We start from the raw sequence: 57671 nt of genomic DNA on the forward strand, positions 1-57671 counted from the left end.
TGAGTAATTGATATGACACAGCAACAGTATCTCTATAACCTCCCCAATCACCATCCCCACCCAAATGTTTACTTTCATAAATTGTGATATATAGATTTTTGTTCGCAGAAATATATAAGTAGTAGTTCGTGGTCCCCAATCCATCAAGTTTTATTGTGTCCGTTGTAACATTTATGTTGGTTCGTGGGTCAAAGATTTGAAACCAGATCACTGTGTCAAGATATGCCTTTGTAAAATTTACAACAATTTTATTGTCCAATGTTCTTAATACCTGCGGTGTTATAAGATTTAAATAGCTTGTTGGTAATTCTCCGAGAAGCAAGACGCTGTCAATAAGCGTATTGTAGTAAAAAAGTGTTCCCTCTGTGGGACCAGGAGCAAGTTCACCTCTATAAATAACTCCAGCTATATGAATAACACCAGCGGTGTCAACTTCAAAGTCCCACGCCCCCGATTCAGGATATTTTTGATTTGATGTATAAACAACGGGTAATTTAAATAGTGGTTCTGGATTTTTGATCTGACCATTCTGGCTCTTGAATAAATAAAAGATATCGCCGAGACCGATATTAATTGCAATCGGGTTTCCAGATGGATCAAATTTGACTTTGGTATTACCAGAATTTATTAAATCAAAAGTTTTAATTTGCTGGGACAATGCAAAATTGTAAAGAAGAAGGAATGCCAAGAAAATAATATGTTTTTTCATGGTCATTAACCTCTTACTTTTGATTTAACTGTTTTAAACTTAATCAAAATTAACGAAAATTCGTAATATGGAATTTGATTTATATCACATTTTGAGATGCATTTGGCTGAAGTTTTAGGATTTTAGATTTTCATTAAACAAAATTTTAAAGTTACTACCTTTGCAAGACAATCAAATTATTTTTAAATTTTATTCAGTGGATTTTGAAAATTAAAATTTTTCATGATGCCTGAATTTAGACAGAATAGGGCAACGAAAAATTGGGTCATTGTTGCAACAGAAAGGGCAAGAAGACCACACGATTTCATCACAGCGGAAGAAACAAAGCAACTTCCGGAGTTTGATCCGAAATGTCCATTTTGCCCGGGCAATGAACATATGACACCGCCAGAAGTTTTAAAAGTTGATAAAGATGGAAACTGGTTAATAAGGGTCGTTCCGAACAAGTATTCCGCTCTTGTTCCTGATGTTGAGTTGAAAAGAGAGACAAAGTTTCAATTTTTTAGAAAGATCACTGGTTATGGTTTTCATTATGTTATAATTGAATCGCCGAAGCATAACTTGACAATTGCGACGATGCAACCTGAAGAAGTTTGTGAAATTTTTAAGACATATTTAAAACTTTACAAAAGTTTTATGTCCGAGCAAAATCTTAACACTGTGATAATTTTCAGAAACAATGGGAAACGTGCAGGGACATCGCTTGAACATCCACATTCTCAATTGATAGCAAGCCCCATTGTTCCAACTCACATTAGACATTTACTTGAAGAAGCGACAAGATATTACGATGATCACGGCAGTTGTGTTTTCTGCGATATGATAAAAATTGAGTCATATTCAGGTGAGAGAGTTGTTTATGAAGATGAGGATTTCATAGTTATTGAGCCGTTTGCATCTGTTTCACCATTTGAAACATGGGTGATGCCCAAAAAACACGATGCTTGTTTTGGGAACATAACTGAAAGTGAAGCGTGTAAAATTGCAAAAGTTGTTCGCCTTGTTTTGAGTCAGCTTTACGAGAAACTTAACAATCCTGATTATAACTATGTCATTCATTCATCACCTTTTAAAGATGCGGGTGAGGAGTTTTATCATTGGTATATTCAAATTTTGCCACGCCTTACGATTCCAGCAGGATTTGAACTTGGTTCGGGGGTTTATATAACAACCGCTTTACCAGAGGAAACAGCGAAATTTTTAAAAATAAATAAAGGTGAAAATTAAATGCGACTTGAAGCGTGTCCGCATTGCGGTAAATTTGGAACATTGCACAGGTCAAGATCAAGAAATTTTTATGAACGAGTTGTTAAGTTTTTTCTACCGTATAAAATTTACAGATGTAGTGAATGCGGTTGGAGAGGATTTAGATATATTGGATGGACTGAGAAATTATTTGGAAGTGGAACGCCAGCAAGGAGGAAGGTTGCGAAATGGAAAATTTATTCATTTGTTTTTGTTATATTCGTTTTGCTTATCTTGACATTTCTTTATTTTGAAAAAATTGGGACATCGCTTGCACCAATTGTAAAAGAAATTTTGCAGAGAGGTCAATGAGTGAGACATTAAATTTTGTTAAATCAAAAAGAGAACTTGCGATTGAACTTGGCTTAACATCTGAAGAATACGATAGAATAATTCAACTTATCGGGAGAGAGCCGACTTATGAGGAGCTTGGGATGTTTAGCGTTATGTGGAGTGAGCATTGTAGTTATAAAAATTCAATTGCTGTTTTGAAAACTTTGCCAAGAAGTGGTGGAAGATTGCTTGTATCTGCTGGGGAAGAAAACGCGGGGCTTGTTGATATAGGAGATGGGCTTGCGGTTGCATTTAAAATTGAATCACACAATCATCCGTCCGCAATTGAGCCATATCAAGGTGCAGCTACTGGGATTGGCGGAATTTTGCGAGATATATTTACCATGGGAGCAAGACCAATTGCAATTCTTGATTCTTTAAGATTTGGTGATTTATCAAATTCTCGTGTTAAGTATCTTTTCAATGGCGTTGTTCGTGGGATTGCTGATTATGGAAATAGTTTCGGATGTCCGACCGTCGGTGGGGAAATTTATTTTGACAAAAGTTATAACCAGAATCCGCTTGTCAATGCAATGGCTGTTGGAATTGTCAAGCACAGTGAAATAGTTCGCGCAGTTGCAAAAGGATCAGGAAATCCTGTTTTAATCGTTGGCTCAAGCACCGGGAGAGATGGAATTCACGGTGCAACATTTGCTTCGGAGGAAATAAGCGAAACATCTGAATCAAAGAGACCATCTGTTCAAGTTGGTGATCCATTTACCGAAAAATTACTTCTTGAAGCAACGCTTGAAGCCATAAAAACTGGACATGTCGTTGGAATTCAAGACATGGGAGCAGCTGGCATTACCTGTTCAACGAGTGAGATGAGCGCACGCGGTAAAAGCGGAATGGAAATTGATCTTGACCTCGTGCCAGTGCGTGAGAAGGGAATGAGTGCATATGAAATTTTACTTTCGGAATCTCAAGAGCGAATGTTGATGGTTGTTGAAAGGGGCTTTGAAGATGAGATAGTTGAGATTTTCAAAAAGTGGGATTTAAATGCGGTTGTGATAGGTTGTGTCACGGATGATGGAATTTTAAAGATTAAAAAAGATGGGAAAATATGTGTAAATATACCGGCAGATTCGCTTGTCGTTGGTGGGGGTGCACCTGTTTATTACAGGGAAGCAAAAGAGCCAGAGTATTTGAAGGAAGTTAGAAATTTTAATCCATATGATTTACCTGAACCAAAAGATTTGAATGATATTTTTTTGAAGTTAATTTCTTCACCAAACATTGCAAGTAAAGAGTGGGTTTATCAGCAATATGACACGATGGTTGGGACAAATACTGTTGTTTTGCCAGGTGGTGATGCCTCTGTGATAAGGATAAAAGGAACGAATAAAGCTATTTCAGTTAAAACGGATTGCAATGCAAGATATGTTTATCTTAATCCTTATCGTGGAGCTATGATAGCGGTTGCGGAGTCAGCAAGGAATGTTGTTTGCACTGGCGCTGAACCTGTTGCTATCACCAATTGTCTTAATTTTGGAAATCCATATAAGCCCGAGATATTTTGGCAGTTTAAAGAAGCAGTCCGCGGTATGGGAGATGCGTGTAGATTTTTTAACACTCCTGTGACAGGTGGAAATGTAAGTTTTTACAATGAAAGTCCAGACGGTGCGGTATATCCTACGCCTGTTATCGGAATGCTTGGGTTGATTGAAGATTTAAATTATATAACAACTGTGAATTTCAAATCGCCGGATGATTTGATAATTCTTCTTGGGAAAAACACGGATGAAATCGGTGGGAGTGAATATCTTGCGTGGATTTATGGTGAAGTTAAAGGTGATGCACCAGAGATTGACCTTGAACTTGAAAAGGCGGTCCAAAAGACATGTCTTGATGGAATTAAACAAGGTTTAATTAAGTCCGCACATGATGTCTCGGATGGCGGAATTGCTGTTGCGCTTGCTGAATGTTGCATAGCTGATAAGGAAAACATGCTTGGTTGTGAAGTTAAACTTAGAGATGAAATTCGTCCCGATTTTTTGCTCTTTGGCGAAGGTCAATCAAGGATAATTGTCACAGTTGAGAGGGAAAATTTTGATAAGTTTGCAAAAATTTGCGAAAAAAATCAGGTGCCATATTCGGTTATAGGCGTTGTGACAGCGCAGAAAAAATTTAAAATCAATGGATTGATTGAAGTTGATGTTGAAAAAATTGCTGATGTTTATTACAACACGATAAGGAGGATTATGGAAAGGATATAAAAGTTTGTGGGCCCTGGAGGACTCGAACCTCCGACCCGCTGATTATGAGTCAGCTGCTCTGACCAACTGAGCTAAGGGCCCAAATTCACTATAAATTTAAAAAACGAGAACAAAAAAGTCAAGAATAAATGAATCAGCGGTTGCGTTCAATTGAATGGGTGGGGGATAAGGTTAAAATGATTGATCAGACGAAATTACCGCTTAAACTTGAATTTATTGAAACAGATGATTATCTGGTTATTGCTGATGCGATAAAGAAATTGAAAATTCGCGGTGCACCAGCTATCGGGATTGCAGCTGGGTTTGGGATTTATCTTGGTGTTAAAAATTTTCAGGGTGATGATAAAGAAAAGTTTAAAAATCTTTTTGAAAATGTTTGCGAAGTTTTCGCTCAAACCAGACCAACCGCAGTTAATCTTTTCTGGGCAATTGATAGGATGAAAAAAACATTTTACAGCAACATAAAGCTTGGAACAGATGAATTAAAAAAGAAATTACTTGAAGAGGCACTTGCAATTCAAAATGACGACATACAAATGTGTAAAACAATTGGACTTAATGGTTCAAAATTAATTCCGGACGAAGCAAATATCTTAACACATTGCAACACCGGATGGCTTGCCACGGGTGATTATGGGACTGCTCTTGGGATAATTTACACTGCTTTTGAGCAAGGAAAAAAGGTTAGAGTTTATGTTGATGAGACGAGACCTCTTCTTCAAGGTGCTCGTTTGACGACTTGGGAATTGATGCAAAGAGGAATTGAAACAATTTTAATAACCGACAATATGTCCGCTTATCTTATGAAACTTGGAAAAATTGATTGCGTGATTGTCGGTGCTGATAGAATTGCACTTAACGGAGACACTGCAAATAAAATTGGAACTTATAATCTTGCTATAATCTCAAAATTTCATAACATACCGTTTTATGTTGCTGCACCGACATCTTCAATTGATTTTAACATAAAGACAGGGGATGAGATACCGATTGAGGAAAGAGGTTCAGAGGAGATAGTTGAGATAATGGGGAAGAGGATAGCGCCAGAAGGTGTTAAGACATTTTCACCTGCTTTTGATGTAACTCCAAATGAATTGATAACCGCAATTATAACCGAAGTCGGGGTGATTTATCCGCCATTTGAAGAAAATCTTCAAAAAATTAAAGAAAGCATAAAATCAAGAGATTAAATGCTCACCAAAACCGAAGCGGTTGTTTTGAAGGCAATGAAATATAGAGAGACGAGCAAAATCGTTACGCTTTACACCAAAAAATTTGGTAAATTGAATGTCGTTGCAAAAGGTGCAATGCTCACGACAAGCAAATTCGGGGCATCGCTTGAGCCGATGTCATATATAACTGCTGTGCTTTACAAAAAAGAAACAAGGGAACTCCAATTTCTTTCGCAAGCAGACATTGTTAAGCCATTTCTTCAAATTTATTCCGACTATACCAAAATGACAATTGGACTTTCAATTTGTGAGACGCTTTATAAGTTGATAAAGTTTGAAGAGGAAAATCAAAAAATTTTCAATCTTCTTGTCAATGTGCTTGACAAGTTAAACGAGGCGGAGAGAAATGAGATCAATTTGCTGTGGTTCTTTCTCGTGCATTTGCTTGAAGAAATTGGTTTTAAGATAAATTTTGAAAAGTGTGTTTTGTGCGGTGAGAAATTTACAGATAAAAATTTGTCTCAAAAGGTTGCTTTCTTAAATGATAAGGGGGGATTTTTGTGTTCAAAATGTGAAGCGGGGGCGACGAATTTTGAAACTTACTCAATCGCAACTTTTAAAAGTTTATTTTGGATTGAGCGGGCAAAACTTGATAATGTAACAAATTTGAAAATACCTCGTAATGTAAATCTTGAAATTCAGAATCTGTTATTTGGCTATATGAAGACGCACATTGAAGAAGCAGTTGATTTGAAATCGCTTGAAATTTATCATAAATTAAAGTGAAACAAAGTCAAGGCAAAACCTGTTATATTTTAATGAACTGATTGCAAGTAAAAACAAAACTTTTGTGGAGGAAAACTAACCATGACAAAGAAGCAGATAATTGGAGCAATTGCACTTGTGCTTGCAGGAATGCTTTTTGGAATTATTCTTGTATCTGGATTAAATGCTGTAAAACCAACAGGGGCAATTGATGTTCCAGTAATTGGTTCGCAGGACAAACCGACAAACACAAAATTTGACATACTCTCAACACAAAATGCTTTCGTTCAGGTTGCAAAAGAAGTTGTCCCAACCGTCGTATCAATTAAAGTGGTCACAAAGAGCGAAAGTCAAAGTCGTCCTTTTGATTTCTTCCATTTCTTCGGACCTGATTTTGAATTTAAAATTCCCGAGCCAAGTCCTCAGGAGGGGATGGGTTCAGGTGTAATTATAACCAAAGATGGTTACATACTTACGAATAACCATGTCGTTGAGGGTGGAGAGAAGGGAAGCATAACCGTGACGCTCTGGGATGGGAGAGAATTTAAAGCGAAACTTATTGGGAGAGATAAACTTACAGACCTTGCTGTTTTAAAAATTGACGCAAATGACTTGCCTGTTGCAAGATTCGGTAATTCGGACGAGTTGCAGGTTGGACAATGGGTTCTTGCAGTTGGAAATCCACTTGGGTTGAATCTAACGGTGACTGCTGGAATTGTGAGCGCTTTGAGCAGGAACATCGGAATAATTAGGGAATCATATGGCGTTGAAAATTTCATTCAAACAGACGCAGCGATAAATCCAGGTAATAGTGGTGGTCCTCTTGTGAATTTAAATGGTGAAGTTGTTGGTATAAACACGGCGATCGCTTCAAGGACAGGATATTATCAAGGTTATGGTTTTGCAATTCCGATAAATCTTGCAAGAAAAGTTGCTGAAGACATAATCAAGTATGGAAAAGTTCGCAGAGGTGTTCTTGGAGTTCAGATTTCAAAGCTTGACGAGGCAACGGCAAAAGGTCTTGGGCTTGATAAGCCGAAAGGAATCATTGTTCAGGATGTCATCTCTGGGAGTGCAGCTGAGGAAGCAGGGGTAAAAGCAGGAGATGTTATACTTGAATGTGATGGTAAGGAAGTTAACACGCCTGGTGAATTGCAGGAGATAATCGCAAGGAAAAGACCTGGTGATAAAGTGAATTTGAAAATTTACCGTGATGGTAAAACTTTTGAATTGACGGCGACATTAAAGCCGAGAAAAGAAGATGAAGAAGTGGCAAAAGCAGAAGATAACGAACCACCAGCAAAAGAGATTGAGCCCGGCGTTGTAAGTTTTGATAAACTTGGGATTACGGTTGCAAATCTTGATGAAGAAGCAAGAAACAAATACAAAGTCAAAAACGGCGTGATCATCACGAAAGTTGATGCATTTTCCGAGGCATACGATAAAGATATAAGAGAAAACGATATTATCATTGAAGCGGATAGAAAGCCGGTGAGAAATGTTGATGATTTGAAGAAGATTGTCCAAAGCCACAAGTCAGGAGATGTGATTCTGTTAAGAATTAAAGCACGTGATGGAAATAATAGATATGTTGGTTTGAGGATACCGTAAAAGGAAAAGGCGTGGCTTTTAGCCACGCCTTTTTTTATTTTTAACCCTTGATATTTCCAATTGGTCTTAACGCAGCGACTTTTCTTGAAATCCCAGCTCTATCAACTGCCTCAACTACATCGGATATGTTTTTATAGGCGACGCCAGCTTCTTCAACGAGTCCGGACTTTGAAGCAGCTCTTACATAAATCCCACGTTCTTCCATTTGCTTAACGAGTTGATTGTAATTTATCTCTTTTTTCGCTTTGTGTCTGCTCATTGTTCTACCGCTACCGTGGCAAGTTGAGCCGAATGTCTCTTCCATTGCTCTTTTTGTTCCGACAAGAAGATACGAGCCGGTCTCCATTGAGCCACCGATTATAACTGGTTGTCCCACATCTCTGTAAATTTCAGCAAGTTCACTATGCCCTGGACCAAACGAGCGTGTTGAACCTTTTCTGTGGACGAGGACTTTTTTGATTTTGCCGTCAATTTCGTATTCTTCAGCTTTTGCTATGTTATGTGCGACATCATAAACAAGGTGCATTCCAAGATCTTCAGCTGATTTTTTGAAAATTTTCTCAAATGCTTCTCTTACTCTGTGAAGAATTACCTGTCTATTTGCGAAAGCCATATTCGCAGCACATAGCATCGCAGAATAATAATCTCTTCCTTCTGGTGAATCAATCGGGGCACAGGCAAGCTCTTTATCAAGAAGTGGTATCCCATATTTTCTCATTGCATCAAGAAAAACTTTTAAATAATCAGTTGCAATTTGATGCCCAAAACCGCGCGAACCACAATGTATCATAACAACGATTTGACCTTCCTGTTCAATTCCAAACGCATTTGCAACATTTTGGTCAAAAATTCTATCAACAACTTGAATTTCAAGATAGTGATTTCCTGAGCCAAGGGTTCCAAGTTGATCAATTCCTCTTTCTCTTGCTTTTTTGCTAACTTTTGAAGGGTCAGCTCCTTTAATTGCGCCGTGTTCTTCAATTCTTTCAAGGTCTTCTTTCCATCCATAACCATGTTCAACGCACCAACGTGCGCCCTTGACCATAACTTCATCAAATTGTGAATTTGATAACTTAACAAAACCTGTTGCACCAACTCCTGTTGGAACAGTTTGAAAGAGTAGATCAACGAGCTCTTTCAATTTTGGTTTTACTTCTTCCAAGGTAAGATTTGTTCTTACAAGGCGCATCCCACAATTTATATCAAAGCCAATGCCACCGGGTGAAATTACTCCATTTTCAAAATCAAAAGCGGCAACCCCACCAATTGGAAAGCCGTATCCCCAGTGTCCGTCGGGCATGCAGAGAGCATATTTTTGAATTCCGGGAAGACAAGCAACGTTTGTTACCTGTTCAAATACGCCTTCATCCATCGCATCAAGAAGTTGTTTCGTTGCATATATTCTTGCTGGGACACGCATTCCTTTTTTATATGTCTCTGGAATTTCCCAGATAACTTCTGATATTCTTTTTATTTCCTTTGGTGCTGGCATGGTTTCTCGTTGGACTTTATTTTTGAAGCGTTAATAATTTACTAAAAATTTTGAAGTGTTGCTAAATTTAGAAAGCGAGAAAATCTTTACATCTCTTTCGTCCCTTGGCTGTGGCAAACGATGCACGGCTTTTTCCAGTCAAAATTATTGAAGTCAAAAACAAGAGCATATGTCAAACCTTTATCAGTCCACGAAAGGATGTTGAATCCATTTTGATTATCAAGATAAAAATCAATTTCTTTAAACTTAACTTTTTTAGCGCCGTGTGGAGTTGCACTTTGCGATGGCGCCACAAGAAGTGTCATAGGATGATTGTCCATTTCATAGGAGACAAGCGCAGCGTAGTCGTTATTTAGTGCGACAAGCCGTGCACCCCTTATCTTGTATGGCTGATTTGACGGGTCGGGATAACGTGGAAGGCGAAAGTTAAACCGAAGTTTCCCTTCAAACCATTTTGAAATCTCAGCCTCAGACGATGTCTCTACCTCAAGTGGAAGTTGTCCACGAACCTGTCTTATGTGGTTTTCAACCGCAATTTTCACTAAATCAACTCTTGATGCGTGAAAGTAAAAAATAGCAAACATTCCGAAAAGCAGGATAACTAACGCAGAAAGCAAAAGAGCATATTTTAATTTTCTCTCTTTCCCAATTTTGTATCTCTCAATTTGCTCAATGAGTCCTTCTTTGAAATCTTTAAAATCAACATTGACTTCATCTTTAAGCGATCTTATCGCATCAATAAAATCTCGTTGTTTTTTTAGCAATCTTGCGCATTCATCGCATTCTTTTATATGCTGTTTGAATTGTTCAAGTTCTTCGCCAGCAAGTTCTCCATCCAGATAAAGGTTTATCATTATTTTTATCGTTTTATGGTCTATCATCGGGATTTTTCTCGTAAATTTTTGTGAAAATTTCTTTCAATTTTTCCTTTGCTCGGTTTAACCTTGACATAACTGTTCCAAGTGGACAGCCGAGAATTTTTGATATTTCGCTGTATGAGAAATCCTCAAAATAACGCAGAATTAAAATTTCTCTATAGACATCTGGCAATTTATTCAACGCAGTCATAAGTGTGCGACGCATTTCATTATTTATTAACAATTCCTCGGCGTTTATATTCCATTCGTCGCTTACATTTTCAAGCGTTTCTTCAAGTTGAACAGGGGAAATTTGACTTCTTTTTTTCTGGTTTATCCATATATTTCGCATAATTGTGAAAAGCCACGCCTTCACATTTGAATTTTCGTCAAGAAGGTGAATATTCTTTAAGGCTCTATAACATGTTTCCTGGGTCAGGTCTTTTGCATCCTCTTCATTTCCTGTCATAATGATTGCATATCGCAGAAGCAAATCAATTGCGTTGATTATTTCTTTTTTGATTTTTTCGGACACAAAACAAGTTAGATTTTGTTTCTCAACCCGGTGGTTTTGCCATCACGGGCGAATTTCGGTTAAAAAATACGCAAAAAACGGAATTAGAAAAAATTGTGGAGCCGACGGGATTTGAACCCGTGACCTCCAGAGTGCGATTCTGGCGCTCTCCCAATCTGAGCTACGGCCCCATTGGCAAGTCAAATAAAATATAACCAACACAAATTGAAAAATCAAATAACCACAAACTAATTTTTCGCTTGAAAAATCGCAACGGCAAGGAAATAATTTTTTATGCGGTTTCAAAAATTTGTGTTAACATTTTTAAACTTTTCAATTATTCAAAATGCAATTGTTTTTTTCTGGCTAAATTTTTATATTTTTCGGTGCTGAAATCGTCACAAAAACAAATTAACTTGACAGATGGAAAACTCAATCCTTGATCTTAAGATCATCGCAACGAAGATACGAATTGACATAATAAAAATGTTAAATCTTGCTGGCTCAGGTCATCCTGGTGGTTCTCTCTCCTGCGTTGAAATTCTCGTTGCCCTTTTCTGGGAAAAGATCAAAAGAACCCCTGAAAACGCACTTGACCCTGATAGAGATCGTTTCATACTTTCCAAAGGTCATGGTGTGCCAGCTCTTTACGCAGTTTTAGCACATCGTGGAGTTATTCCTTATGAAGAAATTTTCACACTGAGGAAAATAAATTCACGGCTTCAGGGACATCCATCCCGACTTGATCTGCCTTATGTTGAAGCTTCAACTGGCTCACTTGGACAGGGTCTTTCAATTGCCCAGGGTATCGCTCTTGCTGGGAAAATTGATAAGAAAAATTATCGTGTTTATTGTCTTCTCGGTGATGGTGAAATGCAAGAGGGACAGGTTTGGGAAGCGATAATGTCTGCTCCAAAATTTAAACTTGACAATTTGTGTGCAATCGTTGATTATAACAAAGGTCAAATTGATGGATATGTCAAAGATGTTATGAACATTGAACCACTGGTTGATAAACTTAGAGCTTTTAACTGGAATGTGATTGAAATTGATGGACATGATTTTGAGCAAATTCTTTCTGCTCTGGATGAAGCCGAACTTATTAAAGGCAAGCCAACATTTATAGTTGCGCACACAATTAAAGGCAAAGGAGTTTCATTTATGGAAGATAATCACGAATGGCACGGTAAAGCTCCAAATGATGAGGAGACGAAAATTGCACTAAAAGAACTTGAAGAACAATTGAATGAACTTTTATCACAAAAGATGGAGGTAAAATAATGCCAGCTAAAGCAACTCGTGTTTCATTCGGAGAAGCACTTGAAGAACTCGGCGAAAAAATTCCAGATATAGTTGTTCTTGATGCAGACCTTTCAAAATCAACAATGTCAATAAAATTTGCGAAGAAATTTCCCGAAAGATTTTTTGAAATGGGGATAGCTGAACAAAATATGATTGGAACAGCAGCTGGACTTGCTCTTGCTGGAAAAATTCCATTTGCTTGCAGTTTCGCATGCTTCTTGATTGGAAGATACGAAACAATTAGAATGTCTGTTGCTTACACAAATGCAAATGTGAAACTTGTTGGAACACACGCAGGAATTGGAATTGGTGAAGATGGTTACAGCCAAATGGGGCTTGAAGATATTGCTCTTATGCGTGCTCTTCCAAATGTCTCGGTTGTTCAACCCTGCGATGATATTGAGACGAAGCAGGCGGTTGAATATATCGCAACGCACGAAGGTCCTGTATTTTTGAGATTAACTCGCCAAGCTCTTGAAGATGTCAATCCGCCTGATTATAAATTTAACTTCGGGAAAGGTGTTGTTTTAAAGGATGGTAAAGATGTAACAATCTTTGCAACGGGCGGGGTTGTCTTCAATTCTCTTCTTGCAGCTGAAGAACTTGAAAAAGATGGCATAAGCGCAAGAGTTGTGAATATCCACACAATAAAACCAATTGATGAAGAACTTGTGATTAAATGTGCAATTGAAACTGGAAGGATCGTCACAGTTGAAGATCATAACATTGTTGGTGGTCTTGGCTCAGCTGTTATGGAAGTTTTATCTGAAAATTATCCTGTCAAAGTTAAAAGGATTGGTATAAAAAAGTTCGGTGAGTCGGGAAGCCCGAAAGCGTTGTACGAAAAATATGGGCTTGATGCCAAAAGCATAGCAAAAACAGTGCGAGAGTTTTTGAAGTAAAATTTAAAGTTTTAAAAATGAGGGATTTTTTGAAAGACCTTAACAAAGAGCAAAGGGAAGCTGTAAAGTGGATAAATGGACCTGTTTTAATTCTTGCTGGACCTGGAAGTGGTAAAACACGTGTTCTAACTTACAGAATTGCTTATCTTCTGTCGCTTGGTGTCAGACCTTATGAGATACTTGCTCTTACTTTCACGAATAAAGCAGCTAACGAGATGAAAGAGCGAGCGGTCCAGCTTGTCGGAGATGTTGCTAAGAATGTGGTCATTGGGACTTTTCACTCTGTTTTTGCTAAAATTTTGAGACAGGAAGCTGAAAAACTTGGATACACGAAAAGTTTTACGATTTATGATCAGGATGATAGTTTGAGTTTGATAAAAAGTGTGATAAAAGAACTTAACTTTTCCGAAGACAACATAAGCCCATCGCTTGCACAAGCAAAGATAAGTGCGATTAAAAATGCTCTCGTCAGCCCAGATGGATTTGCAAGTGTTGTTGAAAATCAATTTGATCAAAAAATTGCACAGATTTATAAATTTTATCAGACAGCGCTCTTTCAGAGAAATGCGATGGATTTTGACGACCTTTTGATGAAAGCAGTTGAACTTTTTGAAAATCATCCAGATGTCCTTGAAAAATATCAAAATCGTTTCAAATACATTCTTGTTGATGAATATCAAGACACGAATCGTGTTCAATACATACTCTTGAAGATGCTTTCCGCAAAGCATAGAAATTTATGTGTGATCGGTGACGATGCTCAAAGCATTTACTCCTGGCGTGGTGCGGAGATAAGGAACATACTTGATTTTAAAAACGATTTTCCCGATTGCAAAATTTTTAAACTTGAACAGAATTATCGCTCAACAAAGAAAATCCTTCGTGCAGCTGACTCTGTTATAAAAAATAACACAGAGCAAATTTTAAAAAACCTATGGACTGAAAACAGCGAAGGTGAGCCGATCGTCGTCATTGAATGTAAAGATGATAGAGACGAAGCTGAAAAAGTAGTTCATTTTATAAAAGAGGAGATAAGAAAAAACAAATACAATCTTCGGGACTTTGTTATACTTTACAGGACAAATGCACAATCAAGATTGTTTGAAGATGCTCTTCGGCGTGAGGGTTTCCCGTATACGATAGTTGGAAGCGTCGCATTTTATAAGAGAAAAGAAGTCAAGGATTTACTCGCTTACTTAAAAGTCGTCGTAAATCCAAAAGATGATGAGAGCCTGTTAAGAATTGTAAATTTCCCAAATCGTGGTATTGGTGATACGACAATTGAACGCATAAGAGCTTTCGCAATTGCAAAAGGTTTGTCAATGTTTGAAGCAATGTGTAAATCTTATGCAGTTCCAGGTCTTACGGACAGAGCAAGAAGAAATGTTCTTTATTTTTGCAATCTTATTCAGAAATACATTGACTTGAAGGATAAAATAAGCGCTGGCGAACTTGCACGGGCACTTGTTGATGACATCGGGCTTATCAGATTTTACAAAGAAGAGGGAACGCCAGAGGCACAGCAGAGAATTGAAAACATAGAAGAACTTTTATCCGCTATAACCGAGTTTTCAAATGAAAATCCAGAAGATGGCGGTCTTGAAAAATTTCTTGAAGAGGTCTCTTTAATTGCTGATATTGACACTTGGGAAAACAAACGTGATGCTATAACTTTAATGACGCTTCACAGTGCGAAGGGACTTGAATTTCCAGTTGTGTTTATAACTGGACTTGAAGAAGGTCTTTTCCCGATTGCGAGTTCTTTTTATAATTTTAGAGAACTTGAAGAAGAAAGGCGTCTTTTCTATGTCGGGATAACAAGAGCGATGAAAAAACTTTATCTCACTTATGCGAACGAAAGAATGAGGGCGGGAAATATCTTCAATCAAAAAAGGTCAAGATTTCTTGATGAAATTCCATTTGATATCGTTGTATTTCATAAGTCAAAAGATGAAAAAAGAGAGCATAAAGTTAAAAAGACAAATGTTTTCGGCTTAAAAATTGGTTCGCTTGTTGAACATGAATTTTTCGGTCGTGGCGTTGTCGTTGATATTTCTGGAAACGGAGAAAATATGAGGGCAATGGTTGATTTTGAAAATCACGGACGAAAACTTTTGCTTGTCAAATATGCAAATCTTAAACTTCTCTTTTAAAGATGAAATCCAAAACTGTTCAGAAATTGCCAACGCTTGGGGGAAGTAACTCAACAAAACTTATCTGCTCAAAAGTTGAAATAAAAGATGGAATGAATGTTTTAATCGCAAGCGTTAATTTAAGAGAAAGCGTCGTTTATGTTGCGAAAAATTTTAATTGCCATATCTACGGAATTTATGAAATACCACAGGTTGTTTTTGACGCAAAAAGTGAAATTGCTGAAGCAGGTCTTGATGATAAAGTCAAAGTTAAAATGATGAGTCCTGTAAATCTTGATTTTGAAGATGAGATTTTTGATTTGATAATAAGCGAGGGAATTTTAAGTCAGTATAAAAAGAGCCGAATTTTGAAAGAGTTTCGCAGAGTTTTGAAAAAAGATTCTTTCATCGGAATTGCTGACTTTTACTGGAAGAAAACGCCTGTTCCAACTTATGTTAAAGATGCTTGGTATGTTGAAGGTGGAGAAATTGAAACGCTTGATGAGAAGATAAAAATTTTGAAGGATTATGGTTTTGAGCCGACCTTTGTTAAAGATATAAGCGATGAGTTGAGAGTTTATTATTCAAGGTTTAAGAAGATAATTCAGAGTTCTCTTAAAGAGAGAAAATTTACGAAGAGCGAGTTTAAGGAAGTTAAGAAGTTTAAACACGAAGTGAGCGTCTATCTTGATCAAGGTGGTGATAAATGGATGGGCTATGTTGTGATAGTTGCGAAAAAGATTTAAAACTTTGATTATTTTTTGCTTTTGGGTAAATTCAAATCAAAGGTCAAAAATTTATGCCTGTAATTGATTTCGCACCGCTTGGAGTTAAAATTGAATGTGAAGAAGGGAAGACAATTTTTGAAGTCGCAAAAAGTAATTCAATCCCGATTGCGGAATCGTGTAATGGCGATAAAATCTGCGGTCATTGTCGTGTTCAAATAATTGAAGGAGCGGAAAATTTATCCGAGCCAGATTTTGATGAAATGAAATTGATGAAGGAGAAAAATTTTTCGCAGGATGAACGGCTTGCGTGTGCGGTTAAAGTTTATGGCGATGTCAGAATAAAAACTTCTTACTGGTAAAATGACAAAAATTACAATTGCGGTTGGAAAAGGACTCTCGGGAGAGATTTACAGATATGAAGTTGACGATGAAGTTAAAGTTGATGAACTTATGAGTAGGATTATAAGCGAGATATATAATGGCGATGGAGTTGTTGAAGATTTTGTGCTTTTTAATTTGACGCAGGGATTTGAATATAGAAACGATGAGACGCTTTCAAGCAGGGGAACGAGAAACGGTGATGTTGTTTTGATGATTGATTTGAGAAAAACTTAACAAAAACAAAATTAAATTGAAAGGTGAGATACAAAAAACATATTTTCGTCTGCACAAATGTTCGCCCGCCCGAACATCCGAAAGGTTCGTGCGGTGGAAAAGGTTCGGAAAATTTTAGAGATAAATTTAAAAAGAAAATTGCTGAACTTGGCTTAAATAAATTTGTTCGTGTCAATTCCGCTGGTTGTCTTGATGCGTGCGAATATGGAATTAGTGTTGTAATTTATCCCGAAGGAATATGGTATGGTGGGGTAAGCGAATCTGACATTGATAAAATCATAAACGAGCATCTTCTAAATGGAAAAGTTGTTGAAGAACTTCTTATAAAGGATGAAAAGTTTAAGCCCGAACTTATGCTTAATTCTAAAATTGAGCCATTGCAAAATGAACGAAAACAATTTCAGGAGTAAAAATGGTGAAGGGAAAATCCGCATTTGCCAAAGAGACATTGCAAGATAAGAAAAAAAGAGTTCGCAAGATAATTCAAATTTTGAAAAAACTTTATCCAGATGCAAAGACGCATTTAAACTTTTCAAATCCGCTTGAACTTTTGGTTGCGACGATATTAGCAGCACAATGCACAGATGAAAGAGTTAACAGAGTCACCGAATATCTTTTTAAAAAATATCGCACTGCGGAAGATTACGCAAACGCTGATATTAAAACACTTGAACAGGAGATAAAGCCAACTGGTTTTTACCGAAACAAAGCAAAAGCAATAAAAAATTGCTGTAAAGTTCTTGTTGAAAAATACAACGGGCAAGTTCCAGATACGCTTGAAGAACTTGTTGAACTTCCTGGCGTTGGGCGAAAGACAGCAAACGCAGTTCTTGCAAATGCCTTCGGCAAGCAAGGGATAATTGTTGATACGCATTTAAAGAGAGTCACTGCACGACTTGGACTTGTGAAGAGTAAAAATCCAGATAAAATTGAGTTTGAATTGATGGAAATAGTTCCGAAGGATAAATGGACGCTTTTCTCTCATTTGATAGGCGAGCACGGTAGATATGTTTGTGAAGCACGAAAACCAAAGTGTGGGATATGTAAAATTAGCAAATACTGTCCATCTGCGAAGGTGTGAATATATGTGTTGTTTTTGTCTTTGTTTGATGTGAAACAAATTGGGGATTTTAAAAAGCAAATTTTTGCTCAATTGAAAATTGACTTTATCGTCAAGAATAAGTAATTTTAAAACTGCTGAAAACAAATTTAAATTTCAAAAATTGTTCAACCAAATCATCTACGAGGTCAACGAAAGAGTTGCAATCATTACGCTTAACAGACCGGAGAAAAGGAATGCTTTAAATCCGGAGTTAATCAGAGAACTTGGAGATGCTTTTGAAATTGCTCTTAAAGATGATTTAACAAGATGCGTCATCTTAACAGGAGCGGGGAACTCATTTTGTTCCGGAGCTGATCTTGAATACATACAAAAGATTTCGGATTTGAACTCTTATGAAAATTACATTGACGCAGAAAAACTTTCCGATTTATATTTGAAAATTTACAGATTCCCCAAACCGACAATTGCGATGGTAAATGGTTTTGCTCTTGCGGGTGGATGTGGTCTCGCAAGCGTTTGTGATTTTATAATTGCGTCAAAAGAAAATGCAAAATTTGGATATACGGAACCAAGAATTGGGTTCATTCCGGCAATTGTGATGGTTTTCCTTTTGAGAAGAATTGCTCCTGGAAAAGCAAGAGAACTTTTGCTTCGTGGCAATATAATCAACGCTGATGAAGCAGTTGAGATCGGTTTTGCAAATTATTCTGTTCCAGATGTTGAATTAAAGAACTTTACACTTAAATTTGCAAATGATTTAATTTCCGAGGTTAGCCCTGAATCAGTTAAATTTGTAAAAGAGATGATTTCAAATGTATATTCTATGGGTCTTGAACAGGCGATTGAGTATGCGAAAAGTATGAATTCAATTTCCCGATTGACCGAAGATTGTAAAAAAGGCATAGAATCGTTCCTTAAAAAAGAAAAAATTAGGTGGTGAAAGATGAACGAGACGCAACTTCTGGAAGTGAGCCAGAAACTCAAAAGCATTATAAGAAGCGTTCCAAACTTTCCCAAAGAAGGCATCGTTTTTAGGGACATAACGACACTTTTAAAGGACAAAGAAGCATTTAAGCTTGCTGTTGACACTTTTTATCAAAAATACAAAGACATGAAAATTGATAAAGTTGTAAGTGTTGAATCACGTGGTTTTATTTTCGGCTCTGTGCTTGCTTATTTGCTTGGCGCTGGTTTTGTTCCAATTAGAAAACCCGGAAAATTGCCAGCTGAAAAAATTCGTCAAGAATATCAACTTGAATATGGAACGGATGCAATGGAAGTTCATATTGACGCAATTCAGCCCGGAGATAAAGTCCTTGTCCATGATGACCTTCTTGCAACGGGTGGAACTGTGTCCGCAGCGTGTAAATTGATTGAACGTTTGGGTGGTGAAGTTGTCGGAATTTGCTTTTTGATTGAGTTGAGCTTTTTAAATGGGAGAGAGCGTTTGAAGAATTATGATATATTTTCAATCGTCAAATATAACAGCGAACAAGAATTGTAATGGAGACGCAATTTACTTTGACTGTCACGCAAGCCATTCAGGCAATTTTATCCCCAGCTGTTATGATTTCGTCAAGTGCGTTCTTTTTATCTGGTTTGAACGCAAGGCATTCAACTTTAGTCAACAGAGTTAGATTGTTAAATGATGAAAGAAGGAGATTGGTGAGGGAGTTAATAAATCGTGGTGAGCTTGAATATACGGAAAATGTTCGGTTTTTAAGCATAAAGAATCAAATTGATATTCTCGTTAGAAGAATCTGGTATATAAGGAATGCAATGTTGTGTCATATAAGTGCAGCTATTTTCTTTGTTTTGACTTCATTTGCTATTGCTTTGAACATATTCTTTGCTGGTTCGTTTGTGCGTGAGATTCCGCTTTATCTTTTCGTGGTTGGGCTTTTTCTGGTCTTGTGTGGTGTTTGCTTTCTTGGGATTGATGTTTTAATTTCATATCGTGTGATTTTGATTGAGGTTAAAAGTGAGGAATGAAAAATTGATTTTGGAATTTGATTTTTTTAAAATTATTTCCGAATTCTGATGGAAGACAAAATTAAAATTGTGACGACGAACCGAAAGGCGCATCACGATTATGAAATTCTTGAAACAATTGAAGCAGGGATTGTTTTGAAAGGAACAGAGGTTAAATCTTTGCGACAGGGAAAGGTGAGCATTCAAGATAGTTATGCGATAATTAAAAATGGAGAGGTTTGGCTTCTAAATATGCATATAAGCCCTTATGAATACGGAAACATTCACAATCACGACCCCTTGCGGGATAAAAAACTTCTTCTTCACAAGCATGAGATAATTCGCCTTGCGACAAAGGTGAAGGAAAGAGGTTTAACTTTGATACCTTTGAAAGTTTATTTTAAAAATGGGAAAGCGAAAGTTGAACTTGCACTTGTGCGTGGAAAGAGAAAGTATGAAAAGAAAGAGGACATTGCAGAAAGAGATCTTCAAAGAGAATTAAAACGAAAATATGCGGATAAATATCGTGAGTGAGTTTTAAAAACAAAATTTGAACTTGATGAATTGAAATTTCCCAGTTTGAACGAGCAAATGGATTTAATTAAACACGGCGTTGTTGAGATAATTCCAGAAGATGAACTTGTTAAAAAAATTGAGAACTCAATCAAAACGGGGAAACCATTAAAAGTAAAATTAGGTTGCGACCCGACCAAACCAGATCTTCATCTCGGGCATTCTGTTGTGTTAAGAAAATTACGACATTTTCAGGAACTTGGACATATCGCCGTCTTGATCATCGGTGATTTCACAGCTATGATTGGCGATCCATCGGGAAGAAGCAAAACGAGACCGCAACTTTCGTTTGAGGAAACACGAATCAATGGACAGACATATTTTGAACAGGCGAAGAAAATTTTACTTCCCGAAAGAGTTGAAATAAGATATAACTCCGAATGGCTTGGGAAAATGACTTTTGAAGATGTGATACGACTTGCGAGCAAATACACGGTTGCACGTATGCTTGAACGAGATGATTTCAGCAAAAGATACAAATCAGGGGAACCCATTAGCATTCATGAACTTTTATATCCACTTGCACAGGCAATGGATTCTGTAGCAATTGAAGCAGATGTTGAACTTGGTGGAACGGATCAGAAATTTAATCTTCTCGTTGGAAGAGATATTCAAAGGGAATTCGGACAGGAACCACAAGTTATAATAACAATGCCACTTCTTGTTGGAACCGATGGCGTTGAAAAGATGAGCAAGTCACTTGATAATTACATAGCGCTTAACGATCCTCCATTTGAAATGTATGGGAAGACGATGTCAATCCCGGACGAACTTATTTACGATTATTTTCTTTTAACAACCGATCTTCCACCAGCAGAGATTCAAAAAATAAAATTACAACTTCAAGATCCAAATGTTAATCCACGAGATCTGAAACGTAGGTTAGCGTGGGAACTTGTCCGTATGTATCACGGAGTTGATGAAGCAAATAAAGCACAGGAAGAATTTGACAAAATTTTTGTCAGAAAAGAGATTCCGGAAGAAATTGATGAATTTGAAATTGATCTTGAAGAGCAAAAAATCAGAGTTGTTGAACTTCTCGTTATGACTGGGCTTGCAAGTTCAAAGAGTGAAGCAAAGAGATTGATTCAACTTGGTGGTGTAAGCATTGATGGGTCTAAAATAGGCGATATTGATGCGCAGGTTGAGCTTGATAAATCTTTCGTCTTAAAAGTTGGAAAGAGAAAATTTTTGAAGATAAAACCAAAAATTAAAAATTAAATCAAAGGAGGGAAAGCAAAATTGTATGTCCCAACAAAAATGTTCCTGACGAAAGGAGTAGGGCGCCACAAGGAGAAGCTTACAAGCTTTGAGATGGCTTTAAGAGATGCAGGGATCGCACAATTTAATCTTGTGCGTGTTTCAAGCATTTTTCCGCCCGGTTGCAAGATAATCCCCAAAAATAAGGGACTTGAATATCTTAAACCCGGTCAAATTGTGCATGTTGTGATAAGTCAGGAATCAAGCAATGAGCCGAATCGTTTAATCGCAGCTTCAATTGGTGTTGCAATCCCAGCTGATTCAGAACAATTTGGATACTTATCCGAGCATCACGCTTTTGGTCAAACGGACGATAAAGCAGGTGAATATGCGGAAGACCTTGCAGCGACGATGCTCGCTACAACGCTTGGGCTTGAATTTGATCCAAACACAAGTTGGGATGAACGTGAGCAGGTATGGAAGATGAGCGGGAAAATTGTTAGGACATTTAATATAACTCAATCAGCGATAGTTGATAAAACTGGTTTATGGACGACTGTTGTAGCAGCTGCTGTTTTGATTCCGTGAAAAAGGTAAGAAGGAAAGGGCAGGCGGGGGGGAACCTGCCCTGCGGGGGAACCCAGGGCGGGGGATACCCTGGGTGAGGGAAACTCCTTCATTACCTAACACAAATATAATATCTTTTTTGTTAAAAGTCAAGTGTTTTCAAAATGCAAAACGAAATAAGAAAATTTCTTGAATACCTTGACATTGAAAAAAATTGCTCGCAAAGAACAATTGAAGCATATGAAGACGCACTCTACGAGTTTTACTCCTTCATCCTTAATCTTCGTGGAAAAGCTGATGTCCAAAAAATTGATAGATCGCTAATAAGAGATTATCTTGCTTATCTTCATTCAAAAGGTTTGAAGAAGACAAGTATTTCCGCCAAGTTATCCGCAGTTAAATCCTTTTTCAAGTTCCTTGTAAAATTTAAAATCATCCCTTCAAATCCAACCATAGGATTCTCGCTCAAAACCGAAAAGTCACTTCCTGTTTTTCTTGAAGAAGACAAAATTGAAAAGTTGATGAATCTTCCAGATTTAAAAACAGATGAAGGTGTGAGGGATCGGGCTTTGCTTGAATTTCTTTACAGCACAGGCGTGAGGGTAAGCGAACTTTGTGGATTAAACATAGATGATGTTGATTTTTCAAATGAAACGGTCAAAGTTCTGGGTAAAGGTGGAAAGTTTAGGGTTGTTCCATTTGGAAGGAAAGCAAGAGAAGCATTGAGGGAATATCTTAAAATCAGGGACAATTTTACAACGAATGAACAAAGTGAAGATGATAAAAAAGCCCTTTTTGTCTCAAAAAGCGGGAAAAGAATTACGAAATCCGAAGTTTATGAGATCGTGAGCAAGTATATTTCCGCAGTTGCTGACCTTGAAAGGAAAGGTCCACATGTGCTGAGACATTCATTTGCAACTCATCTTTTGAATCACGGCGCTGATATAATGGCTGTTAAGGAACTCCTTGGGCATTCAAGTTTGTCAACAACTCAAAGATATACACATGTAACGGTTGAACATCTTAAAAAAGCGTATAAACTTGCTCATCCACGTTCTGAATAATCTAAGCAAGCCCATATCTTTTCCTTAGATACCACTCAATTGAAAGCAAAATGATAATTGCAATTAACGGCTCAAACCTTGACCACAGGATAAATTCATCTCTTTTCTCAACGATCTCTGGTTTGAAATTTGGTTGAGATGAAATTAACTCTGTTAAAATGTCAATTTTTTCACTCGTGATGAAAACTCCGCCAGTTCTCTGCGCAATTTCTCTGAGCAAACCCGCATCCATTTGCGTTTTTAAAAATTCAATTTCTGTTTCTCCAACTGTAAATCGCCCAGAGAAATTTTTAAGTAATTTACCACGCCTTAAAATGCTGGCTTCATATCTGTAATCACCTTTTTGAATTTGGATACCTCCAGAATAAATCCCGCTTCCTATTTGTTCAAGATTTATCTCCCCAATCTGTTCCCCGTTTTCCTGATTTAAAATTTTAACTTTTATTTCAGCATCGTTTATCGGTGAATAATCCTCGCTATAAACTTGAGCAGAGAACTCAACTTTTTCATCTTCGCTGAAAAAATTTTTTGCAATTTTAAACTTAACAAATTCTTCTTCCGCAGGTGAAAGAAGCCATCTAATTGCATTGTTTATAAAAGTTTCAAAAACGCCAGAAAATTCTTCATTTTGAGCAGTTAAAAGTTTCCATCTCCATATCCCATAACATAAAATTGAAAGCATTTTTCTATTGTTAAGATTGTTCGCAAGGATTAGCGGATCATCTGAGTCAAAATTTTGATATTTTGCTTTTGCTAAAACAATTGAGCCAGCAGATGGTGTAAAGAGACCACGAATTTTAAATATCGGTGGTAAAAGATTCCAAATATGATTTTTATCCCTTAGATCCATAACTGCATGATTTCGCCCGTCTTCGGTTATAGAGAGATTTATCACTTCTTCTTCTCCAAGAGTTCGTGAAAATCTGAACGGAAGAAATTCTGATAGAATTTTCAACCTTTCAAAATCAATGTTTCTGCTCATCACGAACAAAACTGGTTTATTTCGGGAAGCGATGATTTCTTTTATTTTGTTTATCACTTCAACATCTGATGTTTTCACGGGAAATCCGATTAAAACGATGGCGTCGCATTCCTCTGCTTTTTTAAAATCAAAATTTCCTTCAATGAAATCTTTACCCCTTTTCTCAATGTAAGAAATTATCTCATAGTTTTTGTTTTCTGCTATAACTCTTTTGATGAATGCAAGATCAGGGCTTGGGGCACCGCTTAAAATTAAAATTTTATGTTTCCCTTTCAAAACTTTGACATAGAAAGATTTTTGATTGTTTTGATAGCTTATCTCGTTTGGAAGTTGCTGGATTTTGACCGTAAATTTTTTCATTCCTTCTTCTTGCGGGACAAATTTGAAGTTAACAATTTGCTGATTTATTCCCGGACTTAATGTTATCTTTTCTCTTGCGATTTCCTTTTTCTCATCATATAGAGAAACTTGGACATTTTGAACTTCAAATTGGGAGCTTTCAATTTTTACCATAACAGGTGTTTCCATACCTGTGTATGCGACATCGTTTGCGATGACATCAACGATTTTCAAATCCTTTTGAACACTTGAATCGCCAACGCCAACCGTAAAAGTCGGGATTTGCATTTTATCGCTGAAATAAACCGGGTTTTCGCCCGAGTTATAAACACCATCTGAAACAAGTATAATTGACTTAACATTTTCTTTCTCGGATATCTCTTTAACTTTTTTCAACGCTTTTGTTATGTCGGTCAATCCACCTGAAAATGTCAATGAATCTGGGATTATATTTTCTTTTTCGCTGACATCTGTTGCAAAAGTGAAAAATTTTTTATCCCCCGGGATGTTCATTTTTGTTAATTTTTCCACAATCTCACGCGTTATCTTTTTTCTATCCCCAAGTCCGTCTCTTATTCCCATACTTTTTGAATTGTCAATCAAAATCGCAACTGTTGGCGGTTTCTCAGATTTTATGATCAAGGTTAAAATCGGTTCGGCAATTAAGAGAAAAGTTAAGAAAACTGCGCTTGCTCTTATGAGAGTTAGCAGAGTTAATTTTTTCAATCTTTCGGCAATTGAAATTTTATAATATGAAAGCAGGGCAACTGATATTGAAAACAGAATCGCAATCAAAACCAAAAACAAATTTGCGCTAAAAGATAATGACTTCATCTAAGCATGTTTTTTTATTTTGAATTTAAACCCTTGCGTTGAAAAACAAAAATTTCATTTCTCAACCAAAATTTCTTAACTTTATGTGAAGTTAAAACAAAGACACAAATCTTATGCAAATAAAAGAGAAACGACCCGACTGGCTCAGGATAAAACTTCAGGTTAATGAATCATTTATGAATGTGAGAAAAATTGTTGACTCGCACAAACTTCACACTGTTTGCGAGGAAGCAAGATGTCCGAATATGTCTGAATGCTGGTCAAGGGGAACTGCTACATTTATGATACTTGGAGATGTTTGCACGAGAAGTTGTGGATTTTGCGCTGTGAAGACGGGGAAGCCAACATGGTTTGATCTTGAAGAGCCGAAAAGAGTTGCGCAAGCGGTAAAACTTATGGGAATAAAACACGCAGTTATTACTTCCGTAAATAGAGATGATCTAAAAGATGGGGGAGCGTGGATTTTCGCTGAAACAATAAGAGAAATAAGAAAACTTGTTCCTGAATGTAGAGTTGAAGTTTTGATACCCGATTTTAAAGGTGATGAATCTGCGCTTGATTTGGTTATTGAAGCCAAGCCAGATATTTTAAATCACAATGTTGAAACAGTCCCACGACTTTACAAAATTGTCCGACCGCAGGCAAAGTATGAACGAAGTTTAAAAGTTCTTGATTACTGTAAAAAGCACGGGCTTGTGACGAAAACTGGAATGATGCTTGGAATAGGTGAAAGGACAGATGAAGTCATTGAGGTGATGAGGGATTTAAGAGCAATTGATGTTGATATTTTGACGCTTGGACAGTATCTTCAACCGACGAAAGAGCATCTCCCCGTTGATAGATATGTTTCGCCAGAAGAGTTTGAAATGTTGAAAAGAATCGGGCTTGAGATGGGATTTAAATATGTTGAATCAGGTCCACTTGTGAGAAGTTCTTATCACGCTGAGTCCCACATTGTGTGGTAAAAGTTAAAACTTTATTAAATGTTTGCTCAGATAAAGCAATTAGGCAAGGAGACCGCTATTTACGGGATAAGTACGATCGTTGGGAGATTTTTAAATTTTATCCTTGTTCCATTTTACACGAATGTTCTTAAACCAGATGAATACGGTATTGTCACAACGATTTACGCATACATTGCTTTTTTGAATGTTATTTATTCCTACGGAATGGAATCTGCTTATTTGAGGTATGCTTCATCCCTTGAAATAGGCGATAAGAGGGAAAATTTCAGCACGCCGTTTATTTCGGTTTTATTCACATCTTTAATTTTTTCGTCGCTGATTCATCTTTTCTCAAATGAAGTCGCTAAAGTCATTGGAATATCTGAGAAATTTTCAATTTGCATAAAATACTCTGCGTGGATTTTGTTTTTTGATGCGATCTGTTTGATTCCGCTTGCATATTTGCGACTTGAGGGGAAAGCGCTGGCGTTCTCAACGATTAAAGTAATTAACATACTTGTTAATGTCGCTTTAAATATCTTTTTGCTCTTAAAATTCAAACTCGGTGTTTATGGAATTTTCATAAGTGGGCTCGTTGCTTCTGCTACGACTTTTGTTCTTCTAATCCCGGTGATTTTGAGAAATTTTTCTATCTCATTTTTGAAAGATCTTTACATTGAACTTTTGAAATTTGGGCTTCCGTATATACCTTCTGGGCTTTCTGCGATGGTTATTCAGGTGATTGATCGTCCAATTTTGAAAGCATTGACCGATGAAGCAACCGTTGGAATTTATCAGGCGAATTATCGGCTTGGGATTTTTATGATGCTTTTTGTTTCAATGTTTGATTATGCTTGGAGACCTTTCTTTTTGAAAAACGCTGGGCGTGAAGATGCGAAACTTATCTTCTCAAAAGTTATGACATATTTTGTTCTGTTTGCTTCGTTTCTATTTCTCTTTGTTTCTTTTTTCATTGATGATTTTGTCAGGATAAAAATTTTGGGAAGGCACATAATTCATCCCGATTACTGGGTCGGGCTTGGAATTGTCCCAATTGTTTTGCTTGGTTATCTTTTCAACGGAATCTATGTTAACTTAATAGCAGGAATTTACATAAAAAAGAAAACGAAATATCTTCCATACATCACAGGTTTAGGGGCGATTGCAAATATAATCGGAAATTATGCTTTAATACCAAGTATTGGAATGTATGGGGCTGCTTGGGCAACTTTTGTAAGTTATTTTGTGATGGCTGTTTCGCTTTTTTTAATAGTTCAAAGAATTTATCCTGTCAAATATGAATATGCTAAGTTATTAAAAATCGCATTTGTGACGGGACTTTGTTTCGTGCTTTTTAAATTTATTCCACACGGTTTGAGCTATATCACAACGCTCGGAATAAAATTGATATTGTTGGTTTTGTTTTTTATATTTCTTTTGAGCTTTCAGCTCTTTTCACGGTGATTTCAAAAAATTGAGACGGGCTTAATGAGATTAATTTTTATGACATTAATTTTCGTTTTTGGATGTTATGTTGCTGGCTCAATTGGGGAATCTTTCACTGTGAAAGGTAAAATTTATGTGTCGGGAAATGAGCCATTTACTGAACTTGCAATTCAAAGTGAAAATGGAAAAGTTTATTTGATTTCAAAAAATTCTCCGGTTTATGGCGAGCTTTGGAAAAATCAAGGCAATGTCGTTGTGGTTGAAGTTACAAAAACCGAGACAGCTGGAATGGAGAAGGGGAAAATTTTTGTCAAGAGTTTTAAAGTCATATCAAAATAAACAAACGGAGGCAGGATGAGGGTAAAATTTATTTTACTTGGTTTATTCTTATTGAATTTTGCTCTCGGGCAAAATTTAGAAAAGGTTGGGATAACAAAGATGGCGTTGGATAATTTTGAATCTGAAATTGGGACTCCAATATGCGGGACAATCTTTTTGAACGATGAGGTTGGAAAGCGTGCGCTTGAAAACACAAGAATTTATAACCCCGAACTTTATTCTTTGATGATAAAATCAACGATTGAAAAAACTACTCCTGTAAAAAGTGCTGACACTATCGGGACGAGAAGAAATTTTTATGTTTATAATCTTACAACCGGGCAATTTGATTATATTGTTGCTGAGTTGAGGGCGATTGGAAATTTGACGCAGGTTTGGGTTGATACAACTGAATTAAGCAATGGTCATGTGAGCCAAGTTGAAGTTGATGCAATTTTAAATGCTCTTGAAAATCAAACTCCTTCAGCTTCAAGAGACCCAAACAAGGGAATTGTTTCGCTTGATCATCAATATTTTGGAAATCCGCCAAATAAAGATGGTGATGGTAAGACAGATTTTTTGATAACCGATATAAAAGATGGATGGCAACCGGGCGGAAGCTATGTCGCTGGATTTTTCTTTTCATGGGATCAAACTGATACCGCTGGGAGCAATAGAAGAGATATGCTTTACATTGTTTCATACCCGGGAATTTACTATAACAATACGAGAGACCCACAAAGACCTCTAAGCACGCTTGCCCACGAATATCAGCATTTGATTCATTATAATTACGATAGAGATGAAGCAACATTTGTAAATGAAGGTTTATCCGAAGTTGCTGAGGTAATATGCGGTTATCCATTGAGAGTTCCTTTGAGATACTTTAATAACACAGATGTTCCGCTTTTTGATTGGAATAATATAAGTGGGAATGTCCTTGCTGATTATGAAAGAGCTGCTTTATTTACGCTTTACTACACGGAGCAACTTGGGGACGATGTTTTGAAACAAATTGTTCAAGAGCCAGCTAATGGTACCACGGGATATGACAATGTTTTTTCAAGAAAAGGAAAAAATTTTATACAAATTTTGACAAACTGGTTCGTTGCAAATTATCTCAAAGATAAAAATGTTGATCCAGCTTATGGTTATCTTTATCCAGTTCCTGGAACCCCGAAAGAAGCAAATTATCACAATGATCCGAATGTAAATGTGACAAATCAAAGCATTTGGGGATATGCGGTTGATTATATTGTCTTTGCTTTTGGTGAATCTTTGAAAGTTACATTTACCACAAGTTCATCGCTTGTTAAGATCAAGGCGATAAAACTTGGCTCATCTATAAAGCAAGTTGTTGATGTTCCGATTGGAACACAATTTCAAGTTCCGGAATTTGGAACGACAGTTAGCACTGTTGTTTTTGTTGTTATGAACACTGGTCCGACAAATGCAACTTATTCATATACTTCTCAGGGAAGACAGGTTGCATTTTATGTTGAGACGGCTTATGATGATGGAACTCCGGACAGATTTGCAGGGCAGGCGAATTTTCTCGGATTTGGAAATAATAGTGTTGATTATGGTTGGGCTGTCAAGTTTATTCCGGAAGTTAGAACAAATCAACTTTTGTATGCAAAGATACTTGCAGCGTTTGCACAGGAATTTTCCGGCTCAACTGTGCCAGCAAATGCTCCAAAAGATTTTTACTTCCATGTCTGGTCCGATAATGGAGGTCTTCCGGGGAATGACATAATCACGTTTTTGTTTTCAACTAATAGACCAGGTTATGATGGACAATTTTTGACAATTGATTTAACTCCTTACGCATCACAACTTACGAATCTTGGGACAATTTACATTGGTTTCACTGAAAATGATACAATTGGAACTTATGTCGGAATGGACAGCACAACGAAGACAAATTACACTTATGCTTTCTTTGGACCAACTCATCCAAACAATCCAAATCAATGGATTCCGATGGAGAATCTTCAAGTGCAAAGTGGTGGCACTTTGATACCGTTAAGGGGCTGGAATATGATGATGCGCGCTGTTTTTGCGTATATGGATACGACGAAGCCACAACTTATTGTTGGATTTTTCCAGAATCCAATTTTCAGCGAACAACTTGATGTGTTTGTCGCAAGTCCGAGCAAATTGAACAAAAATAATTTATCAGGAACGCTGACGCAAGGTTCAAATGTGAAAACATTAAATTTCCAACCGGTTCCGAATTCAAATGAGAAAGTTTTCGTTGATAATAATGTAACACTGACATCAAGTGGAACGATTGAGATAAGGGTAAGAAGCACGACAAAATATGGATTTATTTACTCCGACACGGCTTACACTTTCAATGTTCAGTTTCTGCAATCAGTATCGGGTGGTTATATAACTTCAACAGATGGAAAAATGGAAGCTGAATTTGGGCGTAATTCTTTGAAAGATAACATTTATGTAATTGCTTTTGCGGGCAATTCAGATGTTTTAAATGATGAAATTGAAAATTCCATAAGAACAAAGCTAAGTCAAATTTACACATTAAGTCCCGTTGGATATGAATTGAATAAACCAGCGATCTTGAAGATTTATCTTGACCCAGCTAAAATTTCTTCAATTCCGCCCGAAGAACTCGTGATTGCATATTGGGACGGGACGAAATGGGTTGGTTTGAATTCAACGGTTTCAAACTCGGGACAATTGATCAGTGCGGAGATCAACAAGCTTGGTCATTTTATCGTGACCAGAAAAAGCGAGGTTACCTCGGTTGAAACCACGAGATCGGTTGAAATCCCGGATAAATTTGAACTCTATCAAAATTATCCAAATCCATTTAATCCATCAACGAGCATAACTTTTGATCTTCCGAAAGATGAATTTGTCACTTTGAAAATTTACAATGTTATAGGGCAGGAAGTCAGAACACTTGTAAATGAGTTCAGAAACGCTGGAAGATACACCGTCGTTTGGGATGGTAAGGATAATTTTGGAAAAGTTGTCCCGTCGGGAATTTACTTTTACAGGATGACCGCTGGGAGTTTTAATAAAACAATGAAAATGGTTTTGGCAAAATAAAAATGGAGACAGAAAGATGTTGAAAGTTTTCAAATCCCGAAATTTCGGCTTGTTAAGTTTTTTGCTTACTCTTTCTTTTCTCATTTTGTTTTCAAGTTGTAAGAAAGCAACGACAGGACCGAGCGAAACAATTTATATGAATGTTTCTCCAAGTGTAATTGATTTTGGAGCTGTTGCTGTTAATTCTTTCAAAGAGATGAGGTTGATGATAAAAAATGAGAGAAATTCAAGTGGGAATTTGACCGGAAGTATAACCGTAAGCGGAGATGGTTTTTCTCTTATGAGTGGTTCTCAATTTAGTTTAGCGCCGGGCGAATCAATATATGTTTATGTGAGATTTTCTCCGACGGCGGGAGCAACATATAACGGGACGCTTTCAATAAGTCATAATGCGACGAATTTAAGTTCACCAAAGACAGTTCAATTAACAGGCGTTGGAGATGCGGTTATAAATCAAATTATCTCGCTTATACAATCTGGATGGCAATCTTTCAGAAATAAAAATTACAACGATGCATTATCAAAATTTGATCAAGCTATTTCACTTGCCCGAACAAGTTCAAGATATGATAGTTTACAAGCTGAAGCTGAATGTGGTCGTGGATGGACGAGGGCATTTAATAGGGACTTTGCTCTTGCTAAAAACGATTTTTTGAATTCACTTGCTCATCAAAGTGTTTCAACCAGTGTAAGTTTAAATTCAAAAGCTGGGCTTGCTTTTGTTCATCACGCGCTTAATGAATTCCCATCTGCTATACAGAGAGCACTTGAAGTTTTGAATGTAAATCAGAATTATGTCTTTGAATATGATTCACGTATTTATTACAAACGACTTCGTCTTGTCCTTGCGCAGTCGTATTATACACTTGGTGATTTTCAAAATTCCGCCCTTCAACTTGATATAATTGATCCCACAAACGCACCTCATTCAACAGATCCAACCGTGTTGCTTCGTCAGATTCAGGATTTATGGGGTAGAATATAAAATGTTAAGGCGAGCTTCGGCTCGCCTTTATTTTTTGATTTGAGTTTATTAATTTATTCTTGGTTGTTCTTTTAAAAATTAACTGTGGAGAAAGTCCAATGTGTCTTGGAGTGCCGGGAAAGATAATAGAAATTTTTGAAGAAAATGGGCTGAAAATGGGAAAAGTTGATTTTGGCGGTGTTGTCAAAACCGTCTGCCTTGAATATATCCCGGATGCGCAGATTGGAGATTACACGGTCGTGCATGTTGGATTTGGGATAAGCAAATTGAATGAGGAGGAAGCAAAAGAGATGCTTTATTATCTTGAAAAAATGGGATTTTTGAAAAGTGAGCTTGGAGATTAAAAATGAGGTTCATTGATGAATACAGGGATTTAAAACTTGTTCAAGCTTATGTTGAAAAAATTCATGAGATAACGACGCGTGAGTGGACGATTATGGAAATTTGCGGTGGTCAAACTCATACGATTATAAAGTATGGAATTGATGAAATGTTGCCTGATAAAATTAACATTGTTCATGGTCCAGGATGCCCCGTCTGTGTCACACCTCTTGAAATAATTGATAAGGCAATTGAAATTGCTTCAACTCCTGGGGTTATATTCTGTTCGTTTGGAGATATGTTAAGAGTTCCGGGTTCAAAGAAAGATTTATTCACTGTTAAATCGGAAGGGGCAGATGTGAGGATTGTTTATTCTCCACTTGATGCAGTTAAAATTGCGATAAAAAATCCGGATAAAAAAGTTGTTTTCTTTGCAATTGGTTTTGAGACAACTGCGCCAGCAAATGCGATGGCTGTTTGGAGAGCAAAGGAGCTTGGATTAAAAAATTTCTTCGTCCTTGTTTCTCATGTCCGTGTTCCACCAGCTATGATTACAATTCTTGAATCGCCCTGGAATATGATAAATGGTTTCATCGCCGCAGGTCATGTCTGCACTGTGATGGGATACGAAGAATATGAGCCAATAGCGAAAAAATATAAAGTTCCGATTGTCGTAACTGGATTTGAGCCGGTTGATATTTTGCAGGGGATTTTTATGCTGATTAAACAACTTGAAGAAGGTCGTTATGAGGTTGAAAATCAATATACTCGTTCCGTAAGGCGCGAGGGCAACATCCCGGCGAAGCAGTTGATATTTAAAGTTTTTGAAATTGCTGATATGAAATGGCGTGGGATAGGTTTAATTCCGCAAAGTGGGTTTAAATTGAAAAAAGAATTTGAAGAGTTTGACGCAGAAAAAGTTTTTTCAACGGTTGCAGATATTAACACAGAAGAATCGCAAATTTGTATAAGTGGCTATGTTCTTCAAGGTGTGAAAAAGCCAAGTGATTGTCCAGCTTTTGGAACTCTTTGCACGCCTTTAAATCCGCTTGGTGCACCAATGGTTTCTTCCGAAGGAGCATGCGCAGCTTATTACAATTATGGAAGATTAAAAACTTAACAAAAATTTTCATATGGCTTCGGAGTTTAATTTAAATTGCCCAGCGCCACTTTCAAATTATGATAAAGTTCTTCTCGGACACGGAAGCGGTGGCAAATTAACTGCTGAACTTATAAAAAATATTTTTCTCCCCGCTTTTCAAAATCCATATCTTGCTGAACTCGGCGATCAAGCGATTGTAAATGTAAATGGAGTTAAAATCGCTTTTACAACCGATTCCTATGTTGTTAACCCAATTTTCTTCCCGGGCGGGAATATCGGAGAACTTGCGGTGAATGGAACTGTTAATGATCTTGCTGTGGGCGGAGCAAGACCGCTTTTTATAAGTGCTGGATTTATACTTGAAGAAGGTTTCTCTTTATCTGAACTTTGTGCAGTTGTTGAGAGCATGAAAAAAGCCTGTGAAAGAGCCGGTGTGATTTTGGTTACCGGAGATACCAAAGTCGTTGAAAAAGGCAAAGGAGATAAAATTTTTATAAATACATCTGGCATCGGGGTAATTGAACACGATGTTGAAATTTCACCTCGTAAGGTCAAACCCGGAGATAAAATTTTGATAAACGGTCCAATTGGACTTCATGGCATTGCGATTTTATCAAGGCGTGAAGGGATAGAATTTGAAATAGAAATTGAAAGCGATACCGCACCGTTAAATTTTCTCGTTCAGGATATTTTATCTGTGAGTAAAAACATTCACTGGATGCGTGATCCAACTCGCGGTGGTGTTTCAAGCTCGCTCAATGAACTTGCTCAATCTTCAAATCTTGGAGTTGAGATATGGGAAACTGAAATCCCCGTCCCTGAGCCAGTAAAAGCAGCGTGTGAAATGCTTGGGCTTGATCCACTTTATGTTGCAAATGAAGGCAAATTAATCGCTGTCGTTGCCCCTGAAGATGCAGAAAAAGTTCTTGAAGCAATGCGAAATAATCCACTTGGCAGGGAAGCAAAAATAATCGGTGAAATAACTGAAGAACATCCGGGAGTTGTCCTTATGAAAACCGCAATTGGTGGTAAAAGAGTTGTTGATATGCTTGCTGGAGAACAACTCCCGAGAATTTGCTAATTCACTTAATCAAAATCATCTTTCTTGCGCTGGAAAAGTCCCCCGCTTGAATTCTGTAAATATAAACTCCGCTGGGCAATCCATTTGCTTTGAATTTTATCGTGTGAGTTCCTGCTTCAAAGACATCATCAACAACTGTGTTAATCTTCTTACCAGATAAATCAAAAATTTCAATCTTGGCATTTGTTTTGAACGGCACTGAAAAAGTTATGTTCGTTTCTGGGTTAAATGGATTTGGATAATTTTGCGAAAGATCAAATTTAAATGCTTTTTCATCGTGAATCACAACACTTGTAATTGGCGAAATTGTCCTACCATAGACATTGCCATTTATCGGGTAAAATTCGCTATCTGGCGTAAAAGCAAACTCAACTCTTGTCGTGAAAACAATATATTTATCATTTGCGTGAACTATAAAATTGCCCATCGGTGTTTTTCCATTGCTTGGTTCAAATATAACAAATTCATCACTTTTTGGATTTAAAGATAGATCAAAAAAGCGACCTATAACGCCAGGATTATTTCCAAAACTTGTGCAAGCAAAAAGAATCTCGTCGTTATTGACAAATGCGAAAGGTAAGACCCAGGCGTTTGATGTCACAAGCTGTTTTGGATTTGGAACTGTTCCATTTGGATTTACAAATCTGGCATAAATTTTCCATCCCGTCGCTTCTTCATCCGGAAATAAACAAATAAATTTCGTTCCATCGTAAACCACAAACAAAGGATTATCACTTGGTGCGGAAGTCCCATCAATCAGAAAACTCGGACCAATTGCTGAACCATTTTCACTTAATATCTGCCCCCAAACTTCAAAGTCATTATCATCGTTTGTAAAGCAAACAAGATACTTAGAATTACCATAAGCGACGGAAAATTCCTTTCTTGATGGGATATTTGAAATTTGGAATGAATTTTCCATAAATCCATCAGGTCGTATAAAGACACCTGTTAAGTAATTTGCTCTGCTTGAGGTTTTAATTATTGACACGAGAAAGTATTTGTTAAGATTCGGATTGAAATGAAGTGTTGAAACTCCGCCAAGATAGCAAGGGTAAGTTGAATCTGAATATAAATTGCTCAATTCAAATGTTTGAGCGTTGATGAAACGATATTTAATTCCTCCGTTTTCTCCATCTGTCCATACGACGAGAAAACGATCACCATCAAATGCGCATTGCGGTATCCCGTAGTCAAAGTTTTGTTTTGTTATTTTTGTTCTTCCTAAAACGATAGGATTGCGGATCAAAGAGTTGTCAATTTTTGAGTGGAATTGTGCAATTATCTCTGCTTCGCCAGTTGATAGTTCCTTGCGAAGCACGATAAGATATTTTTGTGAGTCATATGCTCCGGAAAGAGCAATTGTTGAATCAGAACTTGTTTCAATTGGGAATTCATTTCCAAGTGTTGGAACTTGTGAAAATGAAAAGTTGAAAATGAGCGCTAATGCTGTTAAAAATGAAAAAATTTTTTCCTTCATTATTTTTCCATCCTGAAAAATTTTAATTTGTTAAATTTCAATCTTGGGCTCAAGTTGAAGAACCCTTTTCACGCCCCGGACATAGCACCTGAGATCAAGGTAGGATTTAAAAATGAGAAAAGCAAATTATGTGTGAGAATTGAAATAAAAAGGGGTGCATCAAAGCACCCCTTAAACTGTTAAACCTTTGATGGTTTTTTAACTTCTGATATTCTTCTTATCATTGAGATTATAAATCCGGCAAGAACGATTATGACGCCGAACCAAACAAGATTTATAAACGGCTTAACGCTTGCTTCAATCACAAGAACTTCAACTGGCTCGCTTTCACTTAAATTAATTCCACCATCTCCGAATGAAACTGCAATTTGATTGCCTTCAACATTTAAATTAACAAATGTTAATTGCTTATCACCAACTTTTACGGGTTCTGGCATCGGGTTATTATTGCGATAATGAATTTTGGGAATTACTTGTTGAGTTTTGCCTTTGTATTTAACTTCAATCACTGCACCAATTGCGAAATCTTGCCCTCCCATCATTTTTGCCATATCATCCGGAGTCATATCAAAGCGTATGAATTTAAGCGTATAATCTCCGATGGTTTTTTCTTTGCCTTTGTCAAGTATGATTAATTCGCCAGTTGAGTGCGGATTGAATCCACCGCTTTTTTCCAAGCTCATTGGAGAAAGATATAAATCATTCATCAACATATTTTTCACAAGGAAAGCAGGAAGTTTAGGGTTGCTGAAAATATCATAATTAAGCAAACTGAAAATGTAAGGATGTCTCATCACGCCTTGATTATATTCACTGAAATACATTTGCAACGGAGCGATGAAAGAGTCCTCACCCTTTTCAACTCTGACATTGTATGCGACTCTTTCTTTGTCAATTTTTTGGTTGCCAACATAAGTTAGTTTATATCCGTAAACATTTACGGGTTGGTCTTTCGGAAGCGAGACAACTTGTGTTTTATCATATTTTGTTGATGCTATAACACCAAGCAAAAACAATGCAACACCGACATGCGTCAATGAAGCACCGATAAATTTCGGATTTCCACGGGCAATTTTATACGCAATTCTCAAATTGACAAAAAACGCAAATGAAGAAGTGAGAACAAAAAGCGCCATTAAAATTTCTCTTACTCCAACGATAATCAAAATTGATGTGAAAATTGTTGAAGCTGCTGTTGGAAACATAAGAGTTTTCATCAATGCTTCTGGCTTTGTCTTTCTCCACCACATAACTTGAGCAAGACCGATAAGCAAAGCCATTATTATTCCAAGTGGAAGCGTTGTTTTGTTGTAATACGATGTGTCAACGGCGCTCGCTTTGCCTTGAAAAATTTTTGTTATAATTGGTGATGAAGTTCCAGCGATGACAAATCCAGCAATTATCACAAGTATAACTGACGCAAGGAAAAGATTATATTCACGAGATAAAAGGTCAGATTCAACTTTTACTTTTGGAATTTCTTTTCTACGTGCAAATAAAAGACCAAATCCAATTGCGGTGAAAATAACTATCAACGAAATTAGAAGTGAATAAACCCACATTCCGGGATCAACGAATGAGTGCACCGATGTATCACCGAGGACTCCGCTTCTTGTCAGGAATGTGCTATAAAGAACAAGTATGAAAGCAAGTATTGACATACCGAGGTTCCATCTTACAAATGCGCCTGTTCTTTTTTGAACAAGCATTGTATGAATTGTTCCAACAGCGATAAGCCACGGCACAAGCGATGAATTCTCAACCGGGTCCCATCCCCAGAATCCGCCCCATCCAAGCGTCTCATAAGCCCAGAAACCGCCAATTGCAAGCCCAGCTCCAAGCGTCAAAGCAGAGAAAATCGTCCACGGCATTGCAGGTTTAACCCAAGTAAGATATTCTCTTCTTAAAAGCGCAGTTATAGCGTGTGAGTAAGGTATAGCCATTGAAGCAAAACCGATGAAAATAATCGGTGGATGAATTACCATCCAGAAATTTTGAAGCAGGGGATTTAAGCCTCTCCCGTCAGGCGGAACAAAACCTTCGTGCACCTGACCTGGCCATGTCTCCCAAATATATTCAAATGGACTTTTAACGATTAAAATCAAAAGCAAAAAAACTTTAACAAGCGAATAAACGCTCATAACTTCCGGTTCATATCCATTCCTTCGGGCATAACTCATCAAAAACAAACCAAGGATTGCGGTGTAAAATGTCCATAACATAAAACTTCCTTCTTGACCAGCATAAAATGTTGAAATGAGAAGCGGGGTTGATAAATCTCTGGAACTGTAACTCCAGACATATGTGTATTGAAATTGATGTGTGAGGATCAAATAAAGCAGAAAAGCAGAGGCAAGAACAACGCTTAAAGCTGAAATGTGATAACTTATCCTCGCTTTATTTATCAAATTTTTTCTTCCTCTGAATCCGAGGTAATATCCAATCGTTGCAAACAGCGCAGTTGTGAAAGCGATGTATATTAAAATTCTTCCAAGCATCTTCTATCTCCAGAGTTTAATTTTAGTTTTGATATTGTTTCAATGCATCTGCGGATTGATACTTTGACGGACATTTGGTTAAAATTTCCTGCGATTCAAAAATTCCATTTACATAATGTCCCTTCACAACAACATGTGATGCGATTTCAAAATTATTTGGCTTCGCTCCGTGATGGATTACTTTGACAATGTCTCCGTTATCATCTTTAAGATAGAAGACAAATTGATTTGTTCTTGCGTCGTAATAACTTTCTTTTTCTTTGACCCATTCTCCGACGATCTGGACTTTCTTCGTCGTTTTTTTTCGCTTCCTCTATAGTTACATACTTAACATTGCTTTCCATAAATGAATATGCTCCGAAAATTATGAATCCAGCGATTAAAATTGATCCGACCACAATTTTAAGTTTCATCCTTCATTCCCTCCTTTATTTTCCAATTTTGACAGTTCATTTTCAATTTTTTTCAATTTTGAATCAATTCTCAAAAGATATCCGAAGACCGAAAGCCACACGATTAAAGCGATTATCAAAACGAGATAAATTGAATTTTTTTCAAGAAATTCATACACGCTCAATTTTGAACCTCCTGATAAATTTTGTTTTCAATTTTGAGTTTTAAAATCTCCGATTTTGAACGGAGGTTAAAAATCCAGAGATAAACAAGTGTAAAGCCAAGCAAAGAAGCGAAGAAAAGTATGCGCATATTTGGATCCATCTTAAATGTCACAACTGGACCGGCACCTTCTGGGTCACCTTTTGACCCAGGGTGAAGTCCCGGCATTATCCTCGGCATTATAAATATAAAAAATGGAACCGTAACGAACGCAATTACTGAATAAACAGCTGAAAGCGTTGCTTTCCTTTCTTCAACTTCAATAGCTGACCTTAACACGAAATATGCTCCATATATCAAGAGAAGCACAAAAATTGATGTCTCCCTTGGATCCCAATTCCAGAATGAGCCCCAATTGAACTTAGCCCATATTGAACCTGTGACTGTTGTTATAAAGCAAAATAAAAAGCCAATCTCAGCCGATGAAACTGATTTTATATCATCGTATATGTTTTTTGAGCGAAGATATCTTATGCCGTACAACATTGAAACAAAGAAAGCAATTACGCTTAACCACGCTGATGGAACATGAAGAAAAATTATTCTTGCTCTTTCACCAAGCCCAGGTATGAAGCCAATGGGAATTACGAACGCAAGCGCAGTTATAATTGCGATATACAAGCCAAGCAAAATTTTCCAAAGCATGCGAAATTTTTATTTTGTTTTGCAAAAATTTTAAACAAATCTTATGCCAGCCGAATTTAACTAAATTTTATTCATTTTATCCACAAAATCCGACATCAACTGTCCAAATTTTCAACACTTTCCATTTTTAAAAACAAAGACGACACAAAAACTATTCCTTCCAAATGTAATCAAACAAAAGATACGACGCTATAATTACAACAGCGGAATACGAGATCAAAATTCTCAAATGTCCAATTGTTTCAGAAAAGGTTGCGCCCTCAATTGAAAGTTGCGTCATATTAATAGTTGTCATCAAAAGAGGAAGAAGCACGGGAAAAGAAAGCACTGGGTAAAGCGTTCCCTTTGTGTTTGCTTTTGCAATTATCGCTGCTATAATCGTTGAAGCAGATGCAAGCCCAATTCCACCTAAAATCAATCCAACAAGAAATACATCAAAACTTTTAACCTTGAAATTTTCCATCGTTAAAAGATAAGCAATGACAATGAAAAGGTTCAGCCCGAATATCAAAGCAAAGTTGAAAAGCAACTTTCCAAAATACACAACGCTTGGTCTCGTTGCAAGTTGAAGAAATATGACAGTTCCTCTGTCTTCTTCACTTACAAATGTCCTTGAAAGTCCTGACATAGCGGAGAAAAATATAACAACCCACAAAAGTCCTGAAAGAAGTGTCCCGCTTACAACTTCACCAGCGGTTGAAAATAAAATCATTGAGATCGTAACTACGACGAACATAAAAAGTGCGTTCAAAGCGTATCTTGTTCTCAATTCTGATTTCAAATCCTTCAAAAAAATTGCCCAGATGCTACTTAACAATTTGCTCCCTTGATTTTAGTTTTAGTTCGTCAAGATTTATGACTTCTTCGCACATTTGAAGTTCTTCCGCTTCGTTTGTTGCAACTATGAGAATTCCTTTTTTCTTTTGTTCTTGTGCAATTTTCCAGACCATTTCAACTCCTTCAGCATCAAGATTTGAAGTTGGTTCGTCAAGTATAAGAACAATTGGCTCGTGTAAAAGAGCGCATGCGTATTTTAATCTTTGTTTCATTCCAGATGAATAACCACGAACTAAATCATCACGGCGAGCATAGAGATTGACTCGTTTTAAAACTTCTTCAATTTTATTTTTGTAATTTTTCAAGCCCCGAATTCGTGCAAGAATTTCAAGATTTTCATATCCAGTGAATTCGTCATAAAGTTGAAGATACGGTGCAACAAACCCAATGTATTTGAACCAGTCAAGTTTATCAATTTTCTTCCCATCAATTTGATAAATTACTTCGCCAGCGGATGGGCTTAAAAGTCCTGCTATTATCTTCACAAGTGTTGATTTCCCCGAGCCATTTTTCCCTGCGATTGCAAGCGATGAACCAATCGTTAATTCAAAATTTACAGAATCAAAAACAAGAAGACGAGAGAAATTTTTTCGCACATTTTTAAGCGTGATCTTAAAATCCATAAACAAAATCATTTTACTTTCTGATCAAAACAAACTTCCCAAGTTTTTCCTTTCCACCAGCGGAGACAAAGTATATATAAACGCCACTTTTTGCTATCTCTCCTGAATTATTTCTTCCATTCCAACTTACAAAATAATTTCCAAAGTTAAATTCAGGTTTAACCTTTGCTGAATAGACAAGGTCAAGTCCAGCAGTGAAAATTTTCAATTCAACTTCTTGAAATGCCGATTCAACAGGGATCAAAAGTTTTTCAAATCCATCAGCATAAAAAGGATTCGGGAAGACATTGTCATTTTTAACAATTGCAACTTGTGAATTTAAGATATTCAAATTCCCCCAATTATCAAAATCGGGAACATTTAACTTTGACTTCAAACCGTTTCCAATCGGAGTGTAATCTGCGTAAGCGCCAGTGGTTATGTGATATTCAAAATTGAATTCATCAACAGAGCGATTGAATGCATAAGAAAGATTTACATTTGAAATTATCGCAATGATGGTATCGCTTCGCCAGATGAACATATAATACTGTGTTGAAAGTGCGCCTGCGGAGTTTCTGATAAATGCTTCGTTTGATGTGATTGCTATCGGTTGCGTTTCAAATCTTATTTCGGGGTAGTTCATCGCTTCTTTGTAATAACCATATTTTGCTCTTTTCCCAGTGTAAAGATTCCACAGCGCAAACTCAACGAATTCATACTTTAAACTGCTGTTAAATTTATTCAGGGCAAGTTCAAGCGAAGATAGTGGCGGATAATTTTTTATAAATTCCCAAGCATTAACAATCAATTTGTGTGTGAATCTTTCTTGCAGAAAAATTCCAAAAACAACAAGGTCATATCCATCGTGCTGATAAATTGGCGTGCTTGTATATTTAAAAAATCTCGGAATGTAAGCGTAATAATCATTTACATCGTCAAAAACAAATTCCTCAAGCCATGTTGATGTCATCTCATAAAACCATAAATCTTGCTCCCACAATCCGTATGATAAAAGTTGAATTGCATGACCAAATTCGTGAGCAAGCGTGACTTTCAATGCGTTAATTCCCTGTGTGTAATATGAACTTTCGGAATAGGAGTTATCAATTCGCATATAACTTAAAAATCTTTGTGCATTCCCAGTGCGTGGAAGAGGGTTTAACGGATCAAAAACTGTCTCCCCGTATAAACCTTCGCTCAAATTTTGAATGTAAATGTCATATTCATTCCCTCCACCAAGTGTGTCATCGTTGAAGTTAAATTCAAAACCAAGATAATTTACTTCAACATTATAAACTGAATCAATATATTTCGCAATTGAATCAACATACATTCTCCAAGAGTTCGGAATTCTGTTTCCAAACTCATCAATCAAGAAAGGCGTATTTACGCCAGTTGTATCAAAGTGAATTCTAAATTTTCCGCTTGGCGTTACGATGCTTGTTTGTAAAGCAGGTCTTTCAAGCGATTTTTGAATGTTTGTTTTTTGGATTAAATCAAACTTATCCCAATTTTTCAATGCTTCAACATAAAGACCGAAACCGCATTTGCCCGAGTCAAATGGTTTGAAATTAAGAGGTTTATCAACATTTATTCCAGCCCTGTCGCAAATTGTCAGGTAAATTTGTTCAATTTTTTTGTCCTGTGAAAAGACGGAAGCGAAAAATAAAATTGAAATCAAAAGCACTCTCATTTGAAAACGCCATTTTTGTTAATCAAGATATTAACAGTTCCATTTGTCCCGTTCAAAAACAACAAATCAAGGAAACCATCATGGTCAATGTCCGCAACTCCGATGCTGTTAATTTTATCCTTTGAAGTTCCAATTTTCAATTTTTCAAACATCTCGTCTTTATTTACATAAAGATAAAATCCATTTCTCAATTTATCAAAGATTACGAAGTCCTTTTTGAAATCACCTGTGAAATCCGCTATCTTCAAAAGTTTTTGATTTGAAAGATGAACATGCGTGTCAACTCTTTTTCTAACTTTAAATTTCCCAGAGCCATCGTTTGTGAAAAGATTAATTTCGCCATCTGAAATTTTTGAAGTTGAATAATCATAATAAGCGAGAATATCTGTAAAGCCATCGTTGTTGAAGTCACCAGCAAACAAAAATGCACGCTTTATCAATTTGTTTAAATTCACAGAATAATTTCTGGCATATTCATTTTCTTTCGTTCTCAAAAAAATGCTCAATTGAACTTTGTTCCCATCTGAATTGATAAAAGCGATATCAAAAAATCCATCATTGTTAAAATCCGACACGAGCGATGCAATAACCTTTGTGCTGTCAATTTCTTTAATTGTGAATCCATTGAAGTTTGTCTCACCTTCGGGCTTAAGAATTATGAAGTTTGAATCCGAAATCGTAAGAAATAATCTGACGGAGTTGTCGTTTGACAATCCGATGAAGGAAGGTTTTGGTTGGTCAAATTTGTATCTGAAAACTTCTTTCATATCTCCATTGGTTCGGAAACGAAAGAGGGAAACATCGCCAGTTGCGTAGTTTGTGCAGAAGAAATAATTTAAGTCCGAGGTTGAAAGAAATTTTATGTCTGTGAAAAATTTTCCAGTTTTATTTGAAATTGTGTTGAAAGAATTTTCTTTGTGGTAAATTAAAAGAAAGTCCAAGTTTTCTCCGACGAATGCCATATCAACGAAACCATCTCTGTCAAAATCCCCCGTTGCAAAATCTGACACATTTGAGCCAACAGCAATCGCCAGATTATTTGAAATTTCAAAATTATCAGTTGAATAATAAATTCGCAGTTCGTTATTTAATGTGTCAAGGACGATGATCTCATCTTTGCCATCTCCATCAATGTCAAAGCAATTTATTTGATTGAAACCGCTTGATAAAAATTCATATTGTTCAAAGTTTGTCTTCTGGTTTGTAAGAAGCAAAAATTTTTCTCCGTTTCCGACGATAACATCTTTCAATCCATCACCATTGACATCGCCTGTAAAGACAAGCGTTGGCTTTGGAATTTTGAACTTGAATCTTGGAATTATGCCTGTTTCTGTCGTGTAATAAAATTGAACTTCGTCAAGGTAGTAAAATGCTATGACATAGTCAAAGAAACCATTGTTGTTGAGGTCTGAAACGACAAAGTCAGTTGGTTCTTCTGGAAGTTGATAAGTGTATGTGCGTCCAAATTTTCCATCGCCTCTCCCGTAAGAGATTAGAAGCAAATTATTGAGCCAGTCAATTCCAGCAACATCTGGGACATCGTCATAGTTTAGGTCAACGATTTGAATTTTTTTGAGAGGTGTTTTTGGGAATAAATTGTTTGGCGTTGAAAATTTCAAGGTGTCTGTTTGATAATTTATCGTTATGCCGAGCATTATTTTTCCAGTTGTTATGATGTCGTTTAAGCCATTCAAGTCAAGATCTGCACAGGTTAGCATTTCTGGATAGATTCCCGTTTCAAATGATTTAAATTTTTTAAAGCCAAGTGTATCTGCTTTAAATATCTCAACAGTTGAATTTGATTTGTAAATTGCGATTATTTCCGCTTCCCCATTTTTTTCAAGATCGCAAATTTGTAAATCTGATGGAGTTTCTCTGACGGGAATTGTGAAATAAAAATTGAAATTGCCATTTCCTTCATTTTTGAGCCAAGTGATCGCTCTTTTTGATGCGACGACGATATCACAGAGTCCATCATTATTAAAATCTCCAAGTGCAAACTTTGAAGCGCCTGCTGGGAGAGGAAATTCCTTTACTAAAAAAAGTGGAAATTTATTTTGAGCAGTCAAAATTTCAATGTAAAATGCAAAGGCAAAAAAGAATAATTTATGGATTATTAACTCTCTGTTTGCGGACATTTTTAATTTCTTCCTTATGCTTCAATCTCTGTTGTCGTCTTAACAGGGCTTCTTCGTATCTTCTTTTTTCTTCATCCGTTTCTGGAACTATTGGTGGCACAGGAACAGGTTTGCCGTTTTCATCTATCGCAACAAAAGTTAAATAAGCAGAATTTGCATGTCTAATTTCGCCCGTCAATGGGTTCATTGCGAAAACTTTTACACCAACTTCCATTGAAGTTCTAAAAACACGATTAACAGATGCTTTTAAAATCACAACTTCACCAATTTTTATCGGGCATAAAAAATTAAGTTCATCAACGCTTGCTGTGACGACCACTTTTCCAGAATGTTTCATTGCGGACATAGCAGCGCATATATCAATCCAGTGCATCAATCTTCCACCAAGCAAAAATCCAAGTGGATTTGCATCGCTTGGGAGGATTAATTCCGTCATTTCAACCTGTGAATCTTTAACATATTTCACAGTGTTCATTTTATCGTCCCGTTCGCAATTCTTTTCCGACATATGAGAGGGCTTCTTCTTTTATTTTTCTTACCTTTTCAACAAGTCCGCTTGATGGAAATTTTCTCTCAAATTCCTCCGCAATTCTTATCGCTTCTTTATAATCTTCTCTTTTCATAAGGCATTCAATTTTTCCAGCGTAAGCCAATTCAAGATAATCCGAATCAGGGTATCGCTCAATTACAGAATCAAAATAAATCATTGCTGCTTTGTAAAATTCCCGTCTCATGTAGAACAATCCCGTTTCATAATCTCTTTTTGCAAGTTTATTGATCAATTCGTGGATTTTTTTCTCTGCATCGGGGACAAGCTCGTTTGTGGGGTGATATTCAATGAAAGCTTGAAGCGCATCTATCGCTTTTAATGTGTAAGTTTGGTCAAGTTGAGATTTTGGAGAAAGATTGTAATAACAAAGACCGAGTTTATATCTTGACACAGGGACATATTCGCTTGATGGATAATTTCGTATCAAGTTTTCGTATTCCGATGATGCCAGAAGATATTCTCCACGATTGTAATAGCATTCAGCAAGATAAAATTGTGCATCGTCTGCAACTCCGCTTCCGGGGTATTGAAGCAAGATGAATTTAAAATCTTCAATTGCATCAAGATATTTCTTTTTGTCAAATTTGTCCTTTCCAATTTCAAATCTGTCTTCCGCAGACAAGTTCGCCACTTCTTTTGAAGATGAACAACCCCAAAGAACAAAAATCAATGGGATTAATGCAGTTAAAAGAACTTTAAATTTTGATGTCATTGGCAATTTTTAAATTTATTTTCGGACGACGAACAAAAGATAAATTGCAATTCCAATTGAAGAAGCAACTAAAAAAGTTCGGTGATTTTTTGCAAGTTAAATTTTCGCACAATGATTTCACCTTTTGTAAAATCAAATGCTCTATCTTCAATTTTTGCGATTTCATCAAAGTTTATGTAATCGTGAAATTCACGCTTCAAATCACCGCTGAATTTGACACTTCCATTTTCAATCAAAGAATAAAAAAGATTGACTTCAACAACTCTTTTCAATTTTGAAGTTTTCAAAAATCCGCTCTTTTCCTCAACATAGGAAATTTTGCTTTTGAAGGCGTCAAATCTTAACAAATTTTTCGTTTCATCATCTGTATCAAGATAGACGGAAAAATTTTTAAGCAAGGCGTTTAAAATTCTGTTTTCAATGAGCTTGTCTTGTAGATTTGATTGAACTTTTATTTTATTGGTTTTTATTTCCTGCGAAATTTCGGAGATGATTGAGTTAATCAAGCTGTCAATAATTTCAAAGTTTGTCACAGTTTGAGAAAATAGAAAGTTTAAAGGTATAACGGCAATGAGAATTAATTTTGGAAATAAATCAACCATAAATTCCACGCAATTTCAAAGTTTTGGCAACTTTATCAACCGCAAGTATATAAGCACCAAGTCGCAGGGATACATTATATGCTTTTGCAATGTTGTAAACATTTTCAAACGCCGACAGCATCATTCTTTCAAGTCGTTCATTCACCATTTCAGTTGTCCAGTAAAATCCCATTCTATCCTGAACCCATTCAAAGTATGAAACAGTTACACCACCGGCATTTGCAACGATGTCTGGGACGACGAGAATTCCTTTTTCTTCAAGTATCGGGTCTGCGCTTGCAGTTGTTGGACCATTTGCGCCTTCAACGATGAGTTTGGCTTTTATTCTTGGAGCGTTATGTTTTGTGATTTGATCTTCGCGCGCAGCAGGGATTAAAACATCGCATTCAAGTTCAAGCAGTTCTTCGTTTGTAATTTTATCACCACCGTCAAAACCTTCAAGAGTTTTTTCAGGATTGTTTTGAACATATTTTATTGCTTTTTCAACATCAATTCCTTTTTTGTTATAATATCCACCTGTTATATCGCTTATGGCAATTATTTTTAAACCTCGCTCTGCGAGTAATTTCGCAGAGATAGAGCCAACATTTCCAAAACCTTGAACTACGACGGTTGATTTCTTCGGTTTTAATCCCAATCTTTCCATCGCAGCTAGTGTTACAATCATAACACCACGTCCAGTTGCTTCTCTTCTTCCGGGTGAACCACCAAGAATTAATGGTTTCCCAGTGACGACAGCGCGTTCTGTTCTTCTCACATGCATGCTGTATGTATCCATTATCCACGCCATTATCTGTTCATCTGTGTTTAAATCAGGTGCTGGAATATCTTTATCAGGTCCGATTATATCAAGTAAATTTGCGGTATATCTTCTTGTTATTTTTTCAAGTTCAACGCGAGTTAATTTTTTGGGGTCACATTTGACCGCACCTTTTGCTCCACCAAATGGTATATCCATAACTGCACATTTCCAAGTCATCCACGCTGCAAGTGCTTTAACTTCGTCAAGCGTCACATCAGGTGCGTATCTAATCCCACCTTTCGCAGGTCCGAGGGCGTAATTGTGGATGACGCGATAACCTTCAAAAACTTTTATACTTCCATCGTCCATTTGAATTGGAATTGAAACGATAACTTGCATAGCTGGTGTTTTGAGAAATTCATAAACGCCAGGTTCAAGTTGGAGTATCTCCGCTGCTTTGTCAAATCTTTTCATCATTGATTCAAACGGATTCTCCTTGTCCGGAATTGGCGCAGGTTCTTGATATGACATTGATTTTCCCAAGTTTATTTTGTTTTTAATCAAGTTCGTAAGACCAGAAATATCTTATGCCTTTATTTTGAAGGTATTCCTCAACTTTTGGATGAAAATCGGAAGCAACGAAAACAAGAAATGTTTGCGGATTTCCTTCTTTTTTCTGAATCTCTTTTGCAATTTTTAGGAATTTATCCACTTCTTTCTTTGAAGCCCTCATTTTGACTTCGCCAAGGATTAAAATTTTTTCTCCGTTTTTCTTTCCCCAGCCAAATATGTTAATTTGATTGTAATCGTCACCAATCCAGTAATATCTTCGTATAAGTTTATCCTTGACTTCAATTCCTTCTTTCTTCAAAAGCTCGGGGAGAACACGAAGTGATTTATCTTCAACAGCAAAACCAATTGAATGAAAAACCCAATCCATTCTCTCTTCAACGGTTTTCATCCTACCAAGCAAAGTTGCGAGAACCTCTTCAACTCTTTTCTGCGCATTTGCAAGCTCTTTTAATTGCTCCTCGGTTTTTATCTGTGCCTCGGCAAGTTGATCCATTCGTTGCGTGAGTTGATCAACTCTTTGCGTAAGTTGGTCCATTCGTTGCGTTAATTGGTCAACTCGTTGCGTAAGCTGATCCATTCGTTGTGTGAGTTGATCAACCCTTTGCGTAAGCTGATCCATTCGTTGCGTTAATTGATCAACTCTTTGTGTAAGTTGTCCTATCGCATTCCAAACTCTATTGAAGTTTTCGGTTGTTTCTCTCTTAAATGTTTCCAGAGATACTTCAGTTCTTTTCTGTGCTTCCGCAAGTTGATCAACCCTTTGCGTAAGTTGTCCTATAGCGTTCCAGACCCTATTGAAGTTTTCGGTTGTTTCTCTTTTAAATGTTTCCAGAGATTCCTCGGTTCTTTTCTGTGCCTCAGCAAGTTCTTTTATCACATTCTTAACCTCGGTTAAATCCATCGCCTTAAGCACTTGCTCATAAACTAATGCTACGATCTCAAGCAAAACATTTGCCTGTTTCTCGTCAAAAACTTGCGATATTTTGTCTTTTAGCTCCGATATCATGAATTGCTAAAAAATTTTAGTAGTAAACTCCCATTTGGCGAGCTAATTTTTCAAGCCGTTCAATTCTTTCTTTTATAGGTGGATGTGTTGAAAAAAGTTTCATAATTCCATCGCCACGCAGAGGATTTACGATAAACATATGTGCTGTTTCAGGTCTTGCTTCCATTGGTATGGCTTCAACCCCTCGTTCAAGCTTTCTCAAAGCACTTGCAAGTGCAAGTGGCTTACCTGATATTTTTGCTCCACCTTCATCTGCTGCGAATTCACGAGCCCTTGAAATGGCAAGTTGAATTAAAACCGCAGCAATTGGTGCAACAATAATTAAGACAAGTTCGGCTATCCAGCTTGTGTTGTTTTCTCTATCCCTTGAACCACCAAAAAAGAAAAGAGACCATTGTGCCATACGAGCAAGAAATGTAATTGCTCCAACCATTGTTGCAACTATGGTTGCAGTTAAAATATCTCTATGCTTGACATGGGCAAGCTCGTGCCCAAGAACTCCTTCAAGTTCATCTTCGTCAAGGAGACGCAAGATTCCCTCTGTAACTGCAACGGCTGCGTTTTGTGGATTTCTTCCTGTTGCAAATGCGTTTGGAGTTAAGCTCGGTATGATATAAACTTTCGGCATCGGAAGACCAGCACGTGTTGCAAGTCGTCTTACTATTGCGTGCAATTTCGGGGCTTCGGCTTCTGTTACCTGTTTTGCACCATACATTGCAAGCACAATTTTATCTGAAAACCAATATGCAAAAAAGTTCATCAAAAGCGAGAACACAAATGCTATAACAAGTCCTGATCTTCCGCCAATTGCGCTTCCTACTGCAAGCAGAAGAACCATCATTAATGTCATTAAAAATACAGTTTTCAATGTGTTGCTCATAATCTATCACCCCTTATTTTGTTTTTGCCAGTTTTAATTTGCTTAAAAACATCGCTTTTAAATTTAGCCAAAAAAGCAAATTTTTACAAATTTGCGATTTATAGGCGAGAATTTTTTACACAGAACCACCACTTACGACATCAATGAAAATTGAATGCAAAGATGGTTCTTTTATTTCAAATTTTTTAATGTCAATTTTTTCAGCGATCAATTTCAAAATTTCACTCGGGCTGATGTCATCTTCAAGAGTTATTTCAGCATAATTTGGATAAAGGTCAATTTTCTTGACTTTTTCAAGATTTTTGAGTTTTTCACCATCGCCTTCAAATTCTATATGTATCGTGTTTCTTCCAAATTTTCTTTTCACTTCTGAAAGAGGACCTGAAAGCACAGGTTTGCCTTTGTTGATGAGGCAAATTTCATCACAAAGTTTTTCAACTTGATCCATTTGATGCGTTGAAAAGATTATCGCTTTATTTTGCTCTTTCAACTCAAGCAATATCTCTTTTAAAAGTTCTTGATTCACGGGGTCAAGCCCTGCAAATGGCTCATCAAGTATGATTAGCTCTGGATCGTGAAGAATTGAAATTATTATTTGAACTTTTTGCTGATTTCCTTTTGAGAGTTCCTCAATTTTGCTATTTGCTCTGTTTTCAAGTTCAAATTTTTTGAGCCATAATTTAGCTCGTTCAGTTGCAATTTTTCTATCCATGCCCTTTAACTCTGCAAAATAAAGTATCGTTTCAAGTACGCGAGTTTTTCTGTAAAGTCCACGTTCTTCTGGAAGATAACCAATTTTGCTTTTGATTTCATCGTTAATTTCTTTTCCATCAAATTTAATTGTCCCAGAATCTGGTTTGATTATGTCAAGTATCATTCTGATTGTCGTAGTTTTTCCAGCGCCGTTTGGACCAAGAAGTCCAAAAATTTGCCCTTGTTTTACCTCAAATGAAATTCCATCTACCGCAACAACATTTGAGAATGTCTTTTTAAGATTTTGAACTTGAAGCATTTTTCTTTACGGTTTTATTCTATAAATCATTCTTGGGAATGGAATTGTTTCTCTCACGTGGTCAAGTCCGCAAATCCAAGCAAGCGTTCTCTCAACGCCTAAACCAAATCCAGAGTGCGGAACACTTCCATATTTTCTCAAATCAAGATACCAGTCAAATGCTTCAACAGGGAGATTATGTTCTTTTATTCTTTTGAGCAGTGTGTCATAATCATCTTCCCTTTGGCTTCCGCCGATAATTTCACCATATCCTTCCGGAGCGAGCATATCAAAAGCAAGAGCATAAGTTTCATCGTTTGGATCTCGTTTCATATAAAATGCTTTAACAGCGGCTGGGTAATGATGGACCATGACAGGTTTTTCAAACTGTTGAGAAATTATCGTTTCATCTGTATTTCCAAAATCGTTTCCCCATTGGAAATCAACGCCATTCTTTCTTAAAATTTCAACCGCTTCGTTATATGAAATTCTCGGGAAAGGTCTTTTTATTTTTTCAAGTGGCTCGGTGTTTCGTTCAAGAACTTCAAATTCTTTTTTGCTCGTTTCAAGAACTCTTGCAACAATGTATTCAACAAATTCCTCTGCAAGATTCATTATATCTTCAAGTTCATAAAAAGCAACTTCTGGTTCAACCATCCAGAATTCGGTTAAGTGTCTTCTTGTTTTTGATTTTTCAGCTCTAAATGTAGGACCAAAGCAATAAACTTTTCCAAACGCCATTGCTGCTGCTTCAACATAGAGCTGACCAGATTGCGACAGATACGCTTTCCCGAGGTCAAAATAATCCGTCTCAAAAAGTGTTGTAGTTCCTTCGCACGCTGCTGGTGTTAGAATTGGGGCATCAATTAGGACAAATCCTTTTGAGTCAAAGAAATCGCGAATTGCTTTCACAAGCCGATGTCTTATCCTTAAAATTGCATTTGGTCTTCTTGAACGAAGCCAAAGGTGACGATGATCCATCAAAAAGTCAATCCCATGTTCTTTCGGAGTTATCGGGTAATCCTGTGCGATGTGAATTATTTGAATATCTTTTATGTGAAGTTCGTAACCGCCGGGTGCTCTTTTATCCTCATTTACAATTCCAGTTACAATCAAAGATGTCTCCTGCGTGAGAAGATCGTATTTATCAAAAACTTCATCTGGGGTTTCTCCTTTTACCATCACGCATTGTAAAATTCCTGTTCCATCGCGGACAAGCACAAAACGAATTTTACCACTTGATCTTTTGTTATAAACCCAGCCATAGATTTTGACTTCCTTTCCTACATGCTCGGAAAGATTTTCAATATAAACATCCGGTGCCATATCTTTTTAAAATTTTGTTTTTAACTTTGCCAGAAGAATTTACGCAACCTCTGGTGTTGAGAAAAATTAAAAAAAGCAAGCTGAAAAAACAATTTTTTTAGTTCTGATTTTTTCTTTAAATTTTTTCAAAAACCAGAGCAAAACCTCGGGCTATGTATAACTTTTATCCGCTGATATCAAAGGAAAAAATTTTGACGGTTTCAGAGCTAACTTATGAGATTAAAAAATTTGTTGAGCCGAATTTTCAGGATATATGGCTTCAGGGCGAGATTTCAAATTACAAAATTCATACATCAGGACATGTTTATTTTACGCTTAAAGATGAATATGCTTCAATAAACGCAGCAATCTGGAAAAGATATGCCGATGTCCTTTTGAAAAATTACACTTATAAAGATGGGGATAAAGTCCTCGTCCACGGAAAAATTGAAATTTACGAACCGCGCGGTGAATACAAAATAATAGTTGATTTCATTGAACCGCTCGGGATAGGGGAATTGCAGATAAAGTTTGAGATGTTAAAGCAAAAACTCGCAGCCGAAGGTTTATTTGATGCAAAATATAAAAAGCCAATCCCTGAATATCCAACAAGAATTGGAATCGTGACAAGTCCGACGGGAGCAGCGATAAGAGATATGATCAACATTATTTCGCGTCGTTTTCCAGCGGTTGAGCTTATACTTTATCCTGTCAAAGTTCAAGGCGAAGGAGCAGCGGAGGAAATCGCACAAGCAATTCGTGATTTCAATTTTTATGGAAAAGTTGATGTTATAATCGTTGGAAGAGGTGGTGGTTCAATTGAAGACCTTTGGGCTTTTAATGAGGAAATTGTCGCAAGGGCTATATTTGAATCAAAAATTCCGATAATAAGCGCAGTTGGACACGAGATTGATTATAGCATAAGTGATTTCGTTGCGGATTTGAGAGCGCCAACTCCATCAGCTGCTGCTGAACTTGTAGTAAAAAATCGCGATGATGTGCTTGAAAATATCCAGAATATTTGGTATACTATTCATCAACTTGTGGTTGATAAAATAAAAAACAGCAAAAAAGAAGTTCAACATCTTGTGAAAAGTTATTCTTTTAATAGACCGCTTGATTGGCTCAGGCAATATACGATGAGAGTTGATGAGTTAACACGAGCTCTTGATGTGGCGATGTATCATAGATTTGAACTTATAAAAAGTAATTTTGAGCAGTGGTTGAAGCGTTTTGAGTCAGTAAATCCAGAACTTGCTTTGAAACGAGGTTATGCCATAGTTTATAAAAATGGAAAAATAATCCATAGCAAAGACGAACTTCAATTAAACGATGAATTTAAAATAAAACTTGCAGATGGAACAATAAAAGGGGTGGTAAAAGGATATGGCGAAGAAAAATGAAACAACAGAAATTCAGGAACTCACATTTGAACAGGCACTTCGCGAGCTTCAAAACATAGTTGATAAACTTGAAACAGGTCAAGTGACGCTTGAAGAGGCAATTGAAATGTATGAGCGCGGTGTGAAACTCTCAAAATACTGTATTGAAAAATTAACACAGGCGGAGTTGAGAATAAAGAAAATAGTAAAGGACGAAAATCAGGGCTTTACATTGCTTGATTTTGATGACTTTAACAACAAAATTTAAAGGTGGTGAAGTTATGGAAATAAAAAATTCCCAACCCGAGTTAAAACTTCAAATCTTGCCGAAAGTAAATTCTCCCGATGATTTAAAGCAATTAAGTGTTCAGGAGCTTGAAGTTCTCGCCGGTGAGATAAGAGAATTCATCATAGATGTTATTTCAAAGGTTGGTGGACATCTTGGGGCAAGTTTAGGTGTCGTTGAGTTAACGCTTGCAGTTCATTATGTCTTTAACGCTCCAAGAGACAAAATTATATGGGACACAGGTCATCAAGGTTATGTGCATAAGATAATAACTGGACGAAGAGATGTTTTCCATACGATAAGACAATTTCGCGGTATAAGTGGATTTCTAAAAAGAAGCGAAAGCATTTACGATGTTTTCGGTGCAGGGCATGCCTCAACTTCAATTTCAGCTGCTTTAGGAATAGCAACTGCTCGCGATTTTGACGGTGAAGATTATAAAGTTGTCGCAATAATCGGCGATGGTGCGATGACTGCGGGGCTTGCTTATGAAGCAATGAACAATGCAGGAATGTTAAGAAAAAATTTGATTGTGATTTTAAACGATAACAATATGTCAATTTCTCCAAATGTTTGGGCGGTTTCAAAGTATTTTACAGAGTTAATTGCAAGCGAGCAATATAACAAGTTGAAATCTTTTATCTGGGATTTAACTGGACAGCTTGATGGGATGGGGGATAGAATTAGAAAACTTGCAGCTCGTGTTGAAGGTGGTGTGAAAGCGATAATAACTCCGGGGATGCTTTTTGAGGCGCTTGGATTTAGATATTTTGGTCCTGTAAATGGACACAATATCGCAAAACTTATCAAAATTTTGAGCGAGATAAAGAATCTCAACGGTCCAATTTTGCTTCATGTTATAACTCAAAAAGGCAAAGGTTATAAACCTGCAGAAGAAGACGAACAGAAATATCACGGTGTGACTCCTTTTGATAAAGTCACAGGTAAAATGTATAAGAGCGATAAACCACAACCACCAAGTTATACAAAAGTTTTCGGAGAGACAGTTGTTCAACTTGCGAAACAAAATAAAAGAATAGTCGGGATAACCGCAGCGATGCCAGAAGGCACGGGACTTAACATTTTACAGAGGGAAATTCCAGAGAGATTTTTTGATGTTGGAATAGCAGAGCAACACGCTGTGACATTTGCAGCTGGGCTTGCGACACAGGGATACATTCCAATCTGTGCAATTTATTCAACATTTTTGCAAAGAGCTTTTGATCAGATAATTCACGATGTTGCGCTTCAGCATTTGCATGTTGTGTTTGCAATTGACAGAGCTGGTCTTGTTGGAGCGGATGGACCAACGCATCATGGCGCATTTGATTTAAGTTATTTGCGACTTATACCTGGAATGGTGATAATGGCTCCAAAAGATGAAAGCGAATTAAGGGATATGCTTTACACAGCAACGATTTATAATAAAGGACCAGTTGCCATAAGGTATCCGCGTGGAAGTGGGGTTGGTGTTCCGCTTAAAGATGACTTTGATTATATTGAAATTGGAAAAGCAGAAATTTTGAAAGAAGGGAAAGATCTTGCGATACTTGCAATTGGAAATATGGTTTATCCAAGTTTAAAGGCATCTGAAAAACTTGCTGAATACGGGATTGATGCAATGGTTGTGAATATGAGATTTGTTAAACCACTTGATGAAAACTTACTTGATCAAATTTTCCAAAGGTTTGATAAAGTTGTAACAGTTGAAGAGAATACAATTCGTGGCGGATTTGGAAGTGCTGTTGTTGAATATGCGGTTTCAAAAGGTGTGAAGAATGTTGAATTTTTAATTCACGGTTTGCCCGATGAATTCATTGAGCACGGGACACAGCCAGAACTTTGGCGAATGCTTAAACTTGATGCTGATGGGATTGCTCAAAAGATTCTTGAAACATTTAGATTTGAAAAATTAACATTTGAAAGGGTGGCAATAGATAAAAATCAAAAATAAATCTGCAAAATGGAGAAAGTTAAACTTGGGATAATTGGACTTGGTGGAATTGCGCAGGGAGTTCATCTTCCAATTCTGTCAAAACTTGAAAATGTTCAAATTCTTGCGGTATGCGATACGGATAAGACAAAGGCGAAAATGCTCGCTGAAAAATACAATGTCCCTTACTTTTACACCGATTATGAAAAAATGCTTTATGAAGTTGATGAAATTGAAGCTGTTGAAGTGTTAACACCGACAAATTTGCACGCTGAGATGGTTATCGCTGGCGTCTCATCAGGAAAAGATGTCTTCGTTGAAAGACCTTTGGCACGGAGTTATAAAGAAGCTGAAAGTGTGGTTAAAGTTATTGAAGAGAAACAACGCAAGGTTATGGTTGGAATGAATTTAAGATTTAGACCTGATTGTATGCTGATGAAGGGTTTTATTGAACAGGGAGAACTTGGCTCTGTTTTTTATGTGAAAGCTGGATGGTTTAAAAGACCCAATGACAAAAAATGGGTTTTGATGAAGGATAAAGCAGGCGGTGGGGTTATGCTTGACCTCGGGATAAGCATCCTTGATCTTGCTCTGTGGATGGCTGGTTATCCAGAAGTAAGAAGCGTAAACGCAATTTGCTATAAACATCAGACCAAACAAGTTGAAGATAGCGCAATTGTTTTTGTGAAGTTCAAGAATGATTCAACTCTTTTCATCGATGTAAGCTGGTCTTATGAATTTGAAAACCCAATTTTTTATCTTCACATCTTTGGAACAGAAGGAACGGGCGAATTAAATCCGTTTAGAATTTACAAAGATATACAGGGGAAACTTATAAATCTTGCACCTGAAAAAATGGACAAGCCAGAAGTTCTTTACTGGAAGTCATATGAGAATGAACTTAAACATTTCATCGGAGCTGTGAAAGGTCTTCATCCTCTTATTTCAAGCGCAAAAGATGCACTTTACAGAAACAAAATCGTTGATGCAATTTATAAGTCAGCCGAGAAGCGTAAAGAAATTGTTTTGAAGTAAAATTTAGAAATCAATTTAAAATGCTCATAACTTTTGAAGGTGTTGATCTCTGCGGAAAAACGACGCAGGCAGAGATTTTGATCAAAAGATTGAAAGACCTTGGTTATGATGTCGTTTTTGTAAGAGAGCCGGGCGGAACAAAAATATCTGAGATGATAAGAGATATTTTGCTTGATCTGAGAAATCTTGAAATGGATTCAATCACGGAATTGTTTCTCTTCTCCGCAAGCCGAGCGCAACTTGTAAAAGAAATCATATTGCCAGCTCTTAACAGTGGAAAAATCGTCATCTGCGATAGATTTTATGATTCAACGCTTGCTTATCAAGGTTATGGGCGGGGAATTGATATTGAAAAAATCAAGGTTATAAATGAGCTTGCTTCGTCGGGGCTTGTCCCAGATGTCACTTTTTTGATTGATATACCTGTTGATGAAATTTACAGGAGAAAAAGCAAGGTGATTGAAACAGGTGGTGTTAAGAACAGCACAGATAGAATGGAAAGCTCCGGAGTTGAATTTTATGAGAGAGTAAGACGAGGTTATCTTGAAATTGCAAAGATGAGCGAAAGATTTGTCGTCATAGATGGGACGATGGGAATTGATGAGATAAGCGAAAAAATTTGGTCAATCGTTTTTGAAAAATTAAAATTGCAGGTGAGATGAAAAGAAAAATTTTATTTTTCAGCTTTGCATTTTTTGTCAT

General features: G+C 36.9%; 58 protein-coding genes and 2 tRNA genes (2 of these 60 cut by a window edge). 35 read left to right on the forward strand and 25 right to left on the reverse strand.

Annotated features, from left to right (window positions below; all coding sequences use genetic code 11):
* On the reverse strand, positions 1-709 hold the 5' end (the start) of the coding sequence (locus AWW83_RS00940; RefSeq protein ID WP_159421065.1) for a T9SS type A sorting domain-containing protein. The gene continues 1982 nt to the left of window position 1, outside the view; 709 of the gene's 2691 nt are visible here — the first part of the coding sequence; the start codon lies at positions 707-709; the stop codon falls past the left edge of the window.
* A 225-nt stretch (positions 710-934) separates the two neighbouring features.
* On the opposite strand from AWW83_RS00940, the gene galT reads away from it, so the two are divergent.
* Genes galT through purL form a run of 3 tightly spaced genes read left to right on the forward strand, consistent with a single transcriptional unit; the run spans position 935 to position 4503 of the window.
* Positions 935-1936 (forward strand): galactose-1-phosphate uridylyltransferase, encoded by a 1002-nt coding sequence (galT, locus tag AWW83_RS00945; protein ID WP_092347056.1) that lies wholly within the window; start codon positions 935-937, stop codon positions 1934-1936.
* Positions 1937-2266 carry a hypothetical protein gene (locus AWW83_RS00950; protein WP_092347059.1) on the forward strand — a complete coding sequence of 110 codons (330 nt, stop codon included), beginning with the start codon at positions 1937-1939 and terminating at the stop codon, positions 2264-2266.
* Positions 2263-4503, forward strand: coding sequence for a phosphoribosylformylglycinamidine synthase subunit PurL (purL, locus tag AWW83_RS00955; protein WP_092347062.1), 2241 nt, complete (start codon positions 2263-2265; stop codon positions 4501-4503). Before AWW83_RS00950 ends, purL begins: the two co-directional genes overlap by 4 nt.
* 7 nt (positions 4504-4510) lie before the next feature.
* Here the strand turns inward: purL and AWW83_RS00960 are convergent.
* Positions 4511-4584: transfer RNA gene (locus AWW83_RS00960), tRNA-Ile, on the reverse strand.
* A gap of 47 nt (positions 4585-4631) precedes the next feature.
* Here AWW83_RS00960 and mtnA point away from each other — a divergent pair.
* The 3 genes from mtnA (at position 4632) to AWW83_RS00975 (ending at position 8051) form a co-directional block, all read left to right on the forward strand.
* The gene (gene mtnA / locus AWW83_RS00965) at positions 4632-5693 is read left to right on the forward strand and encodes an S-methyl-5-thioribose-1-phosphate isomerase (RefSeq protein ID WP_092347065.1); all 1062 of its coding nucleotides are present in this window, start codon (positions 4632-4634) and stop codon (positions 5691-5693) included.
* Positions 5694-6461 carry a DNA repair protein RecO gene (recO, locus tag AWW83_RS00970; protein WP_092347068.1) on the forward strand — a complete coding sequence of 256 codons (768 nt, stop codon included), beginning with the start codon at positions 5694-5696 and terminating at the stop codon, positions 6459-6461. It abuts the gene before it with no gap.
* 81 nt (positions 6462-6542) lie between these two features.
* Positions 6543-8051: a DegQ family serine endoprotease gene (locus tag AWW83_RS00975; RefSeq protein ID WP_092347070.1), complete on the forward strand. Its 1509-nt coding sequence runs from the start codon at positions 6543-6545 to the stop codon at positions 8049-8051.
* A gap of 40 nt (positions 8052-8091) precedes the next feature.
* On the opposite strand, the gene AWW83_RS00980 is transcribed toward AWW83_RS00975, so the two are convergent.
* The 4 genes from AWW83_RS00980 to AWW83_RS00995 all read right to left on the reverse strand — a co-directional run bounded on the left by AWW83_RS00980 (position 8092) and on the right by AWW83_RS00995 (position 11105).
* Positions 8092-9543 (reverse strand): RtcB family protein, encoded by a 1452-nt coding sequence (locus AWW83_RS00980; protein ID WP_092347072.1) that lies wholly within the window; start codon positions 9541-9543, stop codon positions 8092-8094.
* Positions 9544-9629: 86 nt separating this feature from the next.
* Positions 9630-10424, reverse strand: a complete 795-nt coding sequence (locus AWW83_RS00985; protein WP_092347075.1) for an anti-sigma factor family protein — start codon at positions 10422-10424, stop codon at positions 9630-9632.
* On the reverse strand, positions 10411-10935 hold the full coding sequence (locus tag AWW83_RS00990; RefSeq protein WP_092347078.1) for an RNA polymerase sigma factor: 525 nt from the start codon (positions 10933-10935) through the stop codon (positions 10411-10413). Before AWW83_RS00990 ends, AWW83_RS00985 begins: the two co-directional genes overlap by 14 nt.
* A gap of 96 nt (positions 10936-11031) precedes the next feature.
* Positions 11032-11105 (reverse strand) — tRNA-Ala (locus AWW83_RS00995).
* 232 nt (positions 11106-11337) lie between these two features.
* On the opposite strand from AWW83_RS00995, the gene AWW83_RS01005 reads away from it, so the two are divergent.
* From AWW83_RS01005 to xerC, 15 genes are all read left to right on the forward strand, one after another.
* Positions 11338-12195, forward strand: a complete 858-nt coding sequence (locus AWW83_RS01005; protein WP_092347084.1) for a transketolase — start codon at positions 11338-11340, stop codon at positions 12193-12195.
* Positions 12195-13118: a transketolase family protein gene (locus AWW83_RS01010; protein WP_092347087.1), complete on the forward strand. Its 924-nt coding sequence runs from the start codon at positions 12195-12197 to the stop codon at positions 13116-13118. Before AWW83_RS01005 ends, AWW83_RS01010 begins: the two co-directional genes overlap by 1 nt.
* Positions 13119-13135: 17 nt before the next feature.
* Positions 13136-15271 carry an ATP-dependent helicase gene (locus AWW83_RS01015; RefSeq protein WP_092347090.1) on the forward strand — a complete coding sequence of 712 codons (2136 nt, stop codon included), beginning with the start codon at positions 13136-13138 and terminating at the stop codon, positions 15269-15271.
* A gap of 2 nt (positions 15272-15273) precedes the next feature.
* Positions 15274-15996: an SAM-dependent methyltransferase gene (locus AWW83_RS01020; protein WP_092347093.1), complete on the forward strand. Its 723-nt coding sequence runs from the start codon at positions 15274-15276 to the stop codon at positions 15994-15996.
* A 53-nt stretch (positions 15997-16049) separates the two neighbouring features.
* Positions 16050-16337 carry a 2Fe-2S iron-sulfur cluster-binding protein gene (locus AWW83_RS01025; protein ID WP_092347096.1) on the forward strand — a complete coding sequence of 96 codons (288 nt, stop codon included), beginning with the start codon at positions 16050-16052 and terminating at the stop codon, positions 16335-16337.
* A 1-nt stretch (position 16338) separates the two neighbouring features.
* Positions 16339-16593 (forward strand): hypothetical protein, encoded by a 255-nt coding sequence (locus AWW83_RS01030; RefSeq protein WP_092347099.1) that lies wholly within the window; start codon positions 16339-16341, stop codon positions 16591-16593.
* A 23-nt stretch (positions 16594-16616) separates the two neighbouring features.
* Positions 16617-17003 carry a (2Fe-2S) ferredoxin domain-containing protein gene (locus AWW83_RS01035; protein WP_092347102.1) on the forward strand — a complete coding sequence of 129 codons (387 nt, stop codon included), beginning with the start codon at positions 16617-16619 and terminating at the stop codon, positions 17001-17003.
* Positions 17004-17005: 2 nt separating this feature from the next.
* On the forward strand, positions 17006-17674 hold the full coding sequence (nth, locus tag AWW83_RS01040) for an endonuclease III (RefSeq protein WP_200753981.1): 669 nt from the start codon (positions 17006-17008) through the stop codon (positions 17672-17674).
* A 142-nt stretch (positions 17675-17816) separates the two neighbouring features.
* Positions 17817-18596 carry an enoyl-CoA hydratase/isomerase family protein gene (locus tag AWW83_RS01045; protein ID WP_092347366.1) on the forward strand — a complete coding sequence of 260 codons (780 nt, stop codon included), beginning with the start codon at positions 17817-17819 and terminating at the stop codon, positions 18594-18596.
* A 3-nt stretch (positions 18597-18599) separates the two neighbouring features.
* The gene (locus AWW83_RS01050; protein WP_092347105.1) at positions 18600-19160 is read left to right on the forward strand and encodes an adenine phosphoribosyltransferase; all 561 of its coding nucleotides are present in this window, start codon (positions 18600-18602) and stop codon (positions 19158-19160) included.
* Positions 19160-19648, forward strand: coding sequence for a DUF2721 domain-containing protein (locus AWW83_RS01055; RefSeq protein ID WP_092347108.1), 489 nt, complete (start codon positions 19160-19162; stop codon positions 19646-19648). The genes AWW83_RS01050 and AWW83_RS01055 overlap by 1 nt, the downstream gene beginning before the upstream one ends.
* 45 nt (positions 19649-19693) lie before the next feature.
* On the forward strand, positions 19694-20161 hold the full coding sequence (smpB, locus tag AWW83_RS01060) for an SsrA-binding protein SmpB (protein WP_320409419.1): 468 nt from the start codon (positions 19694-19696) through the stop codon (positions 20159-20161).
* Positions 20162-20218: 57 nt separating this feature from the next.
* The gene (gene tyrS, locus AWW83_RS01065) at positions 20219-21421 is read left to right on the forward strand and encodes a tyrosine--tRNA ligase (RefSeq protein ID WP_092347369.1); all 1203 of its coding nucleotides are present in this window, start codon (positions 20219-20221) and stop codon (positions 21419-21421) included.
* A gap of 21 nt (positions 21422-21442) precedes the next feature.
* Complete coding sequence (locus tag AWW83_RS01070) at positions 21443-21988, forward strand: pyruvoyl-dependent arginine decarboxylase (protein ID WP_255301274.1); 546 nt, start codon at positions 21443-21445, stop codon at positions 21986-21988.
* A gap of 143 nt (positions 21989-22131) precedes the next feature.
* Complete coding sequence (gene xerC, locus AWW83_RS01075; protein ID WP_092347114.1) at positions 22132-23031, forward strand: tyrosine recombinase XerC; 900 nt, start codon at positions 22132-22134, stop codon at positions 23029-23031.
* Position 23032: 1 nt separating this feature from the next.
* Here the strand turns inward: xerC and AWW83_RS01080 are convergent, their stop codons facing one another.
* Complete coding sequence (locus AWW83_RS01080; protein ID WP_092347117.1) at positions 23033-25186, reverse strand: vWA domain-containing protein; 2154 nt, start codon at positions 25184-25186, stop codon at positions 23033-23035.
* Positions 25187-25299: 113 nt separating this feature from the next.
* Here AWW83_RS01080 and lipA point away from each other — a divergent pair, with 113 nt between their 5' ends.
* From lipA to hypE, 8 genes are all read left to right on the forward strand, one after another.
* Positions 25300-26151, forward strand: coding sequence for a lipoyl synthase (gene lipA, locus AWW83_RS01085; protein ID WP_092347120.1), 852 nt, complete (start codon positions 25300-25302; stop codon positions 26149-26151).
* Between the two features lie 18 nt (positions 26152-26169).
* Positions 26170-27594 carry a lipopolysaccharide biosynthesis protein gene (locus AWW83_RS01090; RefSeq protein ID WP_092347123.1) on the forward strand — a complete coding sequence of 475 codons (1425 nt, stop codon included), beginning with the start codon at positions 26170-26172 and terminating at the stop codon, positions 27592-27594.
* A gap of 24 nt (positions 27595-27618) precedes the next feature.
* Entirely contained in the window at positions 27619-27915 is a 297-nt protein-coding gene (locus AWW83_RS01095; RefSeq protein WP_092347126.1) for a hypothetical protein, read from the forward strand.
* 15 nt (positions 27916-27930) lie between these two features.
* Entirely contained in the window at positions 27931-30972 is a 3042-nt protein-coding gene (locus AWW83_RS01100) for a FlgD immunoglobulin-like domain containing protein (protein WP_092347129.1), read from the forward strand.
* A 16-nt stretch (positions 30973-30988) separates the two neighbouring features.
* A complete protein-coding gene (locus AWW83_RS01105; protein ID WP_092347132.1) occupies positions 30989-31957 on the forward strand; it encodes a choice-of-anchor D domain-containing protein in 969 nt (322 codons plus the stop codon).
* Between the two features lie 98 nt (positions 31958-32055).
* Complete coding sequence (locus tag AWW83_RS01110) at positions 32056-32301, forward strand: HypC/HybG/HupF family hydrogenase formation chaperone (protein WP_092347135.1); 246 nt, start codon at positions 32056-32058, stop codon at positions 32299-32301.
* A gap of 2 nt (positions 32302-32303) precedes the next feature.
* Complete coding sequence (gene hypD / locus AWW83_RS01115) at positions 32304-33398, forward strand: hydrogenase formation protein HypD (RefSeq protein WP_092347138.1); 1095 nt, start codon at positions 32304-32306, stop codon at positions 33396-33398.
* 13 nt (positions 33399-33411) lie between these two features.
* Positions 33412-34461: a hydrogenase expression/formation protein HypE gene (gene hypE / locus AWW83_RS01120; protein ID WP_092347142.1), complete on the forward strand. Its 1050-nt coding sequence runs from the start codon at positions 33412-33414 to the stop codon at positions 34459-34461.
* 1 nt (position 34462) lies between these two features.
* Here hypE and AWW83_RS01125 read toward each other — a convergent pair whose 3' ends face one another.
* The 18 genes from AWW83_RS01125 to asnS all read right to left on the reverse strand — a co-directional run bounded on the left by AWW83_RS01125 (position 34463) and on the right by asnS (position 52354).
* On the reverse strand, positions 34463-35941 hold the full coding sequence (locus tag AWW83_RS01125) for a T9SS type A sorting domain-containing protein (RefSeq protein WP_092347145.1): 1479 nt from the start codon (positions 35939-35941) through the stop codon (positions 34463-34465).
* A gap of 179 nt (positions 35942-36120) precedes the next feature.
* Positions 36121-38439 carry a heme lyase CcmF/NrfE family subunit gene (locus tag AWW83_RS01130; RefSeq protein ID WP_092347148.1) on the reverse strand — a complete coding sequence of 773 codons (2319 nt, stop codon included), beginning with the start codon at positions 38437-38439 and terminating at the stop codon, positions 36121-36123.
* Between the two features lie 22 nt (positions 38440-38461).
* On the reverse strand, positions 38462-38719 hold the full coding sequence (locus AWW83_RS01135; protein ID WP_092347151.1) for a cytochrome c maturation protein CcmE domain-containing protein: 258 nt from the start codon (positions 38717-38719) through the stop codon (positions 38462-38464).
* Entirely contained in the window at positions 38646-38852 is a 207-nt protein-coding gene (locus AWW83_RS01140) for a hypothetical protein (RefSeq protein ID WP_092347154.1), read from the reverse strand. Before AWW83_RS01140 ends, AWW83_RS01135 begins: the two co-directional genes overlap by 74 nt.
* Entirely contained in the window at positions 38849-39010 is a 162-nt protein-coding gene (locus AWW83_RS01145; RefSeq protein ID WP_092347372.1) for a CcmD family protein, read from the reverse strand. Before AWW83_RS01145 ends, AWW83_RS01140 begins: the two co-directional genes overlap by 4 nt.
* Positions 39011-39012: 2 nt before the next feature.
* Positions 39013-39699 carry a cytochrome c biogenesis protein gene (locus AWW83_RS01150; RefSeq protein WP_092347157.1) on the reverse strand — a complete coding sequence of 229 codons (687 nt, stop codon included), beginning with the start codon at positions 39697-39699 and terminating at the stop codon, positions 39013-39015.
* Positions 39700-39850: 151 nt separating this feature from the next.
* Complete coding sequence (locus AWW83_RS01155) at positions 39851-40516, reverse strand: heme exporter protein CcmB (RefSeq protein ID WP_092347160.1); 666 nt, start codon at positions 40514-40516, stop codon at positions 39851-39853.
* Positions 40506-41159, reverse strand: a complete 654-nt coding sequence (locus AWW83_RS01160) for an ABC transporter ATP-binding protein (protein ID WP_159421066.1) — start codon at positions 41157-41159, stop codon at positions 40506-40508. Before AWW83_RS01160 ends, AWW83_RS01155 begins: the two co-directional genes overlap by 11 nt.
* Positions 41160-41172: 13 nt before the next feature.
* A complete protein-coding gene (locus tag AWW83_RS01165; RefSeq protein ID WP_092347166.1) occupies positions 41173-42834 on the reverse strand; it encodes an MXAN_6640 family putative metalloprotease in 1662 nt (553 codons plus the stop codon).
* Positions 42831-44972: an FG-GAP repeat domain-containing protein gene (locus AWW83_RS01170; RefSeq protein ID WP_092347169.1), complete on the reverse strand. Its 2142-nt coding sequence runs from the start codon at positions 44970-44972 to the stop codon at positions 42831-42833. The genes AWW83_RS01165 and AWW83_RS01170 overlap by 4 nt, the downstream gene beginning before the upstream one ends.
* Positions 44941-45447 (reverse strand): acyl-CoA thioesterase, encoded by a 507-nt coding sequence (locus AWW83_RS01175; protein WP_092347172.1) that lies wholly within the window; start codon positions 45445-45447, stop codon positions 44941-44943. The genes AWW83_RS01170 and AWW83_RS01175 overlap by 32 nt, the downstream gene beginning before the upstream one ends.
* A 1-nt stretch (position 45448) precedes the next feature.
* Positions 45449-46234 (reverse strand): outer membrane protein assembly factor BamD, encoded by a 786-nt coding sequence (locus AWW83_RS01180; protein WP_092347175.1) that lies wholly within the window; start codon positions 46232-46234, stop codon positions 45449-45451.
* 68 nt (positions 46235-46302) lie between these two features.
* Entirely contained in the window at positions 46303-46836 is a 534-nt protein-coding gene (locus AWW83_RS01185) for a hypothetical protein (RefSeq protein WP_092347179.1), read from the reverse strand.
* Positions 46829-48109, reverse strand: coding sequence for a Glu/Leu/Phe/Val family dehydrogenase (locus AWW83_RS01190; RefSeq protein ID WP_092347374.1), 1281 nt, complete (start codon positions 48107-48109; stop codon positions 46829-46831). The genes AWW83_RS01185 and AWW83_RS01190 overlap by 8 nt, the downstream gene beginning before the upstream one ends.
* A 25-nt stretch (positions 48110-48134) precedes the next feature.
* Positions 48135-49157 (reverse strand): hypothetical protein, encoded by a 1023-nt coding sequence (locus AWW83_RS01195; protein ID WP_092347181.1) that lies wholly within the window; start codon positions 49155-49157, stop codon positions 48135-48137.
* Between the two features lie 16 nt (positions 49158-49173).
* On the reverse strand, positions 49174-50037 hold the full coding sequence (htpX, locus tag AWW83_RS01200; RefSeq protein WP_092347184.1) for a zinc metalloprotease HtpX: 864 nt from the start codon (positions 50035-50037) through the stop codon (positions 49174-49176).
* Between the two features lie 115 nt (positions 50038-50152).
* Entirely contained in the window at positions 50153-51049 is an 897-nt protein-coding gene (locus AWW83_RS01205; protein WP_092347187.1) for an ABC transporter ATP-binding protein, read from the reverse strand.
* A gap of 6 nt (positions 51050-51055) precedes the next feature.
* Positions 51056-52354, reverse strand: a complete 1299-nt coding sequence (gene asnS / locus AWW83_RS01210; RefSeq protein ID WP_092347190.1) for an asparagine--tRNA ligase — start codon at positions 52352-52354, stop codon at positions 51056-51058.
* A 152-nt stretch (positions 52355-52506) separates the two neighbouring features.
* On the opposite strand from asnS, the gene xseA reads away from it, so the two are divergent.
* The 6 genes in view from xseA to AWW83_RS01240 are tightly spaced (at most 20 nt apart) and all read left to right on the forward strand, a layout consistent with a single transcriptional unit that may run on beyond the window.
* Positions 52507-53736, forward strand: coding sequence for an exodeoxyribonuclease VII large subunit (xseA, locus tag AWW83_RS01215; RefSeq protein WP_092347193.1), 1230 nt, complete (start codon positions 52507-52509; stop codon positions 53734-53736).
* On the forward strand, positions 53720-53983 hold the full coding sequence (locus AWW83_RS01220) for an exodeoxyribonuclease VII small subunit (protein WP_092347196.1): 264 nt from the start codon (positions 53720-53722) through the stop codon (positions 53981-53983). Before xseA ends, AWW83_RS01220 begins: the two co-directional genes overlap by 17 nt.
* A 13-nt stretch (positions 53984-53996) precedes the next feature.
* Entirely contained in the window at positions 53997-55955 is a 1959-nt protein-coding gene (dxs, locus tag AWW83_RS01225; protein WP_092347377.1) for a 1-deoxy-D-xylulose-5-phosphate synthase, read from the forward strand.
* Positions 55956-55964: 9 nt separating this feature from the next.
* Positions 55965-56969, forward strand: coding sequence for a Gfo/Idh/MocA family protein (locus AWW83_RS01230; protein WP_092347199.1), 1005 nt, complete (start codon positions 55965-55967; stop codon positions 56967-56969).
* A 20-nt stretch (positions 56970-56989) separates the two neighbouring features.
* Positions 56990-57631 carry a dTMP kinase gene (gene tmk / locus AWW83_RS01235; RefSeq protein ID WP_092347202.1) on the forward strand — a complete coding sequence of 214 codons (642 nt, stop codon included), beginning with the start codon at positions 56990-56992 and terminating at the stop codon, positions 57629-57631.
* A protein-coding gene (locus tag AWW83_RS01240; RefSeq protein ID WP_092347205.1) for a S41 family peptidase crosses the window boundary here: on the forward strand, positions 57628-57671 show its 5' end (the start). It continues 1612 nt past the right edge of the window; only the first 44 of its 1656 coding nucleotides appear in the window; its start codon is at positions 57628-57630; its stop codon lies beyond the right edge, outside the window. The genes tmk and AWW83_RS01240 overlap by 4 nt, the downstream gene beginning before the upstream one ends.

This window comes from Candidatus Chryseopegocella kryptomonas, assembly GCF_001536065.1.
Lineage (GTDB): Bacteria > Bacteroidota > Ignavibacteria > Kryptoniales > Kryptoniaceae > Kryptonium > Kryptonium kryptomonas.

Coding starts and splice junctions, on each gene's coding strand:
- AWW83_RS01130 (WP_092347148.1), bottom strand. CDS start 38,439: ATGCTTGGAAGAATTTTAATATACATCGCTTTCACAACTGCGCTGTTT.
- purL (WP_092347062.1), top strand. CDS start 2,263: ATGAGTGAGACATTAAATTTTGTTAAATCAAAAAGAGAACTTGCGATT.
- AWW83_RS01160 (WP_159421066.1), bottom strand. CDS start 41,159: ATGGATTTTAAGATCACGCTTAAAAATGTGCGAAAAAATTTCTCTCGT.
- AWW83_RS00980 (WP_092347072.1), bottom strand. CDS start 9,543: ATGCCAGCACCAAAGGAAATAAAAAGAATATCAGAAGTTATCTGGGAA.
- AWW83_RS01020 (WP_092347093.1), top strand. CDS start 15,274: ATGAAATCCAAAACTGTTCAGAAATTGCCAACGCTTGGGGGAAGTAAC.
- nth (WP_200753981.1), top strand. CDS start 17,006: ATGGTGAAGGGAAAATCCGCATTTGCCAAAGAGACATTGCAAGATAAG.
- xseA (WP_092347193.1), top strand. CDS start 52,507: ATGTATAACTTTTATCCGCTGATATCAAAGGAAAAAATTTTGACGGTT.
- AWW83_RS01015 (WP_092347090.1), top strand. CDS start 13,136: ATGAGGGATTTTTTGAAAGACCTTAACAAAGAGCAAAGGGAAGCTGTA.
- AWW83_RS01125 (WP_092347145.1), bottom strand. CDS start 35,941: ATGAAGGAAAAAATTTTTTCATTTTTAACAGCATTAGCGCTCATTTTC.
- mtnA (WP_092347065.1), top strand. CDS start 4,632: ATGAATCAGCGGTTGCGTTCAATTGAATGGGTGGGGGATAAGGTTAAA.
- AWW83_RS01105 (WP_092347132.1), top strand. CDS start 30,989: ATGTTGAAAGTTTTCAAATCCCGAAATTTCGGCTTGTTAAGTTTTTTG.
- AWW83_RS01195 (WP_092347181.1), bottom strand. CDS start 49,157: ATGATATCGGAGCTAAAAGACAAAATATCGCAAGTTTTTGACGAGAAA.
- AWW83_RS01190 (WP_092347374.1), bottom strand. CDS start 48,109: ATGTCATATCAAGAACCTGCGCCAATTCCGGACAAGGAGAATCCGTTT.
- xerC (WP_092347114.1), top strand. CDS start 22,132: ATGCAAAACGAAATAAGAAAATTTCTTGAATACCTTGACATTGAAAAA.
- AWW83_RS01110 (WP_092347135.1), top strand. CDS start 32,056: ATGTGTCTTGGAGTGCCGGGAAAGATAATAGAAATTTTTGAAGAAAAT.
- AWW83_RS01230 (WP_092347199.1), top strand. CDS start 55,965: ATGGAGAAAGTTAAACTTGGGATAATTGGACTTGGTGGAATTGCGCAG.
- hypE (WP_092347142.1), top strand. CDS start 33,412: ATGGCTTCGGAGTTTAATTTAAATTGCCCAGCGCCACTTTCAAATTAT.
- AWW83_RS01220 (WP_092347196.1), top strand. CDS start 53,720: ATGGCGAAGAAAAATGAAACAACAGAAATTCAGGAACTCACATTTGAA.
- AWW83_RS01180 (WP_092347175.1), bottom strand. CDS start 46,234: ATGACATCAAAATTTAAAGTTCTTTTAACTGCATTAATCCCATTGATT.
- tmk (WP_092347202.1), top strand. CDS start 56,990: ATGCTCATAACTTTTGAAGGTGTTGATCTCTGCGGAAAAACGACGCAG.
- AWW83_RS01095 (WP_092347126.1), top strand. CDS start 27,619: ATGAGATTAATTTTTATGACATTAATTTTCGTTTTTGGATGTTATGTT.
- AWW83_RS00985 (WP_092347075.1), bottom strand. CDS start 10,424: ATGATAGACCATAAAACGATAAAAATAATGATAAACCTTTATCTGGAT.
- AWW83_RS01165 (WP_092347166.1), bottom strand. CDS start 42,834: ATGAGAGTGCTTTTGATTTCAATTTTATTTTTCGCTTCCGTCTTTTCA.
- AWW83_RS01055 (WP_092347108.1), top strand. CDS start 19,160: ATGGAGACGCAATTTACTTTGACTGTCACGCAAGCCATTCAGGCAATT.
- lipA (WP_092347120.1), top strand. CDS start 25,300: ATGCAAATAAAAGAGAAACGACCCGACTGGCTCAGGATAAAACTTCAG.
- AWW83_RS01090 (WP_092347123.1), top strand. CDS start 26,170: ATGTTTGCTCAGATAAAGCAATTAGGCAAGGAGACCGCTATTTACGGG.
- hypD (WP_092347138.1), top strand. CDS start 32,304: ATGAGGTTCATTGATGAATACAGGGATTTAAAACTTGTTCAAGCTTAT.
- AWW83_RS01185 (WP_092347179.1), bottom strand. CDS start 46,836: ATGGTTGATTTATTTCCAAAATTAATTCTCATTGCCGTTATACCTTTA.
- AWW83_RS01050 (WP_092347105.1), top strand. CDS start 18,600: ATGAACGAGACGCAACTTCTGGAAGTGAGCCAGAAACTCAAAAGCATT.
- AWW83_RS01140 (WP_092347154.1), bottom strand. CDS start 38,852: ATGAAACTTAAAATTGTGGTCGGATCAATTTTAATCGCTGGATTCATA.
- AWW83_RS01175 (WP_092347172.1), bottom strand. CDS start 45,447: ATGAACACTGTGAAATATGTTAAAGATTCACAGGTTGAAATGACGGAA.
- recO (WP_092347068.1), top strand. CDS start 5,694: ATGCTCACCAAAACCGAAGCGGTTGTTTTGAAGGCAATGAAATATAGA.
- AWW83_RS01100 (WP_092347129.1), top strand. CDS start 27,931: ATGAGGGTAAAATTTATTTTACTTGGTTTATTCTTATTGAATTTTGCT.
- AWW83_RS01205 (WP_092347187.1), bottom strand. CDS start 51,049: ATGCTTCAAGTTCAAAATCTTAAAAAGACATTCTCAAATGTTGTTGCG.
- AWW83_RS01030 (WP_092347099.1), top strand. CDS start 16,339: ATGACAAAAATTACAATTGCGGTTGGAAAAGGACTCTCGGGAGAGATT.
- htpX (WP_092347184.1), bottom strand. CDS start 50,037: ATGAGCAACACATTGAAAACTGTATTTTTAATGACATTAATGATGGTT.
- asnS (WP_092347190.1), bottom strand. CDS start 52,354: ATGGCACCGGATGTTTATATTGAAAATCTTTCCGAGCATGTAGGAAAG.
- AWW83_RS01150 (WP_092347157.1), bottom strand. CDS start 39,699: ATGCTTTGGAAAATTTTGCTTGGCTTGTATATCGCAATTATAACTGCG.
- AWW83_RS00975 (WP_092347070.1), top strand. CDS start 6,543: ATGACAAAGAAGCAGATAATTGGAGCAATTGCACTTGTGCTTGCAGGA.
- galT (WP_092347056.1), top strand. CDS start 935: ATGCCTGAATTTAGACAGAATAGGGCAACGAAAAATTGGGTCATTGTT.
- dxs (WP_092347377.1), top strand. CDS start 53,997: ATGGAAATAAAAAATTCCCAACCCGAGTTAAAACTTCAAATCTTGCCG.
- AWW83_RS01010 (WP_092347087.1), top strand. CDS start 12,195: ATGCCAGCTAAAGCAACTCGTGTTTCATTCGGAGAAGCACTTGAAGAA.
- AWW83_RS01025 (WP_092347096.1), top strand. CDS start 16,050: ATGCCTGTAATTGATTTCGCACCGCTTGGAGTTAAAATTGAATGTGAA.
- AWW83_RS00950 (WP_092347059.1), top strand. CDS start 1,937: ATGCGACTTGAAGCGTGTCCGCATTGCGGTAAATTTGGAACATTGCAC.
- tyrS (WP_092347369.1), top strand. CDS start 20,219: ATGGATTTAATTAAACACGGCGTTGTTGAGATAATTCCAGAAGATGAA.
- AWW83_RS01005 (WP_092347084.1), top strand. CDS start 11,338: ATGGAAAACTCAATCCTTGATCTTAAGATCATCGCAACGAAGATACGA.
- AWW83_RS01080 (WP_092347117.1), bottom strand. CDS start 25,186: ATGAAGTCATTATCTTTTAGCGCAAATTTGTTTTTGGTTTTGATTGCG.
- AWW83_RS01170 (WP_092347169.1), bottom strand. CDS start 44,972: ATGTCCGCAAACAGAGAGTTAATAATCCATAAATTATTCTTTTTTGCC.